This window comes from Kitasatospora sp. CM 4170 (assembly GCF_032110285.1).
GTDB classification, from domain to species: domain Bacteria; phylum Actinomycetota; class Actinomycetes; order Streptomycetales; family Streptomycetaceae; genus Kitasatospora; species Kitasatospora aburaviensis.
Genome location: NZ_CP134877.1, coordinates 7758232 through 7815902, shown reverse-complemented (window position 1 = coordinate 7815902; position 57671 = coordinate 7758232). Strand labels below are relative to the sequence as shown.

21 protein-coding genes, 3 rRNA genes, 2 pseudogenes and 1 riboswitch (2 of these 27 only partly in view) are annotated in these 57671 nt (G+C 73.7%); of the genes and pseudogenes, 14 read left to right on the top strand and 12 right to left on the bottom strand.

Annotated elements, in window-relative coordinates; all coding sequences use genetic code 11:
* The 10 genes from RMN57_RS32735 to RMN57_RS32690 form a co-directional block, all read left to right on the top strand.
* Positions 1-1626: the final stretch of an amino acid adenylation domain-containing protein gene (locus tag RMN57_RS32735; RefSeq protein WP_313766907.1), read on the top strand. Its footprint begins 1824 nt before the window's first position; 1626 of the gene's 3450 nt are visible here — the last part of the coding sequence; its start codon lies off the left edge, out of view; its stop codon occupies positions 1624-1626.
* Positions 1623-2975 (top strand): serine hydroxymethyltransferase, encoded by a 1353-nt coding sequence (gene glyA, locus RMN57_RS32730; protein WP_313766906.1) that lies wholly within the window; start codon positions 1623-1625, stop codon positions 2973-2975. Before RMN57_RS32735 ends, glyA begins: the two co-directional genes overlap by 4 nt.
* A gap of 34 nt (positions 2976-3009) precedes the next feature.
* Positions 3010-7722 (top strand): non-ribosomal peptide synthetase, encoded by a 4713-nt coding sequence (locus tag RMN57_RS32725; protein ID WP_313766905.1) that lies wholly within the window; start codon positions 3010-3012, stop codon positions 7720-7722.
* A gap of 122 nt (positions 7723-7844) precedes the next feature.
* Complete coding sequence (locus RMN57_RS32720; protein ID WP_313766904.1) at positions 7845-14351, top strand: non-ribosomal peptide synthetase; 6507 nt, start codon at positions 7845-7847, stop codon at positions 14349-14351.
* A 107-nt stretch (positions 14352-14458) separates the two neighbouring features.
* Positions 14459-15568 (top strand): capreomycidine synthase, encoded by a 1110-nt coding sequence (gene vioD / locus RMN57_RS32715; RefSeq protein WP_313766903.1) that lies wholly within the window; start codon positions 14459-14461, stop codon positions 15566-15568.
* 93 nt (positions 15569-15661) lie between these two features.
* Positions 15662-16693 (top strand): guanitoxin biosynthesis L-enduracididine beta-hydroxylase GntD, encoded by a 1032-nt coding sequence (gene gntD / locus RMN57_RS32710; protein WP_313766902.1) that lies wholly within the window; start codon positions 15662-15664, stop codon positions 16691-16693.
* Positions 16694-16775: 82 nt separating this feature from the next.
* Positions 16776-27410 (top strand): non-ribosomal peptide synthetase, encoded by a 10635-nt coding sequence (locus RMN57_RS32705; RefSeq protein ID WP_313766901.1) that lies wholly within the window; start codon positions 16776-16778, stop codon positions 27408-27410.
* A 164-nt stretch (positions 27411-27574) separates the two neighbouring features.
* Complete coding sequence (locus tag RMN57_RS32700) at positions 27575-28945, top strand: MFS transporter (protein ID WP_313766900.1); 1371 nt, start codon at positions 27575-27577, stop codon at positions 28943-28945.
* Entirely contained in the window at positions 28942-29901 is a 960-nt protein-coding gene (locus tag RMN57_RS32695) for a GNAT family N-acetyltransferase (protein WP_313766899.1), read from the top strand. The genes RMN57_RS32700 and RMN57_RS32695 overlap by 4 nt, the downstream gene beginning before the upstream one ends.
* Positions 29902-30051: 150 nt before the next feature.
* Complete coding sequence (locus RMN57_RS32690; RefSeq protein WP_313766898.1) at positions 30052-30963, top strand: squalene/phytoene synthase family protein; 912 nt, start codon at positions 30052-30054, stop codon at positions 30961-30963.
* Positions 30964-31022: 59 nt separating this feature from the next.
* On the opposite strand, the gene RMN57_RS32685 is transcribed toward RMN57_RS32690, so the two are convergent.
* The 10 genes from RMN57_RS32685 to RMN57_RS32640 all read right to left on the bottom strand — a co-directional run bounded on the left by RMN57_RS32685 (position 31023) and on the right by RMN57_RS32640 (position 48709).
* Positions 31023-33725: a SpoIIE family protein phosphatase gene (locus RMN57_RS32685; protein ID WP_313766897.1), complete on the bottom strand. Its 2703-nt coding sequence runs from the start codon at positions 33723-33725 to the stop codon at positions 31023-31025.
* Between the two features lie 316 nt (positions 33726-34041).
* On the bottom strand, positions 34042-36066 hold the full coding sequence (locus RMN57_RS32680; protein WP_313766896.1) for a histidine kinase: 2025 nt from the start codon (positions 36064-36066) through the stop codon (positions 34042-34044).
* 158 nt (positions 36067-36224) lie between these two features.
* Positions 36225-36341: ribosomal RNA gene (gene rrf, locus RMN57_RS32675) — 5S ribosomal RNA — on the bottom strand.
* An 81-nt stretch (positions 36342-36422) separates the two neighbouring features.
* Positions 36423-39543, bottom strand: a 23S ribosomal RNA gene (locus tag RMN57_RS32670).
* Between the two features lie 273 nt (positions 39544-39816).
* A 16S ribosomal RNA gene (locus tag RMN57_RS32665) occupies positions 39817-41340 on the bottom strand.
* The 16S, 23S and 5S rRNA genes sit together here, the layout of an rRNA operon.
* A gap of 698 nt (positions 41341-42038) precedes the next feature.
* Positions 42039-42752: an IclR family transcriptional regulator gene (locus RMN57_RS32660; protein WP_313766895.1), complete on the bottom strand. Its 714-nt coding sequence runs from the start codon at positions 42750-42752 to the stop codon at positions 42039-42041.
* 195 nt (positions 42753-42947) lie between these two features.
* Positions 42948-43090: riboswitch (SAM riboswitch) on the bottom strand.
* Positions 43091-43204: 114 nt separating this feature from the next.
* Positions 43205-44413 (bottom strand): GDSL-type esterase/lipase family protein, encoded by a 1209-nt coding sequence (locus tag RMN57_RS32655; protein WP_313766894.1) that lies wholly within the window; start codon positions 44411-44413, stop codon positions 43205-43207.
* Positions 44414-44682: 269 nt separating this feature from the next.
* Entirely contained in the window at positions 44683-46998 is a 2316-nt protein-coding gene (locus RMN57_RS32650; protein ID WP_313766893.1) for a LuxR C-terminal-related transcriptional regulator, read from the bottom strand.
* Between the two features lie 66 nt (positions 46999-47064).
* Entirely contained in the window at positions 47065-47796 is a 732-nt protein-coding gene (locus tag RMN57_RS32645; protein WP_313766892.1) for a heparin lyase I family protein, read from the bottom strand.
* 325 nt (positions 47797-48121) lie between these two features.
* Positions 48122-48709: a GNAT family protein gene (locus RMN57_RS32640; RefSeq protein ID WP_313766891.1), complete on the bottom strand. Its 588-nt coding sequence runs from the start codon at positions 48707-48709 to the stop codon at positions 48122-48124.
* A 100-nt stretch (positions 48710-48809) separates the two neighbouring features.
* On the opposite strand from RMN57_RS32640, the gene RMN57_RS32635 reads away from it, so the two are divergent.
* The gene (locus RMN57_RS32635; RefSeq protein WP_313766890.1) at positions 48810-51467 is read left to right on the top strand and encodes a SpoIIE family protein phosphatase; all 2658 of its coding nucleotides are present in this window, start codon (positions 48810-48812) and stop codon (positions 51465-51467) included.
* On the opposite strand, the pseudogene RMN57_RS32630 reads toward RMN57_RS32635, so the two are convergent.
* Both RMN57_RS32630 and RMN57_RS32625 read right to left on the bottom strand, forming a co-directional pair.
* Positions 51452-52567: pseudogene (locus RMN57_RS32630) on the bottom strand (SpoIIE family protein phosphatase); the annotation flags it as partial. The gene RMN57_RS32635 and the pseudogene RMN57_RS32630 sit on opposite strands and share 16 nt — an antisense overlap.
* A 213-nt stretch (positions 52568-52780) precedes the next feature.
* A pseudogene (locus tag RMN57_RS32625) lies at positions 52781-53284 on the bottom strand (ATP-binding cassette domain-containing protein); the annotation flags it as partial.
* A 476-nt stretch (positions 53285-53760) separates the two neighbouring features.
* On the opposite strand from RMN57_RS32625, the gene RMN57_RS32620 reads away from it, so the two are divergent.
* The 3 genes from RMN57_RS32620 to RMN57_RS32610 all read left to right on the top strand — a co-directional run.
* Positions 53761-55257 carry a BTAD domain-containing putative transcriptional regulator gene (locus tag RMN57_RS32620; protein ID WP_313766889.1) on the top strand — a complete coding sequence of 499 codons (1497 nt, stop codon included), beginning with the start codon at positions 53761-53763 and terminating at the stop codon, positions 55255-55257.
* A gap of 123 nt (positions 55258-55380) precedes the next feature.
* Positions 55381-55551, top strand: a complete 171-nt coding sequence (locus RMN57_RS32615; protein WP_313766888.1) for a hypothetical protein — start codon at positions 55381-55383, stop codon at positions 55549-55551.
* 70 nt (positions 55552-55621) lie between these two features.
* On the top strand, positions 55622-57671 hold the 5' portion of the coding sequence (locus RMN57_RS32610; RefSeq protein ID WP_313766887.1) for a BTAD domain-containing putative transcriptional regulator. The gene runs 1109 nt beyond the window's last position; the window shows 2050 of its 3159 coding nt (coding positions 1-2050); it begins with the start codon at positions 55622-55624; its stop codon lies beyond the right edge, outside the window.

Sequence of the window (57671 nt, the reverse complement as noted above, 5' to 3'; positions counted from 1 at the left end):
ACCGAGCGCGCCCTGGCCGGCCTGCTGCCGGCCGGCGGGGCCGCGCTGCTGGAGGTGGAGGACGCCGAGCAGTGGCCCGCCGCCCGCCGCCGCCCGGCCGGGACGGCCCCGGACAACCTGGCGTACGTCATCTACACCTCGGGCTCCACCGGCGCGCCCAAGGGCATCGCCGTCCCGCACCGCGGCGCCGTCAACAACCTGCTGGACCTCAACGACACCTACGGCGTCGGACCGGGCGACCGGGTGCTCGGCCTCTCCTCCCCCAGCTTCGACATGTTCGTCTACGAGACGCTCGGCATCCTGGCGGCCGGCGGCGCGGTGGTCATGCCGCACCCGGACCGGGCCCGCGACCCGCACCACTGGGTGGACCTGGTCCGCCGCCACCGGGTGACGGTGTGGAACTCGGCCCCGGCGCTGGCCGACGCCTTCGTCCGGGCCGGGGAGGAGCGCAACGTCCGGCTGCCGAGGCTCCGGGTCGCCTTCTTCGGCGGCGACTGGATCCCGGTCCCGCTGGTCGGACGGTTCCGCCGGCTGGCGCCGGAGCTGGCGTTCATCGCGCTCGGCGGCGCCACCGAGGCGTCCGTCCACTCGATCACCTACCCGGTCGGCGAGGTCGACCCGGCTTGGACGAGCATCCCGTACGGGCGCCCGATGGTGAACCAGCAGGCCGTGGTGCTGACCCCGGCGCTGGAGCCGGCCCCGGTCGGCGTCCCGGGCGAACTCTGCCTGGCCGGCACCGGGTTGACCCGCGGCTACCTCGGCCGCCCGGGCCTGACCGCGGACCGCTACCGCCCGCACCCGGGCGCCGGCACCGGGCCGGTGCCGGCCGGCGCGCGGCTGTACCGCACCGGGGACCTGGCCCGCACCCGGGCCGACGGGGTGATCGAGCTGATCGGCCGGCTGGACCACCAGGTCAAGCTGCGCGGCCTGCGGATCGAGCTGGGCGAGATCGAGTCGGTGCTGCGCCGTCACCCCGGGGTCGAACGGGCCGTCGTCGCGGCCCGCGGCAGCGGCGACGAGCGGCGGCTGGTCGGCTACCTGGTGCCCGCCCGGGACGGTGGGGCGGCCCGGGACGGCGGGGCGGCCCCGGCCGCCGCCGAGCTGCGCGCGCTGCTCAGGGCCGAGCTGCCGGAGTACATGGTCCCGGCGGTCTTCGTGACGCTGGACGCGCTGCCGCTGTCGCCCAACGGCAAGGTGGACCGCGCCGCACTGCCGGAGCCCGACGCCGCGGCCGCGAGGGCCGCCGCCGACTACGTGGCCCCCCGCGACGACACCGAGCTGGTGCTGGCCGCCCTCTGGGCCGAGCTGCTGGAGGTCGACCGGGTCGGCGCGCAGGACGACTTCTTCGCCCTCGGCGGGCACTCGCTGCTCGCCACTCGGCTCGCCTCGGCGGTGCTGGAGACCTTCGGCGTCGAGCTGCCGCTGCGCGAGCTGTTCGAGGCGCCCACCCTCGCCGAGCAGGCGCAGCGGCTGGCCGCCCGGGGGCGCGAGGCAGGCCTCGACGTCGCGGCGATGGCCCGGATCGCCGCCGCACTACTGGAGATGACGGACGAGGAGGCCCACGGGCTGCTCGCCGAACAGGACGAGCGCCAGGGGCGCGAGGAGCACGAGGAGAGCCACGCATGACCACCACCACGAGCAGCGGCGTCCTGGCCGCCTACGCCGGTCTCGGCGCGCACCGCCTGGCCGCCGCCGACCCCCTGCTGGCCGACCTGCTGGAGCGCGAGCACGCCCGGCAGAACGAGACCCTGGCCATGGTGGCCGCCTCCAGCAGCGCCGACCCCTCGGTACTGGCCTGTGCCGGCGCGAGCATCTCCAACGTCACCACCGAGGGCTACCCGGGCGCCCGCTACCACGCCGGCTGCGAGCTGGTCGACGAGGTCGAGCGGCTGGCGGTGGAGCGGGCCCGCGCCCTGTTCGGCGCCCGCTACGCCAACGTGCAGCCGCACTCGGGCAGCACCGCCAACCAGATCGTGCTCTGCACCCTGATGAAGCCGGGCGACACCCTGCTCGGCATGGAGCTGAGCGCGGGCGGGCACCTGACCCACGGCTCGCCGGCCTCGGTCTCGGGGCGGTTCTTCCACGCGGTCGGCTACGGCACCGACGCGGACGGCCTGCTGGACTACGGGCAGGTCGCCGAACTGGCCCGGAGGCACCGGCCCAAGGTGATCGTCTGCGGCGCCAGCGCCTACCCGCGCACGGTCGACTTCGCCCGGTTCCGGCGGATAGCCGACGAGGTCGGCGCCTTCCTGCTCGCCGACATCTCGCACATCGCCGGCCTCGTCGCCGCCGGGCTGCACCCGAGCCCGGTGGACCACGCGCACGCCACCACCACCAGCACCTACAAGCAGCTGTACGGCCCCCGCGGCGGCCTGATCCTGCTCGGCCGGGACGCCGACCTGCCGGTGCCCGGCACCCGGCGGACCCTCGCCCAGGCGATCGCACACGGCACCTTCCCGTTCCTCCAGGGCACCCCCGACCTGGGCGCGGTGGCCGCCAAGGCACGCGCCTTCGACCTCGCCGCCCAGCCGGAGTTCCACGCCCTGGCGCAGCGGGTGGTCTCCGGGGCCCGGGAACTCGCGGAGGCCTTCGCCGGCCTCGGCCACACCCTGGTCACCGGCGGCACCGACAACCACATGGTGCTGCTGGACGTCGGCCGGCGCGGGCTGACCGGCGCGATCGCCGAGTCCGCACTGGCCGACTGCGGGATCGTGGTCAACCGCAACCGGATCCCGGGCGACCCGCACGGCCCGCGCATCACCAGCGGCGTCCGCTTCGGCACCAACACCCTGGCGCTGCGCGGCATGGGCCCGGTCGAGCTGCGCCGCTGCGCCGCCCTGGTCGACCGGGTGCTCACCGCGCTGGTGCCGCACGGCGAGGCCGGCTTCGCCCTCGACCCGGCCGTCCGCTCCGAGGTGCGCGGCGAAGTCGCCCGGCTCTGCCGGGAGTTCCCGCTCCCGCACCACACCCCCTGACCGCCCTGCCCGCTCCGACCGCCCGGGACCACCCATGAGCCAGTCACCCCAGCGCGCCGCGCTCTCCGCCGAGAAGCGCCGCCTGCTCGCCAAGCTGCTCCAGCAGCAGGGCCTCGCCCGCACCGACGCCGCCGGCCTGATCGCCCCCCGCCCCGAGGGGGCCCGGCTGCCGCTCTCCTTCGCCCAGCAACGGCTCTGGTTCGTCGAGCAGTTCGCCGGCCCGAGCCCGCTCTACACCATCGCCTGCACCGTCCGGCTGACCGGCCGGCTGGACGCCCCCGCGCTGGAGCGGGCGCTGGGCCGGGTGGTGGAGCGGCACGAGGCCCTGCGCACCACCTTCCGCGCCGAGGAGGGCCGGCCCGAGCAGGTCGTGCACGCCCGGGTCGAGGTCGCGCTGCCGCTGACCAACCTGTCCGCGCTGCCCGCCGACGCCCGGGAGGCCGCCCTCGCCGAGCTGACCGAGCAGGAGAGCCGCCGCCCGTTCGACCTGGGCGCCGGCCCGCTGCTGCGCGGCCGGCTGGCCCGGGTGGCCGAGGAGGAGCACCTGCTGGTCCTCGCCGTGCACCACATCGTGGCGGACGGCTGGTCGCTGGACATCCTGGTCCGCGAACTGGCCCACCACTACCGGCCCTACGCCGCCGAGCCGTCCGGCCGCAGGCTCCCCGAGCTGCCCGGGCCGGCCGAGCTGCCCGAACTCCCGGTGCAGTACGCCGACTTCGCGCTCTGGCAGCACGAGCGGGTGTCCGGCGAGGCGCTGGATGCCCAACTGGCCCACTGGTGCGAGCGCCTGGCCGGCGCGCCCAGCACCGTGGACCTGCCCACCGACCGGCCGCGCACCGCCCGGCAGGGCTTCGCCGGTGCCTGCTTCCCGTGGCGGCTGGAGGGCGACCTCGCCACCCGGCTCACCGCGCTGGCCCGGGAGCACGACGCCACCCTCCACATGGCGCTGCTGGCGGGCTTCACCGCCGTGGCGCAGCGCTGGAGCGGGCAGAGCGACCTGGTGGTCGGCTCGCCGGTGGCCAACCGCAACCACCCGCAGACCGAGGGCCTGATCGGCTTCTTCGTCAACATGCTGCCGCTGCGCACCGACCTGTCCGGCAACCCGACCTTCCGCGAACTGCTGGGCCGGGTCCGGGAGTCCGCGCTCGCCGCGTACGCCCACCAGGACGTGCCGTTCGAGCGGATCGTCGAGGAGGTCCGCCCGGACCGCGACGCCGGCGGGCGCACGCCGTTCGCCAACCTGCTGCTCGTCCTCCAGAACACCCCGGAGACCGCCATCGAGCTGCACGGGCTGCGGATGGAGGTGGCCGCGGTGGACACCGGCACCGCCAAGTTCGACCTGCACCTCCAGGTCACCGAGACCCCGCAGGGCCTGACCGGCCTGGCCGACTACAGCACCGAGCTGTACGAGGAGCGCACCGTGCGCCGGTTCGTCGACCAGTGGCTGCACCTGCTGGCGGCCGCGGTCGCGGCCCCGGACACCCGGCTGGACGCGCTGCCGCTGCTGGGCTCGGCCGAGCGCGACGCCGAACTGGCGGCCGGCGCCGCGCGGCGCGCAGCCGCTCCGCGGGCGCGCAGCCTGCCGGCCGCCTTCGCCGAGCAGGTCCGGCTGCGCCCGGCGGCGATCGCGGTCAACTGCGGTGCGGCGAGCCTGAGCTACGCCGAGCTGGACCGCCGTTCGGACGCCCTGGCCCGGCGGCTGCGCGAGCTGGGGGTCGGGCCGGAGAGCCGGGTGGCGATCTGCGTCGAGCCCTCGGTACGGCTGGTCACCGGCATCCTGGGCATCCTGAAGAGCGGCGGCGCCTACGTCCCGCTCGACCCCCGACACCCGGCCGACCGGCTCGCCTACACCCTGGCCGACTCCGGCGCGGTGGCCCTGGTGGCCGACCCCGAGCACGCCGAACTCGCCGACGGCGTACCCGTGCTGGCGGTCGACCAGCCGTTGGCCGGACAGCCGCTGGAGCCGGCCCCGCTCGGGCCGGACCACCTCGCGTACGTGATCTACACCTCCGGCACCACCGGGCGCCCCAAGGGCGCGCTGCTCACCCACGCCAATGTGCTGCGGCTCTTCGAGGCGGCCGCCGCGGACGTGCCGTTCGGCCCGGACGACGTCTGGTCGCTGTACCACTCCGCCGCCTTCGACTTCTCGGTCTGGGAGATCTGGGGTGCGCTGCTGCACGGCGGCCGGATCGCCGTGGTGCCGCAGGAGGCCCGGCGCAGCCCCGCCGCCTGCCACGCGCTGGTGCGCGCCGAAGGGGTCACGGTGCTCAGCCAGACGCCCACCGCCTTCCGCCAGTTCGTCGACGCCGACGCCGAGGCCGAGGCTCTTGGGACGGAGGCCGGACCGGCGCACCGGCCGCTCGCGCTGCGGCACGTGGTGTTCGGCGGCGAGGCCCTGGAACCGGGCGCGCTGCGCGCCTGGGCCGCCCGGCACCCCGACGGCCCGCGGCTGGTCAACATGTACGGGATCACCGAGACCACCGTGCACGTCACCGCGCACCCGCTCGGCCCGGCCGACCTGGCCGCCCCCGGCAGTGTGATCGGGCGCCCGCTCGCCGATCTGGCGGTGCACCTGCTGGACCGGCGCGGCGAGCCCGTGCCGCCCGGCGTGCCCGGCGAACTGTGCGTCGGCGGGCCGGGCCTGGCCCGCGGCTACCTGGGCCGCCCCGGCCTGACCGCCGAGCGCTTCGTCCCCTCCCCGCTGGGCGACGGCGAGCGGCTGTACCGCAGCGGCGACCTCGCCCGCCGCCTGCCGGTGGGGGCACCTCCCGGCCGCCAGGCCGGGGGAGGCACGCTGGAGTACCTGGGCCGGATCGACCAGCAGGTCAAGGTCCGCGGGCACCGGGTCGAGCTCGGCGAGATCGAGGCGGAGCTGGGCGCCCACCCGGGCGTACGGCACGCGGCCGTCCTGCCCCGCGAGGCACCGGGCGGCGGCACCGGCCTGGTCGCCTACCTGGTCCCCGCGGACGGCGGATCGCCCGAGGAGCCGGCGGACCGGACCGAGGACGCCCAGCAGGTCTCCCAGTGGCGGACCGTCTTCGACACCGCCTACGAGCAGTACGAGCAGGTGGGCGGCGCCGACCCGACGTTCAACATCCGCGGCTGGACGAGCAGTTACACCGGGGAGCCGATCCCGGCCGAGGAGATGCGGCGCTGGGTGGAGGACACCGTCGCGCTGGTCCGGCGCACCGGACCGCGCCGGGTCCTGGAGATCGGCAGCGGCACCGGCCTGCTGCTCTTCCGGCTGGCCGGCGACTGCGAGCAGTACACCGCCCTCGACCTGTCGGAGAGCGCGGTCGCCCACGTCCGCCGCCACCTCCCGGCGCACTGGGAGCACGTGCGGCTGCTGCGCCGCGCCGGCCACGAGCTGGACGACCTGGCGGCCGGCCGGTTCGACACCGTCCTCGTCAACTCGGTGGCCCAGTACCTGCCGAGCGCCGGCTACCTGGTCGAGGTGCTCACCCGGGCCGCCGCACTGCTGGCCCCGGGCGGGCGGATGGTGATCGGCGACGTCCGGCACCTGGCCCTGCTGGACGCCTTCCAGGTGTCGGTGCTGCAGCCGGGCCTGCCGGCCGGGGCGGGCGACGCCGAACTGGCCCGCCAGGTCCGCCAGGCCGTCCGGCAGGAGGACGAACTGCTGCTCGACCCCCGCTTCTTCGCGGCCCTGCGCCGGGAGATCCCGCGGATCGGCCGGGTGGAGGTGCTCCCGAAGCCCGGGCGCGACCGCAACGAGATGACCCGCTACCGCTACGACGTCGTCCTGCACCTGGACACCGAACCGGCCGCCCCCGCGGTGCGCACGGTGCCGTGGACCGGCGGCGAGCTGCGGGCGCTGCTGGACGGCTCCCCGCTGGTGGTCACCGGCATCCCCAACGCCCGGGTGCACGCCGACGCCCGGACCGCCGCACGGCTCGCCGCCGGACCGGACGCGTCCACCACGGATGCCGCCGACGCCACCACGCCCGCCGCGACCACCACGCCCGCCGAGCCCGCCGAGGCCGCCGAGCCCGCCGAGCCCGCCGCACTGGACCCGCAGGAGCTGCGCGAGCTGGCCGACCGCCACGGGCACGCCGTGGAGCTCAGCTGGGCGGCCGGCGACCCGCTGGGCCGCTTCGACGCCGCGTTCCGCCCGGCCGGCACCGAGCCGGAGACGGCCCTGCCGCCCGCCGGGGACGACGCGCAACTGCCCTGGCCGCACTGGGCCAACGACCCGCACCGCGGCCGCGCCGCCCGCCGCCTGGTGCCCGTGCTCCGCTCCCACCTGCGGGAGCGGCTGCCGGAGTACATGGTCCCCGAGGCCTTCGTCACGCTGGACGCGCTGCCGCTGACCGCCAACGGCAAGCTCGACCGGGCCGCGCTGCCGGCCCCGGACTGGTCCACCGGCTCGACCGCGCTGCTCGCCCCCCGCGACGACACGGAGCGGGCGCTCGCCGAGATCTGGAGCGCCGCCCTGGGCGTGGCCCGGATCGGGCTGGCCGACGACTTCTTCGACCTCGGCGGCCACTCCCTGCTGGCCGTCCAGGTGACCGCCGCCGTCCGCGAGTCGCTGGGCCGCGCCCTGCCCGTCCGGGCGCTGTTCGAGGCCCCCGTGCTGGGCGACTACGCCGAGGCGGTGCGCCGCGCCCCGGCCGCCGAGGCCCAGGAGGCCGCGGCGGTCCCGGTGCGCGAGGCCGTACCGGCCGACGCCGCCGGCTTCGACGACCTGTCCGCCGAGGAGCTGGCGGAGCTGATGGGCGGGGGCCGGTGACCGCCGCGCGCACCCCGAACGCCACCGGCAGCCCCGGGCCCGCCCCCGGCCCTGTCCCCGATCTGACCCCCGTCCCCAGCCCCGACCTGACCCCCGACCTCGCCCCCGTGAAGGAGCACCCCGTGGCCACCGCCCCCCGCATCGCCGAGGTGCTGCCGGCCTCCGCCGCCCAGCGCCGGTTCTGGCTGATCGACCGGCTGGAGGGCTCCAGCGGCGTCTACAACACCGCCGCCGCCCTGCGGCTGCGCGGACCGCTGGCCGCCGACCACCTCCGGGAGGCGTTCCAGCTGCTGGTCGACCGGCACGAGGCGCTGCGCACCGTCTTCCCGGCCCGCGACGGCGTCCCGGTCCAGCTGGTGCTGCCGCGCCGCGTGTTCGAGCTGGGCGTGACGGAGGCCGCCGGCGCCGGCGAGGCCGAGGTCCGGGAGCTGGCCGGCCGGCTCGCCGAGCAGCCGTTCGACCTGGCCAAGGGGCCGCTGCTGCGGGCCGAACTGATCACCCTCGGGCCGCAGGAGCACCTGCTGGTCGTGGTGCTGCACCACATCGTGGTGGACCGCTGGTCCTTCGGCCTGCTGATGTCCGAACTCTCCGAGTGCTACGCCGCCCGGGCCGAGCGGCGGCCCGTCCGGCTGCCCGAGCTGCCGCTGCGCTACGCCGACCACGTGGCCAGCCGGCAGGCCCTGCTGGACGGCGGCCTCGGCGACCGGCTGCTCGACCACTGGCGCGAGCGGCTGGCCGGCGCGCCCCAGGCCCTGGAGCTGCCCGGCGACCGCCCGCGCCCGGCGGTGCGCAGCTTCCGCGGCGCGACCGTGCCGGTGCGGCTGGACGCGGCCGCCTCGCAGGCGGTGCGCGACCTCGCCCGGGCCGCGGGGGCGACCCCGTTCATGGTGCTGCTGGCCGCCTTCCAGGCCGTGCTGGCCCGGCACGCGGGCACCGAGGAGGTGGTGGTGGCGACCGGGCCCGCCACCCGTTCCCCGGGGACGGAGCTGCTGGTCGGCGCCCTGGTCAACACGGTGCTGCTGCGCACCTCGCTGGCCGGCGACCCGAGCTTCGCCGAGCTGGTGGAGCGGGTGCGGGGCACCGCGCTGGACGCCTTCGAACACCAGGAGCTGCCGTTCGACCGGCTGGTCGAGGAGCTGGCGCCCAGCCGCGACCTGTCGCGCAACCCGCTGGCGCAGGTCGGCTTCGTGCTCCAGAACGCGCCGGCCGCCACGCCCGCGCTGGCCGGCCTGGACGTCGAGCCGGTGGCGGTGGCCCGGGACAGCGCCCACCTGGACCTCGACCTCCAACTGACCGAGGAGGAGGGCTGCTTCACCGGCTTCGCCGAGTTCGCCCGGGACCTCTTCGACACCCCGACGGTGGCCCGGCTGCTCGGCCACTGGACCACCCTGCTGACCGCCGCCGTCCGGACGCCGGGCACCCGCCTGTCGGCGCTGCCGATGCTCACGGAGGAGGAGCTGGCGCAGGAGCTGCACGGCTGGAACGACACCGACGGCGAGCTCCCGGCCGGCCTGCGGGTGGACCAGCTGTTCGCCCGCCGGGCGGCCCGCACCCCGGAGGCGGTCGCGGTGGTCGACGCGACCGGTTCCGTCGACTACCGGACGCTGGACGCCTGGGCGGGCCGGATCGCCCACCGGCTGCGGGCGGGCGGCGTCGGACCGGACGTGCCGGTGGCGCTCTGCCTGGAGCGCGGCGCGGGGCTCAGCGCCGCCATGCTGGGCACGCTGCGGGCCGGCGGCGCCTTCCTCGGGCTGGACCCGTCCTACCCGGCCGACCGGCTGGCCTTCATGCTCGCCGACGCGCGGCCGGCCGTGGTGCTCGCCAACCGGTCCACCGCGGGCGCACTGCCGGCCGGAACCGAGGTGCTGCTGCTGGAGGACGTCGCCGCGGACGGACCGGAGTTCGGCCGCGGGGACGACGGCCCCACCGACGGCCCCACCGACGGCCCCACCGACGGCCCCACCGACGGCTCCACCGGCCGGCCCACCGACGACCGCACCCGTGCCGGCGAGGCCGACCTGGCCTACCTGGTCTACACCTCGGGCTCCACCGGGCGCCCGAAGGGCGTCGCCGTCACCCACCGCGCCATCGTCAACACCTTCGCCGGGCTGGCCCGTTCGCACGGCTTCGGGCCCGGCGACCGGATGGTCGCGCTGCACTCGCCGAGCTTCGACCCGGCCGTGCACGACTGCCTGGCCCCGCTGCTGGTCGGCGCCGCCGCCGTCTTCCCCGCGCCGGAGGCGGCTCGCGACCCGCGGCACTGGGCCGAGCTGGTGGCCCGCCACCGGGTGACCGTCTGGTCGATGGGGCCGGCCGGCACCGAGGCGATGCTGGCCGCCGCGGAGGAGCACGGCCTGGTCCTGGACAGCCTGCGCGCCGCACTGATCGGCGGGGACGTGCTGCCGCCCGCGCTGCCGCCGCGGCTGCGCGCCGCCGCACCCGGCTGCCGGGTGGTCAACTCGGCCGGGGTGGCCGAGGCCGCCTTCTGCAACAACGAGTACCCGGTGCCCGAGGACGCCGACCCGACCGCCCCCGTCCCGTACGGGCGCCCGCTGCCCAACCAGCGGCTGCTGGTGCTGGACGGGCTGCTGCGGGCCGTCCCGGCCGGCGTGCCCGGCGAGCTGTGCGTGGCGGGCGAGGGGCTGGCCCGCGGCTACCTGGGCCGCCCCGGCCTGACCGCCGAGCGCTTCGTGCCCAACCCCTACGGCCGGGTGCCGGGCGAGCGCCTCTACCGGACCGGTGACCTGGCCCGCCGCCGGGCCGACGGCGAGCTGGAGCTGCTCGGCCGGGCCGACCACCAGGTCAAGATCCGCGGCTTCCGGGTCGAACCGGGCGAGGTGACCGGCGTGCTGCAGGGCCACCCGGCGGTGGCCGACGCGATCGTGGTGGCGCGCGAGGTGGCCCCGGGCGACCGGCGGCTCGCCGCGTACTGGGTGCCCGCCGCCGGCGCACCGGCGTCCGGCGCCGAGCTGGCCGCCTGGCTGCGTGAGCGGCTGCCCGCCCACCTGGTGCCCGCGCTCTGGACGGAGCTGGCGGCCCTGCCGCTCTCCCCCAACGGCAAGGTGGACCGGGCCGCGCTGCCCGCACCGGCCGCCGCGGCCGGTGCGGCCGACCGGCTCGCCCCGCGCACCGCCGCCGAGGCCGCGATCGCCGCGATCTGGCAGCGGCTGCTGGAGCTGCCCGAGGTCGGCGTGCTGGACGACTTCTTCGCCCTCGGCGGCCACTCGCTGCTGGCCAACCGGCTGGTCGGCGCGCTGCGCGCGGAGTTCGGCGTGGAGCTGCGGCTGCGGGAGGTGTTCGCCGCCGTCACGGTGGCCGCCCAGGCCGAGCTGGTCGAGCGGCTGCGCTCCGCGGCCGGCACCGACGGCGGCCCGGCGGACGGCGCCGCCACCGCCCTGCCGCCGGTCGTCCCGGCGGACCGCACCCTGCCGCTGCCGCTCTCCTTCGCCCAGCAGCGGATGTGGCTGTTCGACCGCTTCGCCCCCGGCAACCCGGCCTACCACGTGCCCACCGCGGTGCGGATCGGCGGCGCGCTCGACCCGGTGGCGCTGGCCACCGCCCTGCGCTCGCTGACGGCCCGGCACGAGGTGCTGCGCACCGTGCTGCCGGAGGTGGACGGCGTGCCGGCGCAGCGGGTGCTGCCGGTCGGCGAGGCGCCGCTGACCGTGCGCGACCTCGCCGGGGACGAGCGGGCCGAGGCGGTCGTCGACGCCTTCGTCGCCCGTCCGTTCGACCTGGCGGCCGAGGTGCCGCTGCGCGCCCTGCTGCTGCGGGTGGCACCGGCCGAGCACGTCCTGGTGCTGGTCATCCACCACATCGCGCTCGACGGCTGGTCGATGGGCGTGCTGGTCGAGGACCTGGGCGCGCTCTACGACGGACGGGAGCTGCCGCCGCTGCCGGTGCAGTACGCCGACTACGCCCGCTGGCAGGCCGACCGCGCCGCCGAGGGCCGCTGGACCGGACAGCTGGCGCACTGGCGCGAGCGGCTGGCCGGGCCGCTGCCGGTGCTGGAGCTGCCCACCGACCGCCCGCGCCCGGCCGTCCCGAGCCTGGCCGGGGCGGTGCACGAGTTCGAGCTCACCGCCGAGCTGACCGAACGGCTGCGCGCGCTCGGCGCCCGGCACGGCGCCACCCTGTTCATGGTGCTGCTGGCCGGCTACCAGACGCTGCTGGGCCGGCTCTCCGGCGCCGAGGACGTCCTGGTCGGCACCCCGGTCGCCGGCCGCGGGCAGCAGGAACTGGACGGCCTGGTGGGCTGCTTCGTCAACAGCCTGGCACTGCGCGGCGACCTCTCCGGCGACCCGGCCTTCGCCGAGCTGTTGGAGCGCACCCGGGACCGCACGCTGGCCGACTTCGACTGCCAGGAGGTGCCGTTCGAGCAGGTGCTGGACGCCGTCGGTGCCGAGCGCGACCCGGCCCGGCACCCGGTGTTCCAGACCATGCTGACGCTGCAGAGCGCCCGCCCGCCCCGGGCCGGCTTCGCCGGGCTGCGCGTGCAGCCGCTGGAGGCACGGACCGGCTCCTGCCTGATGGACCTGATGTTCACCGCCGTCGAGCAGGACGGCCGGCTGGCCTTCACGGTGGAGTACGCGACGGACCTGTTCGACGCGGCGGGCGTCGCCCGCCTGGCGCACCGCTTCGGCGTGCTGCTGTCGGCCGCCGCCGAGGCGCCGCGGACCGCGCTGTCCGCGCTGCCGCTGCTCGACGCCGAGGAACGCCGCACGGTGCTCACCGGGTGGAACGACACCGCCCGCCCCGTCCCGGCCGGCGGCCTGCACGACCTGGTCGCGGCGGCCGCGGCCCGTACCCCCGACGCTCCGGCGCTGGAGCACGAGGGCCGCACGACCGGCTATGCCGAGCTGGAGGCCGCCGCCGGGCGCTGCGCCGCGCGGCTGCGCGGGCTGGGGATCGGTGCGGGCAGCGTGGTCGCGGTCCACGCGGCCCCGACGCCGCAGCTGGTCACCGCCCTGCTCGGGGTGCTGAAGGCGGGCGCGGCGTTCACCACGCTGGACCCGGAACTGCCCGGGGAGCGGCTGCGGCTGCTGCTGGAGCTGTCCGGCGCCGGGCTGGTGCTCACCGACGGGAGTCCGGCCGGACCGCTGTTCGACGGGCTGCGGGTGGAGCCGGTCGAGGAGCCGGGCGGCACGGCCGAGCGGACGGGCCCGGGCGGCACGGCCGAGCGGACGGACCCGGCCGGCCCCGCCCCCGCGACCGAACCCGAGGCGCTGGCCTGCGTGTTCTTCACCTCGGGCACCACCGGTGTGCCCAAGGGCTCGATGTTCACCCACCGGGGCCTGGTGAACTTCACCCTGGCGATGGCCGAGGAGTTCCGCCTCGCCCCCGGCGACCGCTTCCTGCAGCTGGCCTCCACCGGCTTCGACGTGCTGGTCGAGGAGCTGTTCCCGGCCCTGGCCGCCGGCGCCACCGTGGTGCTGCCCGGTACCCGGCTGCTGGCCCGCGGCGTCGACCTGACCCGCTACCTGGCGGAGCACCGGATCACCGGCCTGGAGCTGACCACCGCCTACTGGCACGACTGGACCGCCGACCTGGAGCGCACCGGCGCCGCGCTGCCGCCGGACCTGCGGTTCGTCGCGATGGGCGGCGAGCGGGTGCGCCGGGACCGGCTGGCGGTGTGGCAGCGCCTCGGGGTCCCGCTGGTGCACGTGTACGGGCTCACCGAGGTCACCTGCACCTCGGCCACCCGGCGGGTGACCGGCGAGCCGGTGGGCGGCGACGGCCTGCCGATCGGCCGCCCGCTGCCCAACACCACCGTCTACCTGCTGGACCGGGCCGGGCAGCCGGTGCCGATCGGCTCCCCCGGCGAGCTGTTCCTCGGCGGCGCCGGCCTGGCCCGCGGCTACCTGGGCCGCCCGGGCCTGACCGCCGAGCGCTTCGTGCCGGACCCGTTCGGCGAGCCCGGCGCCCGGCTCTACCGCACCGGCGACCTGGCGCGCCACCGGGCCGACGGCGAGGTGGAGTTCATCGGCCGCGCGGACCAGCAGGTGAAGATCCGCGGCCACCGGATCGAGCCCGCCGAAGTGGAGGCCCGGCTCGCCGAGCTGCCCGGGGTCGGCGCCGCCGCGGTGGTGGTGCGCGAGGACGAGCCGGGCGAGAAGCGCCTGGTCGGGTACGCGGTCGCCGCCCCGGGTGCCGCGCCGGACGCCTTCGAGCTGCGCGCCGCGCTCCGCGAGCGGCTGCCCGAGTACCTGGTGCCGTCGGCGATCGTGCTGCTGCCCGCGCTGCCGCTGAACGGCAACGGCAAGCTCGACCGCGGCGCGCTGCCGCGGCCCGGCCGGGCGGAGCTGACCGGCGACGCGGCGGTCGCCCCGCGCACCCCCGCCGAGCGGGAGATCGCGGAGCTGGCGGGCGAGTTGCTCGGCCTGCCGGCCGTCGGCGTCCACGACGACCTGTTCGACCTGGGCCTGCACTCGCTGCTGGCCGCCCGGTTCGCCGCCCGGGTGCGCGAGGCCTGCCAGGTGGAGGTGCCCCTGCGGGTCTTCTACGAGGCGCCCACCGTCGCCGAGTTGGCCCTGCGGGTGGTGCAGCTCCAGGCCGAGGGGACCGACCCGGACGACCTGGCGCAGCTGCTCGCCGAACTGGAGGCCGAGGACGGCCTCGCCTCCGCCTGACCCCGGCCCGACCACCCCGGCCCGGCACCCGGCCGATCAGCTGCCCCGGCCGGCCACCGGGCCCACCCACCTGCCCACCTTCCCGATCCGCCGCCTGGAGGAACCCCGTGACCATCGCCCCCGCCCTGCTGGAGGACTGGCTCCGCGAGCGCTACTTCACCACCACCTACGACATCAGCAGCAGCGGTGTCGAGAACTACACCGTCGACCAGGTCCTCGCCCTGGCCGGCACCGACGCCGCCTCGCTCGGCGGCATCATGTTCCGCGACAGCCACTCGCTCGGCGGCGAACCGCTGCGCGCCGCGCTCGCCGAGCGGCACGGCACCGACCCCGGCTCGGTGATCGCCACCCAGGGCTCCAGCGAGGCCGTCTACCTGGTCATGCAGGCCCTGCTGAAGCCCGGCGACGAGGTGGTGGTGCAGGCTCCCGCCTACCACGCGCTGGTCGAGGTGGCCGCCTCGCTGGGCTGCCGGATCGTCCCCTGGGCGATGCGCACCGCGCACGGCGTGGTCACCAACGAGGACGAGCTGCTGGCGCTGATCGGCCCGGCCACCGCCATGGTGGTGGTCAACTTCCCGCACAACCCGACCGGCGCCACGGTGACCGGGGAGCAGCAGGCCGCCATCGTCGACGCCTGCGCCCGGTACGGCACCTGGCTCGCCTGGGACAACGCCTTCCAGCACCTGGTCTACGACCGCGAGCCGCTGCCCGACCCGGCCCCCGGCTACCCCCGGGCGATCTCCTTCGGCACCCTGTCCAAGGCGTACGGCCTGCCGGGCCTGCGGGTCGGCTGGGCACTGGCCGCGCCCGAGGTACTCGCCGGCTGCGTGCGCCGCCGCGACTACACCAGCCTGGCGCTCTCCCCGCTGGTCGAGGCGGTGGCCACGCACGCCGTCCGGCACGCCGACGAGCTGCTCCGCCCCCGGCTGGCCCAGGCCACCGCCAACCGCGCGGTGCTGGCCGACTGGCTGGCCGAGCACCGCGACCGGGTGCACGCCGACCTGCCGGCCGGCGGGGTCACCGCCTTCCCCGAGCTGACCACGGTGGCGGACGTGACCGCGTTCGCCGACCGGCTCGACCGCGAGCACGGCGTGCTGGTCGTGCCCGGCGTCTGCTTCGGCGCCCCGCGGCACATCCGGCTCGGCTTCGGCGGCTCCTCCGCGGAGCTGGCCGCCGGCCTCGACCGGCTCGCCGCGCTGCTGCCCGCAGCCGGCTGAGGCCCGCAGGCCCGACCGCCGGCCTTCCCCGCCGCTCTTCCGTCCGGGCTCCGCCGAGCCCTCCCGCACCACCGACCCACCGAGGTGACACCCATGCACACCCTCGCACTCGACCCCGCCGACGCCGACGCGGTCGCCGCCCTGCTCGACGAACTGGCCGACCGGCACGGCAGCGTCGAGGACCAGGCCCTCCAGGACGAACTGGCCGTCCAGTCCCACCGGCTGCCGCTCGCCCTGCGCCGCTTCCTGACCGACTTCCGGCTGCACGAGCCGGCCGGCGCCTGCGTGGTCTCCGGCTACCGGGTCGACCAGGACCGGATCGGCGCCACCCCGGCGCACTGGCAGCACCGCACCGGCGTCTCCCCGGCGCTGCGCGAGGAGATCTTCCTGCTGCTCTGCGGGGCCCTGCTCGGCGAGCCGGTCGCCTGGGCCACCCAGCAGGACGGCTACCTGGTGCACGACGTGCTGCCGGTGAAGGGCCACGAGGACGAGCAGATCGGCACCGGCAGCAACCAGACCATCTTCTGGCACGTCGAGGACGCCTTCCACCCCTACCGGGGCGACTACGTGGGCCTGCTCTGCCTGCGCAACCCGGACCGGGTACCGACCACCTTCGTCGGCGTGCAGGACCTGGACATCTCCGCCGAGGACCGGCGGGTCCTCGCCGAACCGCGGTTCTACATGCTGCCGGACAACTCGCACCTCCAGATGCTCGACAGCGGGCCCGGCCGGGCCCTCGCGGGCGGTGCGGAACTGCTCGACGAGGCGTACGACCGGCTGAAGCGGATGCGCGACGACGCCGCGCCCGTGCCGGTGCTGTTCGGCTCGCCCAGCGACCCGTACCTCTGCCTGGACCCGTACTTCATGGACCTGGACCGCCTGGACGAGGAGGCCCGGGGCGCGCTCCAGCGGCTCTCCGCGGAGATCGACCGCCGGCTCGGCGGCGCCGCACTGGCCCCCGGCGAGATCGTCTTCGTCGACAACTACCGTGCGGTGCACGGCCGCAGCTCCTTCGCCGCGCGCTTCGACGGCACCGACCGCTGGCTCAAGCGGGTCAACGTGGCCCGCGACCTGCGCAAGTCCCGCGACGCCCGGGCCGCCGCCGGCTCCCGCGTCCTGTTCTGAGCGCCCAACGCCGGCCACCACCCCAACTCCGCCTTCCGCCCAGCGCCTTCGGGCCGGTCCGACCTTCTCCGGGGAGAGCACCGTGAGCACCACCCAGTCCGCCACCGCCGCGTCGTCGAGCGGCCGCGCCGCCGAGGCCACCGCCTCCGCTGCCGCTGCCGCCGCCGGGGCCGTCGGCTCCGCCGCCGACACCGCCCGCCGGATCGCCGAGCTGTCGCCCGACCAGCGGGCCCGGCTGGAGGCCCGGCTGCGCGAGCGGCTGGCCCGGCGCCCGGCCGCCACGGCCGGCGTGCCGCGCCGCACCCCGGGGGCACCGGTGCCGCTCTCCTTCGCCCAGGAGCAGATCTGGCTGGCCCAGCAGCTCGCCCCCGAGTCGGCGGCGTACAACGTGCCGATGGCGGTCGCCTGCACCGGGCCGCTGGACGCCGGGCGGCTGGCCCGGGCGTTCCGCACGGTGATCTCCCGGCACGAGGTGCTGCGCACCACCTTCGCCGCCGGGCCGGACGGTTCGCCGGTCCAACTGGTTCACGAGCAGGACGGGTTCGAGCTTCCGGTGACCGACCTCCGGTCGACGGCGGACGCCGGGGCGCGGGTGCGCGAGCGGCTGGCCGAGGAGGCGCACACCCCCTTCGACCTGGCCTCCGGGCCACTGCTGCGGGCCGCCCTGCTGCGCACCGGCGAGCAGGAGCACGCACTCTTGCTGACGGTCCATCACATCGCGGTCGACGCCTGGTCGGTGAACGTGCTGCTGGGCGAGGTCGAGGCCGCCTACCGGCAGGCGGACGGGCCGGCCGGCGCGGAGCTGCCGCCGCTGCCGGTGCAGTACGGCGACTTCGCCGCCTGGCAGCGCGGCCGCCTCGACGGCGCCGCGTACCGGGAGAGCCTGGACTACTGGCAGCAGCGGCTGTCCGGCCTGACCGACACCCCGCCGCCGGCCACCGCGACCGGCCGCCCCGAGGACGGTCCCGGCGCCGGCTCGCACAGCCTGGAGCTGCCCGCCGACGTGACCGCGGGCCTGCGGGCCCTGGCCGCGCGGCACCGGACCACGCTCTTCACGGTGGCGCTGGCCGCCCTCCAGACGCTGCTGCACCGCTACGGCTGCGGGGAGGACCCGGTGGTCGCCACCCCGGTCGGCGGCCGCGAGCGCACCGAACTCGAAGGACTGGTCGGCTGCTTCGTCAACACCCTGCTGCTGCGCGGCGACGTCTCCGGCGAGCCGACCTTCGCCGACCTGCTGGACCGGGCCGCCGAGGCGACCCGGCGCGACTTCCAGCACCAGGAGGTGCCCTTCGAGCAGCTGGCCGCGCGACTGCGGGCCGGCTCCCCGGAGGGGCTGGCGCGCACCATGCTGGTGCTCGACCAGGCCGCACCGGGCGGCGCTCCCGGCCCGGCCGGGCCGGCCGCCGGGCCCGGCGAACTGGTGCTGCGCCCGCTGGACGGCACCGGCCCGGCCGACGCGAAGCGGGATCTGACGTTCACCGTCTCGGAGACCGGCGACACCCTCGTGCTGACCCTGGTGCACCGCACCGACCGGTACGAGGAGCGGTCCGCCGAGCGCCTGCTCGCCCACTACGCCACCCTGCTGCGCGAGGCCTGCGCCGACCCGCACCGCGCGGTCGGCCGGCTGCCGCTGCTCACCGCCGCGGAGCGCGCGCTGGTGCTGGACGGCTGGAACGCGACCGCCCTGGAGGTGCCGGCCGGCACCTTCCACGGCCGGTTCGCCGAGCAGGCCGCCCGGACCCCGCAGGCCGTCGCGGTGGTCGGCGCCGACGGCACCCACCGCTACGCCGAACTGGACCGGCTGGCCAACCGGCTGGCCCACCACCTGCGCGGGCTCGGCGTCGGCGCCGAGACCCCGGTCGGCATCTGCCTGGAGCGCGGCACGTGGACCGTGGTGGCGCTGCTGGCCGTGCTCAAGGCCGGCGGCTGCTACGTGCCGATCGACCCGGCCCAGCCGCAGGAGCGGATGGCGATGATGCTCGCCGACACCGCCGCCCCCGTGGTGGTCACCCGCGCCGGCTCGGCCGGCCGGCTGCCGGCGGGCGTGCAGGCCGTCGTGGTGGAGGAGCTGGCCCTCGACGCGCTGCCCGACACCGCCCCCGCGGTGGCCGTCGACCCGGGCCAGGCCGCCTACGTGCTGTTCACCTCCGGCTCCACCGGACGCCCCAAGGGCGTCGTGGTCGAGCACCGGCAGGTGCTCAACTACCGCACCGCCGTGGTCTCCGCGCTGGCCCTGGCGCCGGAGGCCGGGTACGCGATGGTGCAGCCGTTCACCTTCGACTCCTGCGTCACCGTGCTGTCCGCCGCGCTGCTGGGCGGCGGCACGCTGCACATGGTGGACGCCGACACCGCCTCGGACGGGCGGCGGCTGGCGGCCTACTTCGCCGAGCACTCCATCGACTACCTGAAGATCAGCCCCTCCCACCTGGCGGCGCTGGAGGGCCCGGGCGCCGAGCACCGCGTGCTCCCCAATCGCGGGCTGATCCTCGGCGGCGAGGGCTCCACCAGCACCTTCGTCCGCGAGCTGCTCGGCCGGGCCGAGTGCGAGGTCCTCAACCACTACGGCCCCACCGAGACCACGGTCGGGGTGACCACCCACCACCCGCGGGCCGAGGAGCTCGCCGCCACCCCGACCGTGCCGATCGGCCGGCCGCTCGGCAACGTCCGGGCGTACGTGCTGGACGGCCGGGGCGAGCCGGTGCCGGTCGGGGTGCCGGGCGAGCTGTTCATCGGCGGCGCCCAGGTGACCCGCGGCTACCTGGGCCGCCCGGGCCTGACCGCCGAGCGCTTCGTCCCGGACCCGTTCGGCGAGCCCGGCGCCCGGCTCTACCGCACCGGCGACCTGACCCGCCGGCTGCCGTCCGGCCATCTCCGGCCGGAGGACGGGGGAGGCGCGATCGAGTTCCTCGGACGGCTGGACGACCAGGTGAAGATCCGCGGCTTCCGGATCGAACTGGGCGAGGTGGAGGCCGCGTTGGCCGCGCTGGAGCCGGTGGCGGCAGCAGCGGCGGTGGTCCGCGAGGACCGGCCGGGCGACCGGCAGCTGGTCGGCTACCTGGTCCCGGCACCCGGTGCCGAGGTCGAACCCGCCGCCCTGCGCACCGAGTTGGCGAAGACACTGCCCGGCTACATGGTCCCGTCCGCGCTGGTGGTGCTCGACGCGCTGCCGCTGACCGCGCACAACAAGCTGGACCGGCGGGCGCTGCCGGCCCCGCCCCGCCAGGAGGCCGCCCCCGGCGCGGGCCGGGCCGCGCGCGACGAGCGGGAGGCCGCCCTCTGCCGGATCTTCGCCGAGGTGCTGGGCACGGACCGCGAGCCGGGCATCGACGAGGACTTCTTCGACCTCGGCGGCCACTCCCTGCTGGCGATGCGCCTGGTCGCGGCCGTCCGCACCGAGCTCGACGCCGAGCTGGGCATCCGCGACCTCTTCGAGGCGCCGACCGTCGCGGAGCTGGCCGAGCGCCTGGCGGGGGCCGCGCCCGCCGCCGCGCTACCGCCGTTGGTCCGGGCCGAGCGCCCCGACGTGCTGCCGCTCTCCTTCGCCCAGCGCCGGCTCTGGTTCCTCAACCGGATGGAGCGCGGGGCCAGTGCCTACGCGATGCCGGTGGTGCTGCGGTTGACCGAGGCGGTGGACACCAGCGCGCTACAGGCCGCCCTCGACGACGTCGTCGAACGCCACGAGACCCTGCGCACCCTCTTCCCCGAAACCGACGGCGAACCCCACCAGGACATCCGCCCCGCCACCCACCGACTCATCCCCCTCCACCTCCACACCACCACCGACGAAACCGAAGCCCGCACCCGCATCGCCGAACTCGCCTCCACCCCCTTCGACCTCACCACCCAACTCCCCCTCCGCGCCACCCTGTTCACCCTCACCCCCCACCACCACCTCCTCACCCTCGTCCTCCACCACATCGCCGGCGACGGCTGGTCCATGCAACCCCTCACCCACGACCTCACCACCGCCTACCACGCCCACACCACCGGCCACACCCCCAACTGGCCCCAACTCCCCATCCAGTACGCCGACTACACCCTCTGGCAACACCACCACCTCGGAAACCCCGACACCCCCCACACCCCCCTCCACACCCAACTCACCCACTGGACCAACCACCTCACCAACCTCCCCGACACCATCCCCCTCCCCACCGACCACCCCCGACCCACCAACCCCACCCACCACGCCCGCACCCACACCACCCACACCCACCCCACCACCCACCACCAACTCACCACCCACGCCCACACCCACCACGCCACCCTCTTCCACACCCTCCACGCCGCCCTCGCCACCCTCCTCACCCGCAACGGCGCCGGCACCGACCTCCCCATCGGCACCCCCACCGCCGGCCGCACCCACCCCCACCTCGACCACCTCATCGGCTTCTTCGTCAACACCCTCGTCCTGCGCACCAACACCACCGGCAACCCCACCCACACCCAACTCCTCCACCACACCCGCGACCTCAACATCACCGCCCTCACCCACCAGGACCTCCCCTTCGAACGCCTCGTAGAAGCCCTCAACCCCACCCGCACCCCCCACCACCACCCCCTCTTCCAAACCATCCTCACCCTCAACAACACCACCACGGTGACCAGCGAACTCGACTCCCAGGACGTCGAGTTCGAGCGCGCCGCCAAGTTCGACCTGTCGTTCACCGTCACCGAGCAGCACACCCCCGACGGCACCCCCGACGGCCTCACCGTCACCATCGAGTACGCCGCCGACCTCTTCGAACCCGCCACCGTCGAACGCCTCGCCGACCAGTTCCAGCGCATCCTGCAGAGCGCCGCCGAACACCCCGACACCCCCATCCACGACATCGACCTGCTGGGCGAGGCCGGACGGGCCGAGCTCGCCGCGCTGGCCACCGGCGACGCCCACCCGCTGCCCGCCGCCGCCCTGCCGGAGCTGTTCGCCGCCCAGGTCGCCCGCACCCCCGACGCCACCGCCGTCGCCTGCGGCACCGACACCCTCAGCTACACCGAACTCGACACCGCCACCGACCGCCTCGCCCGCCACCTCACCGCGCTGGGCGCGGGCGCCGAGAGCCGGGTCGCGCTGCTCCAGCAGCGCTCGACGGCGCTGGTGGTCAGCACGCTGGCCGTGGTGCGGGCGGGCAGCGCGTACGTGCCGCTGTCCGAGAGCTGGCCCGCCGAGCGGATGGAGCTGGTGCTCGCCGACACCGGCGCCGAACTGCTGCTGGTGGACGCGGCCACCCGCGACCTGCCGTTCGTCCGGGCCCGGGCGGCGGCCGGCGTGCGGGTGGTGGACGTCTCGCTCCCGCTGCCGGACGCCCCCGCCCGCGCCGTCCCGGTGCGCCCCTGCCCGGCCGTCCAGCCGGAGCGGCTCGCCTACGTGATGTACACCTCCGGCTCCACCGGCACGCCCAAGGGCGTCGCCGTCACCCACGCGGACGTGGCGGCGCTGGCCGCCGACCACTGGTGGCAGCAGGACGGCCACCACCGGCGGGTGCTGTTCCACTCCCCGCACGCCTTCGACGCGGCCACCTACGAGCTGTGGGTGCCCCTGCTGAGCGGCGGCCAGGTGGTGGTGGCGCCGGCCGGCGAGCTGGACGCCGAGCGGATCGGGCGGCTGGTCACCGAGCACCGGATCACCGCGCTCTGGCTGACCGCCGGCCTGTTCCGGCTGCTCGCCGAGGACGCGCCGGAGAGCCTGGCCGGGGTGCGCGAGGTGCTCACCGGCGGCGACGTCGTCCCGGCGGCCGCGGTGCGCCGGGTGCTCGACGTCCACCCGGGGCTGCGGGTGGTCGACGGCTACGGCCCGACCGAGACCACCGTCTTCGCCACCCGGCACCCGATGGCCGCCGGGGACGAGCTCGGCAGCGCCGTGCCGATCGGCCGCCCCCTGGACAACATGCGGGTCCAGGTACTGGATGCCGGACTGCGGCAGGTCCCGGTCGGGGTGCCGGGCGAGCTGTTCATCGCCGGCGCCGGCCTGGCCCGCGGCTACCTGGGGCGTCCGGGCGCGACGGCCGAGCGGTTCCTGCCCGACCCGTTCGGCGAGCCCGGCTCGCGGATGTACCGCACCGGCGACCTCGGCCGCTGGAACCCTCACGGCACCCTCGACTTCCTCGGACGCACCGACGACCAGATCAAGCTGCGCGGCTTCCGCATCGAACCCGCCGAGATCGAGGCCCACTTCACCGCCCGACCCGACATCGCCCAGGCCGCCGTCCTGCTCCGCGAGGACAACCCGGGGGATCAGCGCCTGGTGGCCTACCTGGTGCCGGCCGGCGACGCCGTCCCGGACCTCGCCGAACTCCGCGCCACCGCCGCGGCCCGGCTGCCGTCCTACCTGGTGCCGTCCGCGGTCGTCCTGCTCGACACCCTGCCGCTCACCCCCAACGGCAAGCTCGACCGCCGCGCCCTGCCGGCCCCGGTCACCTCTGCAGGAACGACGCGCCGCGCACCCCGCACCCCCCGCGAGGAAGTCCTCTGCGGCCTCTTCGCCGCCACCCTCAACACCGAAGCCGTCGGCATCGACGACAACTTCTTCGACCTCGGCGGCCACTCCCTGCTGGCGATGCGCCTGGTCGCGGCCGTCCGCACCGAGCTGGACGCCGAGCTGGGCGTGCGTGACCTCTTCGAGGCGCCGACCGTCGCCACCCTCGCCGAGCGCCTGGAGCAGGCCGGGCCCGCCACGGCACTGCCGCCGCTGGTGCGGGCGGAGCGTCCGGAGCGCATCCCGCTCTCGTCCGCGCAGTCCCGGCTCTGGTTCCTCAACCGGATGGAGGAGACCGAGCGCGCCTCCTACAACATCCCGGTGGTGCTGCGGTTGACCGAGGCGGTGGACACCGCCGCCCTACAGGCCGCCCTCGACGACGTCGTCGAACGCCACGAGACCCTGCGCACCCTCTTCCCCGAAACCGACGGCGAACCCCACCAGGACATCCGCCCCGCCACCCACCGACTCATCCCCCTCCACCTCCACACCACCACCGACGAAACCGAAGCCCGCACCCGCATCGCCGAACTCGCCTCCACCCCCTTCGACCTCACCACCCAACTCCCCCTCCGCGCCACCCTGTTCACCCTCACCCCCCACCACCACCTCCTCACCCTCGTCCTCCACCACATCGCCGGCGACGGCTGGTCCATGCAACCCCTCACCCACGACCTCACCACCGCCTACCACGCCCACACCACCGGCCACACCCCCAACTGGCCCCAACTCCCCATCCAGTACGCCGACTACACCCTCTGGCAACACCACCACCTCGGAAACCCCGACACCCCCCACACCCCCCTCCACACCCAACTCACCCACTGGACCAACCACCTCACCAACCTCCCCGACACCATCCCCCTCCCCACCGACCACCCCCGACCCACCAACCCCACCCACCACGCCCGCACCCACACCACCCACACCCACCCCACCACCCACCACCAACTCACCACCCACGCCCACACCCACCACGCCACCCTCTTCCACACCCTCCACGCCGCCCTCGCCACCCTCCTCACCCGCAACGGCGCCGGCACCGACCTCCCCATCGGCACCCCCACCGCCGGCCGCACCCACCCCCACCTCGACCACCTCATCGGCTTCTTCGTCAACACCCTCGTCCTGCGCACCAACACCACCGGCAACCCCACCCACACCCAACTCCTCCACCACACCCGCGACCTCAACATCACCGCCCTCACCCACCAGGACCTCCCCTTCGAACGCCTCGTAGAAGCCCTCAACCCCACCCGCACCCCCCACCACCACCCCCTCTTCCAAACCATCCTCACCCTCAACAACACCACCACGGGAACGGACGGTTGGGCCTCGGCGGCGCCGGTCGGACCGGAGGAGGAGTCCGGCCGGACGGCGAAGTTCGACCTCTCCTTCACCGTCACCGAGCAGCACACCCCCGACGGCACCCCCGACGGCCTCACCGTCACCATCGAGTACGCCGCCGACCTCTTCGAACCCGCCACCGTCGAACGCCTCGCCGACCAGTTCCAGCGCATCCTGCAGAGCGCCGCCGAACACCCCGACACCCCCATCCACGACATCGACCTGTTCACCGAGCAGGAGCGCCGGGCCCTGTTCACCGACTGGAACGGCCCGACCCGCGAGCTCCCCGGCCGGACGCTGCCGGAGCTGTTCGCCACCCAGGTCGCCCGCACCCCCGACGCCACCGCCGTCGTCAGCGGCACCGACACCCTCAGCTACACCGAACTCGACACCGCGGCCAACCGCCTCGCCCGCCACCTGGTGGCCCGCGGCGCCGGCCCCGAGCGACTGGTCGCCCTGGCCGTGCCGCGCTCGGTGGAGACCCTGGTGGCCGTGCTCGCGGTACTCAAGTCCGGTGCGGCCTACCTGCCGGTCGACCTCACCCACCCGGCCGAGCGGATCGCCTACACCCTCGCCGACGCCCGGCCGCTCTGCGTGCTCACCACCACCGAGGCGGCCGCGCACCTGCCCGCCACCGGGCACCCGCACCTGCTGCTCGACGCCCCGGACACGGCCGCCGCACTGGCCGCCCTGCCCGCGCACGACCTCACCGACGCCGACCGTTCGGCGCCGCTGTCGCTGCGCAACCCGGCCTACGTCATCTACACCTCCGGCTCCACCGGGCGCCCCAAGGGCGTGGTGGTCGAGCACCACTCGCTGGACGCCTACCTGGCCTGGGCCCGCGAGGCCTACGGCAGTGTGGCCGGCCGGGCCCTGGTCCACTCACCGGTCTCCTTCGACCTCACCGTCACCGGCCTGTTCGCCCCGCTCACCAGTGGTGGCACCGTCCAGCTGATCGAGCTGGACGACGAGGCGCCCGCGGCGGGGGAGTTCGACCGCCCGACCTTCGTCAAGGCCACCCCGAGCCACCTGGCGCTGCTGACCGCGCTGCCCGAGCGCTTCTCACCCAGCGAGCAGCTGGTGCTCGGAGGCGAGTCGCTGATGGGCGAGGTACTGGACGAATGGCGCCGCCGGCACCCGGGCGCCACCGTGATCAACGAGTACGGTCCCACCGAGACCACCGTCGGCTGCACCGAGTTCCGGATCGAGCCGGGCGACAGCGCGCCCTCCGGCGTGATCACCATCGGACGGCCGATCTGGAACACCCGGATGTACGTGCTGGACGAGGCACTGCGCGCGGTGCCGATCGGCGTCGGCGGTGAACTCCACATCGCCGGCGACCTGGTGACCCGCGGCTACCTCGGCCGCCCGGCCCTGACCGCCGAGCGGTTCCTGCCCGACCCGTTCGGCGCGCCCGGCTCCCGGATGTACCGCACCGGCGACCTCGGCCGCTGGAACCCCGACGCGCAGGGCGAGGGCCGGCTGGAGTTCCTCGGCCGCACCGACGACCAGATCAAGCTCCGCGGCTTCCGCATCGAACCCGCCGAGATCGAAACCCACTTCACCACCCGACCCGACATCACCCAGGCCGCCGTCCTGCTCCGCGAGGACAACCCGGGCGACCCGAGGCTCGTCGCCTACCTCGTCCCCACCGGCGACGCCGTCCCCGACCTCGCCGAACTCCGCGCCACCGCCGCGGCCGAGCTCCCCGCCCACCTCGTCCCGTCCGCCGTCGTCCTGCTCGACACCCTCCCGCTCACCCCCAACGGCAAGCTCGACCGCCGCGCCCTCCCCGCGCCCGCCACCACGACCGGCGGGGCCGGCCGCGCACCCCGCACCCCCCGCGAGGAAGTCCTCTGCGGCCTCTTCGCCACCACCCTCAACACCGGAACCGTCGGCATCGACGACAACTTCTTCGACCTCGGCGGCCACTCCCTGCTGGCCGCCCGGCTGACCGCCCGGATCCGCGACGAGCTGGGCGTCCGGATCGGCCTGCGGGCCCTGTTCGAGACCCCGACCGTGGCCCTGCTCGCCGAGCGGATCGACGGCGAGGGCGGCACCGGATCCTCCGACGGGCTCGGGCGGTTGCTGCCGCTGCGGACCGGCGGCAGCCGTCCGCCGCTGTTCGCCGTGCACCCCGGCGGCGGCCTCGGCTGGTGCTACTCCGGCCTGGTCCGCCATCTGGACCGCGACCGGCCGCTGTTCGCGCTGCAGGCCCGCGGGCTGGACGGGGACGGCGAACTGCCGGGCAGCGTCCCCGAGATGGCGGCCGACTACCTGCAGCTGATCCGCGAGGTGCAGCCGAGCGGCCCGTACCACCTGCTCGGATGGTCGTTCGGCGGCACGGTGGCCCACGAGCTGGCCCGTCAACTGCAGGCGGCGGGCGAGGAGGTGGCTCTGCTGGCGATGCTCGACTCGCACCCCACCGGCCGGTTCCGGCACGCCGGCCGGCCCAGCGACGCGGAGATCCTCTCGCTGGCGCTGGACGGCCTCGACCTCGACGAGCCGGGCGCACTCGTCCCGGCCGCCCCGGCGGGCGACGGCGACGCCCTGGGCGACGGACTCCCCACCGCCGAGGCCGTGCTGGAGCTGCTGCGGGCGCGCGGCAGCGTCCTGGCCGGGCTGGACCCGGCGGCGCTGCACCGGCTGGTCAAGGTGACCGCCAACAACATCGCGCTGGCCCGGGGCGAGCGGCCCGGCCGCTACCGGGGCCGGGTGCTCTTCTTCGAGGCCCTGCCCGGCCGGGGCTCCGACGGCACCCCGCTGACCGAGCTGTGGACCGAGCACGTGGACGGCCCGATCGAGAACCACCCGCTGGACATCCCGCACAGCCGCTTCACCACGCCGGAGGCCCTGGACGTGATCGGCCCGGTCCTGGCCGCCCACCTGCGCTGACCCGGCCGCCCCGGGGGTGGTGCGGCCGGCCCCGGCCGCACCACCCCTCCCACCGCCGCCGTCCCACGCCGCCCCTCCCACCGCTGTCCCTCCCACGCCACCACCTAGCGGAGCCCTGCCATGCCCCTGCCCCTCGCCCCTCCCCCGCCCCCTCCGGAGGTGCCGTGACCACCTTCCTCCTCATCTGGGTCGGCCGGCTGCTCACCGCCCTCGGCTCCAGCATCTCCGGCTTCGCCCTCGGCCTGTGGATCTACCAACAGACCGGATCCGTCACCCAGTTCGCCACCGGCCTGCTGCTCGGCTTCGCCCCCGGCATGCTGGCCGCCCCGGCCGCCGGGGTCCTCGTGGACCGCCACCGCCGCCGGACCGTCCTGCTCTGCGCGGACGCGGCGGCCATGCTCGCCGCCGTGGCGATGGCCGCCGCCGAGGCGACCGGGCACCTGGCCGTCTGGCAGGTGTACGCGACCACCGTCGTGGAGTCCTGCTGCGCCGCCTTCCAGTGGCCCGCGCTCGCCGCCGCCGTCACCGGCATGGTCCGGCCCGAACAGCGCGGCCGGGCCGGGGCGATGACCCAGACCGCCCTGGCCGGGGCCCAGTTGCTCGGCCCGATGCTCGCCGCCGTCCTGCTCGGCGCGGGCGGGCTGCGCGCCGTCCTGTGGACCGACGTCGTCTCGTTCGCGCTGGGGCTGCTCACCCTGCTGGTCGCCCGCTTCCCCGAGCCGGCCGGCCACCGGGACCGCCCCCGCCCACCCGGGCGCGCCACCGAACCGGCGCAACGCCCGAGCTGGCGCGCCGAGTTGACCGAGGGCCGGCGGTTGCTCACCGGCCAACCGGGGCTACGGCACCTGCTCCGCGTGGTCACCGTGCTCAACGCGGCCGAGGCCGCCGCCACCGCCCTGCTGCTGCCCCTGGTCCTGGCCGGCACCCCGGCCGCGGACCAGAACGCCGCGGTCGCCGTGGTCAGTACCGCCGGAGGCCTCGGGCTGGCGGCCGGCAGTGTCGCCATGTCGATCTGGTCCGGTCCGCGCCGGCCGCTCGCCTGGGTCACCTCGGCCACCGTCCTCAGCGGCGCCGCCGTCCTGGCGGCGGGCCTCCACCCGCGCCCCGCCGCCCTCTCGGCGGCCGCCTTCACGTTCTTCCTGGGCCTGCCGGTGGTGACCGGCTGCGCCCAGGTGCTCTGGCAGTCCGCCGTGGCCGCCGAGGCGCAGGGCCGGGTCTTCGCCCTGCGCCGGATGTTCACCCAGGCCGGCACCCTGCTCGGCTACCTGCTGGCCGGACCGCTCGCCGCACAGGTCTGCGAGCCGCTGGTGGGCCCCGGCGGCCCGCTCGACTCCACCCTCGGCCGCCTCCTCGGTACCGACCGGGACCGCGGCAGCGCGCTGCTGCTCTGCTGCACCGGCCTGCTCCTGGCCGTGACCGGCCTGGCCGGGCGCCGCCACACCGTCGAGGCGCTTCCGCCCCCGGAACCGATCGGGTGCGATAGAACCGCCCTGGCCAGGATTCCCGCCAACTCCACCGATGCGGAGCCACTGTGATCGTCCGTCCCACCGCCCCGTCCGACCTCGACCGCGTCCTCCCGCTGATCGTGCCCGACCCGGCCACCGGCCTGACGGCCGACACCTACCGGACCCGCCTCGCCGACGGCGAGTACCGCCCCGACTGGACCTGGGTCGCCGAGGACGCCCCCGGCGGCGCCCCGCTCGCACTGGCCGTCTGGTGGGGCGACCCGGACGGGGACCTGCCCGACGCCCTCGACGCCGTGTTCGTCCACGACTCGGTGCAGTCCGCCGCCGACCGCACCGACCTGGCCGCGCAGCTGCTCACCGCCGCCCACGCGGCCTACGCCGGGGCCGGTGCCGACGCCGCCCCGGAGTACCACCTCGTCCTCCCCGGCGACTGGCGCGACCGTCCCGAGGCGGTGGCGGCCGTGGCCTGGCGCCGGGAGGCGGCCCGGCGGGCGGGCCTCCCGGCGGGCCTGGAACGCCTGCGGTACGAGTGGACGCCCCCGGCCGGCCTCCCGGAGCCGTCCGGCCGTCTCCTCCTCCACCCCGAGCCCGACGACGAGGTCTTCGTCGACCTGTTCCGCCGGGTCCTGGTGGGCACCCTCGACACCGACTCCCGCAAGGAGGCCGAACGCCTCGGCGCCGAGGCCCAGGCCCGCGCCGACGTCGCCTTCTACCGCGACACCATGCTCGGCGACCGCTCCTGGTGGCGCATCGCCCGCACGCCCGACGGCGAGCCGGTCGGCTTCGGCATCCCCTCCCGCAACCACGCCTTCCCCGTCGTCGGCTACCTGGGCGTCGTCCCGGAGCACCGCGGCCGCCGCTACGGCGACGACATCCTCGCCGAGATCACCCGGATCCTCGCCGCCGAGACCGCGCCCGAACGCGTCCGTGCGGACACCGACCTCACCAACACCCCGATGGCCGCGGCCTTCGACCGCCTCGGCTACCGCAACGACACCCGCCGCCTGGTCCTCTCCCCCCACTGAGCCCGACCGCTGATCCGTCTCCAGGGCCCCACCGAGCCCGCCGCCCGGTGGGGCCGGCGCCCCGTCCCCGAACTGCGCCCCTCCCCTCGGGGCCGTGATCACCGGCCGTCTAGGCTCGGCGTACACCGACCAGGGAGAGGGCGAACGCGAGTGGGCAGCTGGGAGAGCGCTCTGGACGCGGCGGGGATCACCGACCCCGGACTGCGCGAGGACTACAGCCGGCAGCGCCGGCAGGTCACGCAGTACAAGCGGGAGGCCGTGCTCGCCGCACGGCTCCTCCTGCCGGCGCCCGTCGTGCCGCACGTGATCGCGGCCACCGCCTACATGCACCGCACCGACAGCCTGCTCGACAGCGGCCCGCTCGACGAGCGGAAGGCGGCGTACGCGCGCTGGGAGCAGGAGGTCGCCGACGGGCTCGCCACCGGTGGCACCGACAACCCCGAGCTGCGTCCGCTGCTGAACACCGCCGCCGCCCACCCCACCCTGCACGACCGCGCGCTGGAACACCTCGCCGGGGCCCTCACCGACCTCGACTTCACCGGGTTCGCCACCGAGGCCGACTACCAGCACTACGTGGACGCCTACTCGCTGCCCGCGTTCATGGTCGTCGCCACCCTGCTCGGCCCGGACGGCGACCAGACGGCCTACCGGGCCGCCTGCCGCACCTTCATCGACGCCGGCCAGCGGCTCGACTTCGTCAGCGACCTCGCCGAGGACCTGGCCGACGGCCGCCTGACCGTCCCCGAGCAGACCCTCGACCGGCACGGGGTCACCCGCGCCGACCTGGAGCAGGCCCGCGACCTCCCGGCCGTCCGGGCGATGATCACCGAGCAGCTCGACCTGGTCGACCGCACCCTCGCGGAGGGCCGCGCCGTGGCCGGTCTCGTGCCGCCCGCCCACCGGCCCATGGTCCGCTGCCTGATCGGCCTGGACGAGCTGACCAGCGCCGCCGCCCGCGCGGACGTCCCCGCGCTGATGCGCCGCTCGGCGGGCCCGTCCAAGCCCGCCGCCCTCCGCCTGCTCGGCCGCGAGTACCTCCGGGCCCGCCGCGTGCGCCGCTGAGCCCCTCGGCCGGCCGGGGCACACCACCGCGGCCCCGCCCGCCACTCCTCCCGCTCGCCCTACTCGTCCTCGGGCCAGGCCGCCTCGTCGACGGGCCAGGCCAAGGCGTCCACCGGCCCGGCCGTGCCGGCGCCCGGTTCCAGGAACTGCTCCGCCCAGATGATCTTGCCCTGCGGGGTGTAACGGACGCCCCAGCGTTCGGCGAGCCTCGCGACGAGGAACAGGCCGCGGCCGCCCTCGTCGTCGGCGACCGCGTAGCGCAGGTGCGGCGCGGTGCTGCTGGTGTCCGAGACCTCGCAGATCAGCGTGCGGTCGTACAGCAGCCGCATCGTGATCGGACCGGTCGCGTAGCGGATGGCATTGGTCACCAGCTCACTGAGCACCAGCTCCGTGACGAACACCGCCTCGTCCAGGCCCCACTCGGTGAGCTGCCGGGTGGCGTCGGCACGGGCCCGGGCCACGGCCGCCGGGGTCTCGGCCACCTCCCACTCGGCGGTCCGGCCGGGCTCCAGCACCCGGGTGCGGGCGACGAGGAGGGCGATGTCATCGGTCTGGCGGGCGGGCAGCAGGGCGTCGAGCACCGCGTCGCAGGCCTCCTGGGGCGACCGGTCGGGCCGGGCCAGGGAGGCGGTGAGCACGTCCAGGCCCACCCCGAGGTCACGGGTGCGGTCCTCGATCAGGCCGTCGGTGTAGAGCACCAGGCTGCTGCCCGGGTCGAGGCGCACCTCCATCGCCTCGAAGGGCATCCCGCCCAGGCCCAGCGGCGGACCGGCGGGCAGGTCCAGCAGCTCCGCCGTGCCGTCCGGACGGACGAGGGCGGGCGGCGGATGGCCCGCCCGGGCCAGGACGCAGGTGGCGGTGATGGGGTCGTAGATGGCGTAGAGACAGGTGGCGCCGGTGATCGCGAGCGACCCCTCGACCGCGGCCGCCTCCTGGTCGATGTGGGTGACCAGGTCGTCCAGGTGCCCGAGGAGCTCGTCCGGGGGCAGGTCGAGGGTGGAGAAGTTCTGGACCGCGGTGCGCAGGCGGCCCATGGTCGCGGCCGCGTGGAGGCCGTGGCCGACGACGTCGCCCACGACCAGCGCCACCCGGGTGCCCGAGAGCGGGATGACGTCGAACCAGTCACCCCCGACCCCCGCCTGGGCGGGCAGGTAGCGGTAGGCGACGTCGAGGGCGCTCTGTTCGGGCAGCCCGCGCGGCAACAGGCTGTGCTGCAGGGTGACGGCCATCGTGTGCTCGCGCGTGAAGCGGCGGGCGTTGTCGATGGACACGGCCGCCCGGGCGGCCAGCTCCTCGCCCAGGGAGAGGTCGTCCTCGTCGAACGGCTCCTTGTCCCGGCCGCGCCAGTAGGACGCGACGCCCATCAGCACACCCCGTGCCGTCAGCGGCACGGCGACCAGCGACACCAGGCCGAAGTCCATGACCGCCCGCGTGCGCTCGGCGTCCTGCTTGCGCCACCCGGCGTCGGTCGACACCTCGGGGACCAGCGCGGAGCGCCCGCTCACGAACCCCGCCGCCTGCGGGGTGCTCCCGGCCCACCTGACCAGCTCCCCCTGCGGATACAGCGGCGAGTCGTCACGGACGCCCGTGACCGCCACCCGCTCCAGCTCCACCGGGGCACCGACCGTCAGGACCGGCGGCTCCTCGCCGCGCAGGACCTCCTCGGCGAGGTCGACGGTGGCGTAGTCGCAGAACTCCCGGGTGGCCACCTGCGCGAGCTCCTCCGCGGTGCGCCGGACGTCCAGGGTCGTGCCGATGGACATGCTCGCGTCGTACAGCAGCCTGAGCCGGCCACGGGCGACCTCCGCCTTCCCTGCCAGGGCCAGCAGCTCGGTCGAGTCGCGCAGGGTGGTGACGCTGCCGGACGGGCCGCCCCCGCTGTCGGTGGGGCGGGTGTTGACGGCCAGCAACCGCTCACCGACCGGAAGCACCTCGTCGCTGACCGAGCGGCCGGAGGCCAGCAGTTCGGCGGCACGGGGAGCGAGGCCGAGATCGGTGACGGCACGCCCCTCCGCGTCGTCGGGCAGGTCGAGCAGCCGACGGGCCTCGTCGTTGGCGAGCAGGACCCGGCCGTCGCCACCGACGATGGCCACGCCCTCGCGCACCGCGTGCAGCACCGCGTCGTGGTGCTCGTACATCCGCGTCATCTCCTCCGGCCCCAGGCCGTGGGTCTGCCGCAGGAGGCGCCTGCCCACCAGCGCCGTGCCGGCCGTGGCCAGGCCGAGCGCGACGGTGCCGGCACCCAGGACGACCGGCAGCTGCCGGTTGACCGCGCTGCTCACGTTGGCGACCTTCATCCCGGACGACACGATGCCCACGACCGAACCGTTGGCGTCCTCCACCGGGACCACCACCTGGTACTCCAGCCCGAGCGGGCCGTGCACCTGCTCGACGGTGACCGCGCCGTTCAGCGACGGTCCGATGGTGCCGACGAACTGCTTGCCGATCTGTTCCGGCTGGGGGTGGGTGTAGCGGGTGCCGTTCCGGTCGGTCACCACGATGAAGTCGACGTGGGCGTCCTTGCGGGCCGCCTCCGTCAGCGGCTGGAGCACGGCGCTCGGATCGGGGCCCTGCATGGCGTCCACCAGCCCGGGGCTGTGGGCGAACGCCTGGGCCGCGGCGAGCGAACGGTCCCGCGCCGCGTCGTACCGATCGCTGCGGGACTGGACCAGCAGCGCGACGACGGCCGCCACCACGAGCAACAGCACGATCAACACCTGCAGGACGAACATCTGCCCGGCGACGCTGCGGATGTTCATCATCGACCGCAGGCGGTACGCCGAAGGCTCCCTCGTAACTGCGCGTGGATCTCGCCGCCCACGACGGCCACCCGGCCGGCGCAGAGGCGGCCGGGTAGCGGGGCCCGTGTCTCTGGCCATACACCCATGGTCCCCTCCCGGAGGTGAGCGGGACATACAACCCGGCGTGATCACGCACCGCAACCACCGTGCCACATCCCCGTGTACGCTCCGGAGCCCTCGCCGGCCCCTCCCGGCCCCTCGGCCCTTCGGCCCGTCGGCTCCTCGTCCGCCCGTCCATCCGTCCGCCCCGGCCGGCCCGTCCGACAGCGGTGGCGGCTCACCCGGCCCGGCCGCGCGGGAGGACGGCCCGGACGACCGCGCCGACGGGGGCGTTGGTGGCGGTGAAGGTGCCGCCGAGCTCCTCGGCGCGTTCGGCCATGGAGCTGAGGCCCACTCCCGGCGTGGTGGCGCGGGCGGGGAAGCCCGCGCCGTTGTCGGCGACCTCGACGGTGACCCGGTCGGGCGGGGCCCGGAGGGTGAGACGGGCGGCGGTGGCGCCGGAATGACGGACCACGTTGTTGAGGGCCTCACCGCTGATCCGGTACACAGCGACCTCGACGGCGGCCGGGAGGGTGGGCAGCGGGTCGGGCCGCAGGTCGAGGGTGACCCGGAGCGACCGGCTGCCGAGGCTGGCGGCGAGCTGGCGGAGCGCACCGGTCAGGCCCCTGCCGTCGAACGGCGCGGGTGCCAGCCCGTCGGTGATCCGGCGGAGCTCCGTGATCGCCTGGCCGATGCCGGCGGAGGCCGTGGTGAGCGAGGCGGAGGTGGTCGAGCCGTCGGGCAGGTCGGTGCGGGCGGCGTCGATCCGCAGGCGCAGGCCGGACAGGGCGGGGCCGAGGCCGTCGTGCAGGTCGTGACGGAGCCGGCGACGCTCCTCCTCGCGGGCCAGCACCAGCTGCTCGCGGCTGGCCTGGAGGTCCTCGTAGAGGCCGAGCGAGGCGATCGCGGGCGAGGCCTGGTCGGCGAGGAGGTGGAGCACCGCCCGGTCCTGCCGGTCCAGCTCGGTCTGCCCGTAGCGCGGCGGCACCCACAGCTCGCCGATCTCGGCGCCCTCGTAGGTGAGCGGAAAGCTCTCGCCGGACCGGTCCGCCGACCCGAGCCGGGCCAGCTCGCGCGGTCCGCCCCGGGTCCGCACCCGGACCGCCGCGGCCGGCAGCCCGAGCGCCTCCACCACCGTCCGGCAGAGCAGCGGCGGGGCGTCGGCCGGGTTGACGGCGTGGCTCATCCGCTCCGCCAGCTGCCGCACCAACTGGTACGGGTGGGCCCGCTCGCCGTAGTAGTACCGGTCCACGGCGCGCCCCACGCCCCGCGCCGCCGGCCGCAGCAGCGCGCCCAGGACCACCGCCGTCACCACCTGCCACCACCGCGGGCCGCCCCCGGAGCCGGGCTCCAGGCGGTGCATCAGGTAGACCGCGAACAGGACGGCGATGAACACCAGGGTGCAGTAGGCGTAGGCGGTCAGGTAGCGCCGGGTGACCCGGCCCAGCGAGAGCTGCCGGTCGCGGCGGAAGGCGGCGATCGGCACCAGCATCCAGGCCGCCTCGCCGGCCACCAGGACCGCGTACGGCAGCCACCCCGGGTAGTCGCCGACGTAGTGCGGGACGGTGATCAGCGCGGCCCAGGCCACGTAGGCCGCCACGACCTCGGGCAGGTGCGGGTGGGGTCCGGGCGAACGCCACCAGCGGACTGCGGCCACCATGAGGGTGAGCGCGAGGCTCGCGGTGAAGACGTCGAAGGCGTACCGGCCGAGCCACCCGTCCAGCCAGGCGTACAGCGCGGTGTCGTGGAGCGGATTCGGCACGGTGTACCACTGGGAGTCCCCGGCCGTGTCGGAGAAGGCGAGCAGGACGCTCAAGGCTGCCACCAGGACCGTCACGGCGCGCCAGATCCCACCGGGGAGGCGGGCGTCGGGGAGCCAGAGCGGGAAGGCCAGCACCAGGAAGGCGTTGGTGAAACTGGTGGCCAGCACCACCGCCGTGATCGCACCCGCGGCCACCGGCCCGGCACCGGACAGCGCCGCGGCCAGGATCACCACCATGCGAAGTGCCTGGAACAGGCCGGTGGCGAGCATCAGTACGCCCAGGCCCCGACCGTTCCGGTTGACCACGAGGAACAGGCCGGCGAGCGTGAACGTCAGACCGAGCGCGAGCCAGAGACCGTCGATGAAGTAGCTCTCGCTGACGCCCGCCACCCCGGGGTGGGTGAGCGCGAGGACCGACCACACCACCGCGCACACCAGTGCGGCCCCGGCCGCCGCCAGGGCTCCGACGACGCCGGCCCCGACGGTACCGAACCCTCTCATCCGCGCACCTCCCTGGCCCCGGCCATGCTGCCCGGCCCGTGGTCCCAGCCGCACGGGCCACCGGTCCCGGCTCCGCTGGGACCGGTGGGTGGCGGAAAGCCCGGAAATGCAAAGAACCCCCGATCCGTGAATGGATCGGGGGTTCTTCGTGAATGATTGTTCGGCGGCGTCCTACTCTCCCACAGGGTCCCCCCTGCAGTACCATCGGCGCTGTGAGGCTTAGCTTCCGGGTTCGGAATGTAACCGGGCGTTTCCCTCACGCTATGACCACCGAAACACTATGAAACTATCGCACCGCCCACCCGCAGAGCGGTGGGGGTCGTTGTTTCAGAACAACACAGTGGACGCGAGCAACTGAGGACAAGCCCTCGGCCTATTAGTACCGGTCAACTCCACCCCTCACAGGGCTTCCATATCCGGCCTATCAACCCAGTCGTCTACTGGGAGCCTTACCCTCTCAAGGAGGTGGGAGTGCTCATCTCGAAGCAGGCTTCCCGCTTAGATGCTTTCAGCGGTTATCCCTCCCGAACGTAGCCAACCAGCCATGCCCTTGGCAGAACAACTGGCACACCAGAGGTTCGTCCGTCCCGGTCCTCTCGTACTAGGGACAGCCCTTCTCAACACTCCTACGCGCACAGCGGATAGGGACCGAACTGTCTCACGACGTTCTAAACCCAGCTCGCGTACCGCTTTAATGGGCGAACAGCCCAACCCTTGGGACCTACTCCAGCCCCAGGATGCGACGAGCCGACATCGAGGTGCCAAACCATCCCGTCGATATGGACTCTTGGGGAAGATCAGCCTGTTATCCCCGGGGTACCTTTTATCCGTTGAGCGACGGCGCTTCCACAAGCCACCGCCGGATCACTAGTCCCTACTTTCGTACCTGCTCGACCCGTCAGTCTCACAGTCAAGCTCCCTTGTGCACTTACACTCAACACCTGATTGCCAACCAGGCTGAGGGAACCTTTGGGCGCCTCCGTTACCCTTTAGGAGGCAACCGCCCCAGTTAAACTACCCACCAGACACTGTCCCTGATCCGGATCACGGACCCAGGTTAGACATCCAGCACGACCAGAGTGGTATTTCAACGACGACTCCACAACAACTGGCGTTGCTGCTTCAAAGTCTCCCACCTATCCTACACAAGCCGAACCGAACACCAATATCAAGCTATAGTAAAGGTCCCGGGGTCTTTCCGTCCTGCTGCGCGAAACGAGCATCTTTACTCGTAATGCAATTTCACCGGGCCTATGGTTGAGACAGTCGAGAAGTCGTTACGCCATTCGTGCAGGTCGGAACTTACCCGACAAGGAATTTCGCTACCTTAGGATGGTTATAGTTACCACCGCCGTTTACTGGCGCTTAAGTTCTCAGCTTCGCCCCACCGAAATAGAGCTAACCGGTCCCCTTAACGTTCCAGCACCGGGCAGGCGTCAGTCCGTATACATCGCCTTACGGCTTCGCACGGACCTGTGTTTTTAGTAAACAGTCGCTTCTCGCTGGTCTCTGCGGCCACCCCCAGCTCGGAGTGCAAGACTCGTCACCAGGAATGGCCCCCCTTCTCCCGAAGTTACGGGGGCATTTTGCCGAGTTCCTTAACCATAGTTCACCCGAACGCCTCGGTATTCTCTACCTGACCACCTGAGTCGGTTTGGGGTACGGGCCGCCATGAAACTCGCTAGAGGCTTTTCTCGACAGCATAGGATCATCCACTTCACCACAATCGGCTCGGCATCAGGTCTCAGCCTTAATGTGAGGCGGATTTGCCTACCTCACGGCCTACACCCTTACCCCGGGACAACCACCGCCCGGGCTGGACTACCTTCCTGCGTCACCCCATCGCTCACCTACTACCCCGTTGGGTCACCGGCTCCACCACGTCCCATCGTCCGAAGACTCCGGGCCGGCTTCACGGGCTTAGCATCAAGAGGTTCAGCGTTGGCGCTTCAAAGCGGGTACGGGAATATCAACCCGTTGTCCATCGACTACGCCTGTCGGCCTCGCCTTAGGTCCCGACTTACCCTGGGCAGATCAGCTTGACCCAGGAACCCTTGGTCAATCGGCGCAAGAGTTTCCCACTCTTGTATCGCTACTCATGCCTGCATTCTCACTCGTATACCGTCCACGACTGGTTTCCACCGCCGCTTCACCCGGCACACGACGCTCCCCTACCCATCACAGCAGGCGTTAGCCCTTCATGCTGCAATGACACGACTTCGGTGGTGTGCTTGAGCCCCGCTACATTGTCGGCGCGGAATCACTTGACCAGTGAGCTATTACGCACTCTTTCAAGGGTGGCTGCTTCTAAGCCAACCTCCTGGTTGTCTCTGCGACTCCACATCCTTTCCCACTTAGCACACGCTTAGGGACCTTAGTCGGTGTTCTGGGCTGTTTCCCTCTCGACCATGGAGCTTATCCCCCACAGTCTCACTGCCACGCTCTCACTTACCGGCATTCGGAGTTTGGCTAAGGTCAGTAACCCGGTGAGGCCCATCGCCTATCCAGTGCTCTACCTCCGGCAAGAAACACGTGACGCTGCACCTAAATGCATTTCGGGGAGAACCAGCTATCACGGAGTTTGATTGGCCTTTCACCCCTAACCACAGGTCATCCCCCAGGTTTTCAACCCTGGTGGGTTCGGTCCTCCACACGGTCTTACCCGCGCTTCAACCTGCCCATGGCTAGATCACTCCGCTTCGGGTCTTGGGCATGCAACTCAACCGCCCTATTCGGACTCGCTTTCGCTACGGCTACCCCACACGGGTTAACCTCGCTACACACCGCAAACTCGCAGGCTCATTCTTCAAAAGGCACGCAGTCACGGCCAGCAGGCAAGCCCACTGACGACGCTCCCACGGCTTGTAGGCACACGGTTTCAGGTACTATTTCACTCCGCTCCCGCGGTACTTTTCACCATTCCCTCACGGTACTATCCGCTATCGGTCACCAGGGAATATTTAGGCTTAGCGGGTGGTCCCGCCAGATTCACACGGGATTTCTCGGGCCCCGTGCTACTTGGGAGATGAGCAAGCAAGCCGTACAGATTTCGCCTACGGGGGTCTTACCCTCTACGCCGGACCTTTCGCATGTCCTTCGACTATCCATACGGTTTCTGACTCGCCCAGCCGCCGGCAGACGACTGAAGCTCATTCCCACAACCCCCAAGCGGCAACCCCTGCCGGGTCTCACACCACTTGGGTTTAGCCTCATCCGGTTTCGCTCGCCACTACTCCCGGAATCACGGTTGTTTTCTCTTCCTGCGGGTACTGAGATGTTTCACTTCCCCGCGTTCCCTCCACACTGCCTATGTGTTCAGCAGCGGGTGACAGCCCATGACGACTGCCGGGTTTCCCCATTCGGACACCCCCGGATCAAAGCTCGGTTGACAGCTCCCCGGGGCCTATCGTGGCCTCCCACGTCCTTCATCGGTTCCTGGTGCCAAGGCATCCACCGTGCGCCCTTAAAAACTTGGCCACAGATGCTCGCGTCCACTGTGCAGTTCTCAAACAACGACCAGTCACCCACCTCCAAGACACCCGAAGGCACCTCTTCAGTGAGACCGGCATCCATGAGGCAACTTCCGTTCCCTCAGGACCCAACAACGTGCCCGACACACCCAAACCATGAACTCTCTTCCACGCCGAAGCAGTACTAGGAGACATCGTCTGAACTGTGCCGAATAGTCAACGTTCCACCCATGAGCAACCGTGCAGGACACTCGCCTGCAACCGGCGTATTGCTCCTTAGAAAGGAGGTGATCCAGCCGCACCTTCCGGTACGGCTACCTTGTTACGACTTCGTCCCAATCGCTGGTCCCACCTTCGACGGCTCCTCCCCTTACGGGTTAGGCCACCGGCTTCGGGTGTTACCGACTTTCGTGACGTGACGGGCGGTGTGTACAAGGCCCGGGAACGTATTCACCGCAGCATGCTGATCTGCGATTACTAGCAACTCCAACTTCATGGGGTCGAGTTGCAGACCCCAATCCGAACTGAGGCCGGCTTTTTGGGATTCGCTCCGCCTCGCGGCATCGCAGCCCTTTGTACCGACCATTGTAGCACGTGTGCAGCCCAAGACATAAGGGGCATGATGATTTGACGTCGTCCCCACCTTCCTCCGAGTTGACCCCGGCAGTCTCCTGTGAGTCCCCATCACCCCGAAAGGCATGCTGGCAACACAGAACAAGGGTTGCGCTCGTTGCGGGACTTAACCCAACATCTCACGACACGAGCTGACGACAACCATGCACCACCTGTATACCGACCACAAGGGGGCGCCTATCTCTAGACGTTTCCGGCATATGTCAAGCCTTGGTAAGGTTCTTCGCGTTGCGTCGAATTAAGCCACATGCTCCGCTGCTTGTGCGGGCCCCCGTCAATTCCTTTGAGTTTTAGCCTTGCGGCCGTACTCCCCAGGCGGGGAACTTAATGCGTTAGCTGCGGCACCGACGACGTGGAATGTCGCCAACACCTAGTTCCCAACGTTTACGGCGTGGACTACCAGGGTATCTAATCCTGTTCGCTCCCCACGCTTTCGCTCCTCAGCGTCAGTAATGGCCCAGAGATCCGCCTTCGCCACCGGTGTTCCTCCTGATATCTGCGCATTTCACCGCTACACCAGGAATTCCGATCTCCCCTACCACACTCTAGCCTGCCCGTATCGAATGCAGACCCGGGGTTAAGCCCCGGGCTTTCACATCCGACGCGACAGGCCGCCTACGAGCTCTTTACGCCCAATAATTCCGGACAACGCTCGCACCCTACGTATTACCGCGGCTGCTGGCACGTAGTTAGCCGGTGCTTCTTCTGCAGGTACCGTCACTTGCGCTTCTTCCCTGCTGAAAGAGGTTTACAACCCGAAGGCCGTCATCCCTCACGCGGCGTCGCTGCATCAGGCTTTCGCCCATTGTGCAATATTCCCCACTGCTGCCTCCCGTAGGAGTCTGGGCCGTGTCTCAGTCCCAGTGTGGCCGGTCGCCCTCTCAGGCCGGCTACCCGTCGTCGCCTTGGTAGGCCATTACCCCACCAACAAGCTGATAGGCCGCGGGCTCATCCTGCACCGCCGGAGCTTTCCACCAACCCCCATGCGGAGGAAGGTCATATCCGGTATTAGACCCCGTTTCCAGGGCTTGTCCCAGAGTGCAGGGCAGATTGCCCACGTGTTACTCACCCGTTCGCCACTGATCCACCCCGAAGGGCTTCACCGTTCGACTTGCATGTGTTAAGCACGCCGCCAGCGTTCGTCCTGAGCCAGGATCAAACTCTCCGTGAATGATTACTCGGCCCCGACATTGAACAGGGCCGGTGTCACACTCGCGTTGAGCGGCACGGCAACCACCGGAATAGGGCGGTCCCGCGCACTGCGTCCTCGCTGTGTTATTTCAAAAGGAATCTCCAACCCCAGAGAATCTGAGGCCGGGGATGTCAACATATCTGGCGTTGACTTTTGGCACGCTGTTGAGTTCTCAAGGAACGGACACTTCCTTCAGGCGGCTTTCACACCGACCCTCCGGGCGCTTCGTTCTTTCGTGTTTCCAGCTTATCAGACGTTTTCCGCTCCGTTTCCGGGGCTTCGTTCATCCAACTCGCCGGTGTCTTCTGCGGCTGTTCGCCCCGTCCGACGTTTCAAACTCTAGCCGACCCCCGCTCCGAAAAGCGAATCCGGCCACAATCCCGATAAACACACACGCCGAATAGACCCTGCCCCGAACAGGAGTGCGACAAGACGCAATCCAGCCCGGAAGGGAAGGAGTGGTGTTTCAAGGGATCGGCCGCCCCGGGACCGTCCGCGCCGATGCGTGTCCGGTGCTCCCTGCCGAGCGACTGGGCGAGATTACTCCTACTCAGCGCAGGAAACAAACTGCCCGTCCCCCATCACCCGGGCCTCCCCCTCTACGGGCTCCGCCGCGCAACGGCGGAGCCCGTCCGACCGCCGGCGGCGAACCGCTTCACGAAGAGGACGCGAACCGATCAGGACTGGCGCAGGGCTTCGGTGAGGCGGGCGGCCGCCTCGACGACGGCCTGGGAGAGGTGGGCGCCGGGGTGGCGGGTGAGCCGCTCGATCGGGCCGGAGACCGAGACCGCGGCCACGACCCGGTTCGACGGGCCGCGGACCGGCGCGGAGACGGAGGCGACCCCGAGCTCGCGTTCACCGATGGACTGGGCCCAGCCGCGCCGCCGTACGCCGCTGAGGGCGGTGGCGGTGAAGCGGGCGCCCTGCAGGCCGCGGTGGAGCCGCTCGGGCTCCTCCCAGGCGAGCAGGATCTGGGCGGCGGAGCCGACCTTCATGGGGAGGGTGACGCCAACGGGAACGGTGTCACGCAGACCGGAAAGGCGCTCGACGGCGGCCACGCAGATCCGGATCTCGCCCTGTCGGCGGTAGAGCTGGGCGCTCTCGCCGGTGACGTCGCGCAGGTGGGTGAGGACCGGGCCGGCGGCCGCCAGCAGGCGGTCCTCACCGGCGGCCGCCGAGAGCTCTGTGAGCCGGGGGCCGAGCATGAACCGGCCCTGCAAGTCCCGTGTGACCAGTCGGTGCTGTTCGAGTGCGACGGCGAGCCGGTGGGCGGTGGGGCGCGCCAGGCCGGTGGCGTTGACGAGTCCGGCCAGGGTGGCGGGACCGGCCTCCAGGGTGCCGAGGATCGAGGTGACCTTGTCGAGCACGCCGACGCCGCTCGTGTTCTCCATGGATGGGTACTCCGTCTCAGATCCCGCGAGCAGCAGGGCTTCGCTCGCGGACGCTCCCCGCGGGGAGCGGGGGGGTGGTCAGCGAGTGCAGGCCGGAGAAGTCGGCCGATTGCCTGCGCCGGGCACGAGACGGGTACGCGGAAGGACCGGGGCGGGAAGCGCCCGGGCGAAGGACAGCACAGAGAGCACCGTGTCTCCTCATCTTTCCCGCGCCACATTGGCGACAGGCCGGAGTTGGCACTGGTCCCGGACGGCGCGGCGCGTACTTCGGACGCCGAGTCGACCGGGGAGTTGCCGGGGCTTCGTAGGGCCGGTCCCTCCACCCCTCTGGATGATTCGCCAAGCACCATACAAGATTCCCCGGGCAACCCGCCAAAGGGCCTGTCGCCGCTCACCGGTGATGGCCGCCCCTCCCGGGTGGGGCCGGGAGGGGCGGCCCGTCGCGGGGCGGGCTACCGAGCGGTGAGGTACATGCCGGTGGAGTCGCGGCCAGCGGTGTTGCGGCAGGACCAGTTGCCGCCGCCCTTGGCGTCCAGCAGGGTCAGGCAGCGCCCGAGGGCCTGCTGGCCGTAGTAGTTGGGGTGGAAGGACTCCTCGATGGTGCCCTGGACCGTGGTGCCGAAGTCGAGGAAGCGGGCCCACTCGCTCCCGGTCGCGGTGGGCGGGCTGCTGGGGGTGGCCAGACGGGTGGCGGTGGAGCAGACCTCACGTCCCTGGAGCATGTCCCGGAGGTCGAGGAACTGCACGCCCTTGGCCGCGGCGACGCGCGCGAGCCGGTCGGAGATCTGCGGGACGAGGCGGTCCCGGGCCCAGTCGGCGTCCTGGTTCCAGAACGGGCAGCCGCCGGTGCTGGTCCGGCTCCAGCCGCTCTCCGGGTAGCGGTTCTCGGAGCTGCGCGGAATCGGGGACGGGTACGACTGGAGGACGATCCGGTAGCTGTCGGGGGCCTGGCCCGCCTGGGTCATGACGGCGCGGATCTCGTCGATGGACTTGGCGACGCCGGCCATGGCCTCGTCCATCCGGGAGTCGACGGCCTCCTGCTGGTCGTCGTGGCAGTAGGAGTTCCAGATCTCGTAGTCCTGGACGCAGGAGATGATGACGTCGGCGAAGCCGAGGTCGTTGCCGCCGATCGAGAGGGAGACGAGCTTGACGTTGTAGTTGCGGGCGACCTGGGCGAGCTGGTCGGCCTGCGGGGCCTCGCCCTTGTAGGACTGCCCGCCGCCGGCGGCGCGGGGGATGTTGGCGGAGGTGGCGCCCGAGCAGGCCAGGTTGATCTGGTACTGCGCGGTGGTGGGGGCACTGCGGATCTCGGCGACGTCCGAGCGGTCGCAGCCGTTGCCGGCGCTGGCCCCGTAGACCCGGGACGGGTCGTACGAGCTGCCGGTCCAGGCCCGGTCGGTTCCGGCGCGGCTAGTGGAGGTGCTGAGGCTGTTGCCCTTCCAGCGGCCGGCTTCGCCGGAGATGTAGCTGTCTCCCATGGCGACGGCGGCGGTGGGGCTGGCGGCCGTGGGGCCGGCGGCCGTACGGCTCACGGCGGTGGGGCTGCCCGCCGTGGGGCTGTCGGCGGCCCGTGCCGGGGTGGCGGCGAGGGCCAGTGGCAGGGCCAGCGCGGCCACGGTCAGTGGCGCGAGGAGGCGGGAGGTGCGGCGGCGCGCGTGCACAGCGGCTCCAGAGGTGTGTCCCGGGCACTGGGGTGGTCCCGGGGGTGAGGGTGGGGGTGACGCGACCGGCCCGCTGGGCGTGCTGCGCACTGTTGTGCGGGACGCACGTGGGGGCTGGGCTCGGGTCGTGGGCCGGCGTGTCGGAGCAAGCTTCGGGGCCGTGGGCCGGTACGCGACAGCGTGGAATCACCTGCTCGCCCCGGCCCGACCGGTCACGTACAACCACGTGGCCGGTCGGACCGCCGGACACGGCGCCGGGGACCGGGGGTTCAGCGCGGGGTGGCGCGGAGGCCGAAGGCCCAGGTCGCGATCTGGAGCCGGGAGGTGACGTCGAGCTTGGTCATGACGCGCTGGACGTGGCCCTCGACGGTGCGCGGGGACAGGACCAGGCGGGCGGCGATCTGCTTGTCCGTCAGGCCCTCGATCAGGAGGTCGACGACCTGCTGCTCCCGGGCGGTCAGGGGAGAGCGCCCGGGCGCGGCCCCGGCGGGCGGGGCCGGTTCCCAGTCGAGGGCGAAGGCGACCGCCTGCGACAGGGACATCTCGGCGCCGGTTCGCTCGGCCCCCGCCAGCTGCTCCTCGGCGAGGTGGCGGCGCAGGAGGGTGCGGCAGGCCTCGCGGTGGTTCAGGAGGCGACCGAGCGCGGGCGGCACGACGCCGATCCGCTCCCACACCGCCTGGGCGGCTCCCAGCAGGACGGCACCGTCGGCGGCCGATCCGGCCTGCGCGGCGGTCCAGGCGAGGACCTCCAGGGTCTGCGCCGTGGCGAAGAGGTTGTGTCCGGGCTCCTCCACCCTCAGGGCGTCCTTCAGGGCGGTGCGGGCGCCGTCGAGGTCGGCCGCCAGCCAGCGCTGCAGCCCGATGACCCACAGGGCGTACCGGCGGGACCACTGGGCCTGATGGGCGTCGCAGAGCGCCAGGCCCCGGTCCGCGTAGTGGCGCGCGCGGGGGTCCGCGGCCAGGGTGCAGGCGACGGCCAGCAGGAAGAGGGTGGTCCACTGCGCGCCCGGGTCCTCCGTCGCGGTGTGGTGGTCGAGGGCCCGGTGCAGGAGCTCGACGGCCTGGGCGAAGTCGTCCCGGAACAGCGCGCTCAGGCCGGCGAGCTGGTCGGCGAGGGCGTGGGTGGGGCCGTGGTCGAAGCGCTCGGCGATGGCCCGGCACTCGGCGAGGCGCGCGGCGGCGGTCGGCGCGTCGCCGCGCAGGAGGGCGAGCCAGCCGTCGGCCCAGAGGGCCTTGGCCCTGGCCGGGGTCGGCGTGGTGCCGAGCACGAGGGTGCGGTCGAGCCAGTACCGCTCCTCCTCCAGGCAGCCGTGTCCGAACCGGTGGCTCCAGAGGGCGGCGACGAGTTCGAGCGCCCCCTGGGCCTCGGTGGGTGAGGTGAGGCCGAACTCGACGGCGGAGCGGATGTTGGCGTGGTCCCGGCGCAGGCGGGCGAACCAGGCGCTCTGCCGGGGGCTGAACCAGTCGGCCTCGGCGCGGGCGGCGAGATCGCGGTAGTGGTCGCGGTGGCGCCGCCGGGTGTCCGCCTCGCGTCCCTGCTCGCGCAGCCGGGCGAGACCGTAGTGGCGGAGCGTCTCCAGCATCCGGTAGCGGGGCTCCCCGGAGTGCGGTTCGCGGATCAGGACGGACTTGTCCATGAGTGCGGCGAGCGTGCGGAGCACCGCCTGGCGCGGCAGGTCCTCGCTGTGGCAGACGGCCTCCGCCGCGGCGAGGTCGAAGCCGCCGTGGAAGACGGACAGCGCGGTCCACAGGTGACGCTCGCGGGGCGTGCAGAGGTGGTGGCTGGAGTCGATCGCCGCGTGGAGGGTGCGGTGCCGCTCCGGCACGGCGCCGCCGGTCGGCGTGGGCAGGTGCGGGCAGGCGTCGAGCCGGTCCAGGATCTGCCGGACCGGAAGGACGCGCATCCACGACGCCGCCAGCTCGATGGCCAGCGGGATGCCGTCGAGGCGGGCGCAGATGTGGCCGGCGGCGGTCCACTCCTCCTCGCCGTGCGGGAATCCGCCGAGGACCGCCCGCGCTCGTTGGACGAAGAGCCGGACCGCGGCGTAGCGGGTCAGGGCGTCTGGCCGCGGGAGGTGCTCGGCGTCGGGCGTGGCCAGGGGCGGGAGGTCGAGGATGTGCTCCCCGTAGACGCCGAGCCGGTGGCGGCTGGTGGCGAGGATCCGGAGCCCGGGAGCCGCCGTGAGCAGTGTGTGGATCAGCGGTGCGCAGTGGTCCGTGAGGTGTTCGCAGTTGTCGAGGACCAGGAGCAGCCGCCGGTCGGCGAGGTGGTGGACGAGCGGCGTGAGCGGGTCGAGGGTGCTCTCGTGGTCGACGCCGAGGGCGAGGCCGAGGGTCTGGGCGAGTCGGTCGCCGTCCTGGAGGTGGGCGAGGTCGATCAGGCGGGTGCCGTCCGGGAACGCGGGTTGCAGGTCACGGGCGGTGCGCAGGGCGAGACGGGTCTTGCCGATCCCGGCCGGCCCGGTGACGGTGACCAGTCGCGACCGGGTGAGTAAGCGGCGTGCTCGGGCGAGTTCACGGCTCCGTCCGACGAGGCTGTTGGTCTCTGCGGGGATGGCCTGTTCCCCAGGTCGGGTGAGATGCATGGTTCATGACAGCGCGTCGCGGCCCGGGCGCGCCACCGGTCCGGGGTCAGTGGCCGGCCCTGTGCCCTACGAGCCGGCGGTGGCCGCCTCCAGGGTGGTCGCCATGACCGGGCTGGTGAAGGTGTTCGTCGCGTCCCCCGAGGAGGGGTGGTAGGAGCCCCACTTGAGGTAGTTGCGGTCCCCGTCCCAGGTGGTGCCCTTGAAGGTTCCGGAGCCGGTGGTGAAGGTCTGCTTCACGCCGTCGAACCAGAAGTCGATGGTGCCGTCGGTGCGGCCCAGGCGGATCTTCAGCGCGTAGGAGTGCCACTGGTTGTTGGCGGTCGGCGCGGTCCACAGCGTGTGCGCGACGTGGTCGGTGTCCCACTCCTGGAGGCGGATGCGCCCGGTCGTCGCGTCGATCTCGATCGGGTGGTTCGCCGTGTCGGTGCTCGGCGAGCACTTGAGCTGGAAGACGTAGCGGCTGTTCGAGTCCTTGATGTCCACCTTGGACGACCAGCCGAGGTAGAAGGTGTCGCCCTGCTTCAGGTCGGGGCTCAGCGTCTCGCAGCGCTCCTCGCCCGCCGCCTGGAACGCCCGCCACACGCTGCCCTTGGCGGGGTCCTTGACGACACGGAGCCCGCCCGGGGCGCACTGCACGGCGGCGAAGGAGGACGGGCCCTTGCCGGTGCTCGGGCTCCACAGGACCTTGCCCGCGGCGGCGGCGGAGCTGCCGGCGGTGGCCCAGCCGCAGGAGATCGCGAGCGTGGTGAGGGCCACGACGCCGACGACGGTCTTGCGGTGGTCGGACAGCAGGGACATGCCTCTCCCGGGGTGAACGAGTGGCCGGAACGGACTCCGTCCGGACCGATCGGCCCGGACGCACCCGGCGATTCGACCACCTGGCGAGGGGTCGGGCCAAGGAGGCCGGGCGACAAGTGCACTTTCGGGCACTCGTCGGTCGACCGCCGGGCGGAGCGTCCGCCCTCGGCCTACGGGCGGTCGGCGGCTCCCTTCGGGCCGTCGAGGGCACGCCCCGGCTCGCGGTCGACGACGTCGCGTGGGCCACCCCCGAGCGTCGGTCGAGGATTCGAGGATTCGTCACCACCACTTCGGTGATTGCGGTCACCGCCGGGAACGGCACCGTTCAGGAGAGCCCGGCGCCCCAGCCGCTCCGCCATTCGTTGGCGAGCAGCGCGTACACGAGGGTGTCCCGCCACGTGCCGTCGCAGCGCCGGGCGTGTCGGCGCAGCGGGCCCTCGCGGACGGCGCCGAGACCCGACAGCGCGAGCTGGGAGCGCACGTCGAGATGGTCGATCTGCCACTGCACCCGGCCGAAGGCCAGGTGCTCGAAGGCGTGGCGGAGCAGCAGGAGCTGGGTCTCGGCCGTCACCGGGGTGTCCCAGGTGGATCGCGCGGCCCAGTGCCAGCCGATGTCCAGGCGCTCGTCGGCGAGCGCGACGTCGGTGTACGCGATCCACCCGGCGGCGCGGCCGGTGTCGGCCGGGACGATCGCGAACAGCACCGCTCCTCCCGCGGCCTGCTGGGCCAGCCGCTGTTCGACCAGCATGCGCATCTCACCGAGGGTGTACGGCGCCACCACGGGAAGCCACTGCCAGAGGTCGTCGTCGCAGCTGCCCGCGAGGTGCAGGTCCGGTACGTGCCCCGTGGTCAGGGGTTCCAGCCGGGTGTACCGGCCGTGGAGGACTACGGGCGTTGGGGGCCGTGGTGCCATGCCGAGCAGGCTAACCCCGGCCCTGGATTCTTCACAGGGGTTCGCAGCGTGCGCCTGGTCTGCCTTGACAGCGCCGCCGGCCGGACGTAGAGCGGGAAGCATGAGTCGGCACGAGCCGGTGGAACGGGCGACACCACGGGTCGGGAACGACACGGCGACCCACCCGGACACGGACGCCGCGGCCGGTCCGGACCGTCGTGCGCAGGCGGCCGGGGCCGGGGAGGCCGACGGTGTGGCGGCAGAACGCGAGGACGCCCTGGTGGCGGCCGTCGTCAAGGCCATCGGGGAGACCGGCGCCCATGCCGGGAGCGTCTTCCTGCGCTCCCGGGACGGCCGCTCGATCGTCCTCGCCGCCACCTGCGGTCCGGCGCCGTCCCTGCTCGGCGGCTGGCGGCTCATCCCGGTCAACAGCCCCATTCCGGTGGCGGCGGCCTACCGGTCGGGCCGGACGGTCCATCTGGCCGACGCGGGCGAGACGGCGCGACGCTATCCCCAGCTCGCGGTGGCCCTGCCGTACGCGTTCGGCTCGGCGTCGGTGCCGGTCAGGGCCGGGCAGGAGAGTCTGGGGGCGCTGGCGGTGGTGTGGGGGGCGCCGGCCGGGCGCCCGAGGCTGTCCAGGACCCAGCTCCGCCGCCTCCGGGCCATCGCCAACCGGCTCGGCACCGCCCTCGCCGACCTCCGGGACCGCGGCGCCGCCTTCGACTACGACGCCGCGACGGTGCCCGTCGAGATCACGGCCGCCGCCACGCCGGCCGTGCGGGTCGGTCTGTTCGACTGGCGGCTCGACACCGGGGCCGTGGTCGCCGACGACGAGCTGTGCGCGATCCTCGGTCTGACGCCCGACTCCTTCGACGGGCGGGCCGACACCCTGGCTTCCCGGCTCCACCCCGGCGACCGGGTCTCGCTCCGGGCCGCGGCCCGCGAGGCCACCGCGGACGGCAGGGTTCTCGCCCGCCGACTGCGCATCCGCGCCGCCGACGGGTACCGCACCGTCGAGCTGTGGGGTCGGGTACCGGAAGCGCGCGGGGAGGACGCGGGCACCCACCTGGTCGGTTGCGTGCTCGACGCCGCGGGCGCCACCGCCGTGGAGCGACTCAGGGACGGGCTCTTCTCGCTCGCCCCGGACGGGTGTGTCGTCTACGGCAATCGCAGTCTGGAGCACTTGCTCGGAGTGCCGATCGGAGAGCTGCTCGGCCGCCACCTGTGGGACGTTCTGCCCTGGCTGTCCGACCCCGCCTACGAAGACCGGCACCGGGCCTCGATGGTCTCGCAGCAGCCCACCACCTTTCTGGCCCACCGCCCGCCGGACCGGTGGCTCGCGTTCTCCCTCCACCCGGACGCGAACGGCGTGACCGGGAGAGTGGTGCCCTCGGAACCCCCGCAACCGCTGCAACCGCTGCAACCGCCGCAACCGCCGCAACCGCCGCAACCGCCGCAGGAAGCGTCCGGGCGAGGGGAGGGGCCCGGAGAATCGACCACCGCCTCGTCCGCCCCCGGGCCCGGGCGTCCCCCGCCGAGCGCGCCGGGCCCGCCGGCGGACCGGGCGGCGCCCGCGCGCCTGGGCGCCATCTACCAGGTGCTGCAGCTCAGCAGCGCGTTGACCGAGGCGGTCACCACGGACGAGGTGTGCGAGGTCGTCTCCGACCAGCTCCTGCCGGCCTTCGGCGGACAGCACCTGGCCGTCTACGTGATCGACGAAGGCCGGCTGCACCTGCTCTTCCACAGCGGCTACCACGACCGCTTCCTGCACTGGCTGGAAGGCAAGCCACTCGACACCCCTCTGCCGGGAATGGAGACGCTGACCTCCGGCGTCCCCCTCTTCGTCGAGTCCCAGCAGGAGCTCACGGGCGGTTCTCAGGCTCTCGCCGTGGAAGGCATCGGGGCGTGGGCCTACCTGCCGCTGGTCGCCTCCAACCGTCCCGTCGGCACCTGCGTCCTCGGCTTCGACGAGATCCACCACTTCACCACCGGAGACCGGGGAATCCTGACCGCGCTCAGTGGTCTGATCGCCCAAGCACTCGAACGCGCCCGGCTGTACGACGAGAAGTCCGCCCTCGCCCACGGCCTTCAGAACGCGCTCCTGCCACACCGGCTGCCCGTTCTGCCCGACATCCGCACCACCGGCCGGTACCTGCCCGGCACCAGCGGGATGAACATCGGCGGAGACTGGTACGACGTGATCCCCACCGGTGGCGGAGTGGCCCTCGTCGTCGGTGACGTCGAGGGCCACAGCGTCGCCGCAGCCGGCATCATGGGCCAACTGCGCAGCGCCGTACGGGCCTTCGTCACGGCCGGCCACTCGCCCGGCGCCGTCCTGGCCGGCACCAACCGGCTCCTGGTCGACCTCGACCCCGGGATGCTCGCCAGCTGCTGCTACCTCCGCATCGAGCCGGGCAGCGACCGTGCCCACGCCGTCCGCGCCGGGCACTGCCCGCCGCTGCTGCGGCGGCCGGACGGAAGCGCCGACGTGCTGGAGCTGGCCGGAGGCCCGCTCCTCGGCGTCGACTACGGCAGCACCTACCCGGAGAGCCGGGTGGACCTCCCCCGCGGTTCGATCCTGGCCCTCTACACGGACGGCCTCGTCGAGGAACGCGGCAGCGACATCGATCTGGGCATCGACGGCCTGCGGGCCTCGCTGGCCCACGCCGCCGCCGGAACCCTCGACGAACTCGCCGATCAACTCCTGCGGAAGGCCCGGCACTCCCCGCACCGGTCCGACGACATCGCCCTGCTGCTCACCCACTACCGGCCGGAGTAGTGCTGCTCGGCCCAGATGATCTTGCAGTCGGGGGTGTAGCGGGTCCCCCAGCGCTCGGCCAACTGGGCGACGAGGAACAGTCCCCGTCCGCCTTCGTCCGTGGCCGCGGCGTAGCGCAGGTGCGGGGCGGAGCTGCTGGTGTCCGAGACCTCGCAGATCAGCGCGCGGCCCAGCAGGAGGCGGACGCCGATCGGCCCGGTCCCGTAGCGGATCGCGTTGGTGATCAGCTCGCTGAGGATCAGCTCCGTGGTGAATTCCAGCTCCTCCAGCCCCCATTCGGCCAGCTGCCGACCGGCCTCGGCCCGGACGCCCGCCACCGCGGCCGGATCCGACGGGACGTCCCACCGGGCGATCCGGTCGGCCGGCAGTGCGCGGGTCCGCGCCACGAGGAGGACGACGTCGTCCGTCGAGCTCGCGGGCTGCAGCGCCTCCAGCACCGCGTCGCAGGTCTCCTCCGGCGTCCGGTGGCTGTCGGCCAGGGTGCCGCGCAGCGTTTCGAGTCCGCAGTCGACGTCCCGGCGCCGGTCCTCGACGAGTCCGTTCGTGTACAGAACCAGCCGGCCGCCATCGGGCACCCGCAGCCGCGCGGCCTCGAACGGCAGGCCGCCCACGCCGAGCGGGGGTCCGGCCGGCAGGTCGAGGTACTCCACCGTGCCGTCGAGCGTGACGAGCGCGGGCGGGAGGTGGCCGGCCCGGGCCAGCTCGCAGTACCGCGACACCGGATCGTAGATCGCGTACAGGCACGTGGCCCCGGTGATCCCGGGGTCGTCACGCGCGGTGGCATCGTCCTTGTCGATCCGGCTGACCAGTTCGTCGAGGTGCGCGAGGAGGTCGTCGGGGGGCAGGTCGAGCATGGAGAAGTTGTGCACGGCCGTCCTGAGGCGGCCCATGGTGGCGGCCGCGTGCACACCGTGCCCGACGATGTCGCCGACGACCAGCGCGACCCGGGTTCCCGACAGGGGGATGACGTCGAACCAGTCCCCGCCGACGCCCGACTGCGCGGGCAGGTAGCGGTAGGCGACGTCGAGGGCGTCTTGCTCGGGCAGGCCGTGGGGCAGCAGGCTCTGCTGCAGGGTCACGGCCGTGCTGTGGTCGCCCGTGACGGCCGAGAGGATCTGTTCCTGGGTGGCGTACTTCGTGTCGAAGAAGCCCCGGTTCCGGCCCAGGCGCAGCACCACCACCCGGTCGGCGACCGCCCGCACGTTGTCCAGGTCGTGGCTGACGATCAGCACACCGAGTTTCCGCGTCCGCAGGCGCTCGACCAGTTCCAGGACCACGGCGGTCGCACCGACCCCGAGGGCGGCGGTGGGCTCGTCCAGGACGACCATCCGGGGCCCGCCGATCATCGCCCGCGCGATGGCGACGATCTGGCGCTGGCCGCCGGAGAGCGAGCCGACCGGGACGCGCAGGCCGGGAAGCCGGAGGGACAGGGCGTTCAGGAGCCTGCGGCAGCGCTTCTCCATCTCGATCTCGTCGAGAACGCCGAATCTGCGCAGTTCACGGCCGAGGAAGATGTTGGCGACCGTGTCGAGGTTGTCGCACAGCGACAGGTCCTGGTGGACGGTGGCGACGCCGAGGTTCTGGGCGTCGAGCGGCTTGCGGAAGTCGACCCTCCGGCCCTCCCACTCGATCACTCCGCTGTCCGGCGGGGAGACCCCGGAGACGACCTTGACCAGGGTGGACTTGCCGGCACCGTTGTCCCCGACCAGCGCGACCACCTCCCCCTCCTCGATGTCGAGGTCGACGTCGCTCAGCGCCTGGACGGCGCCGAACCGCTTGGAGATGCCGCGTACGGCCAGCAGCGGCGTTCGTGCCACGGAAACCTCCTTCCCGCCGCGATTCACCGGGGGCCGGACCGGACCGGGAGCGGCGCGACCGTCGTCGGTGCGGCGCTCCACCGCCCGGCCCGGCCGACGAGGGCGCCTGCCGGTCGATCGGATGGTTCGCCGGCCGGCGCGCCCGGGCCGCGCCGACGCATGTCATGACCAGCCCATGGCAAAACCTCTCTCCAGTCGGCGAGCGGGCGCACAGCCCCCTCCTCCCATCACACCACGGCCCGGCGCGCCGGACCCTGGCCGGCGGTCGGGGGCGTACGGTCCGGGACCGGCCGGGCCGCCCGGCACCGGCGCCCGCCGCCCGACGGCCCGCGCCGATCGGCCGGGGAATCCGTCCGCCTTCCCGATGCGTCCACCGGAATCGCGCCGTCCGCCTCCGCACTCCCTGCGGTTCGGGGCGGGTGGAAGGTCGCACGTTCGGCGGACGGCGGTCGATGGCGCGATTTCGACCGGTCCCCTTGCCGGCGCGTACGGCCTCCGTAACATGGCCGGATGTCGGATTCGGTCGCACAAGGAGGATCGCCCTGGAGCTGCATTTCAGCGCGCTCGGACCGCTCAGGGCCCGGCGCGGCGATCAGGAGCTGCTACTGAACCGGGCCCGCGACCGCGCGGTGCTCGCCGTCCTGCTCGCCCGTGCCGGGCGGCCGGTGCCCGTCGCGGAGATCATCGACGGCGTCTGGGGCGAGGAGGGTGACGAGGCGCCGAACCGGGCCAGGGGGCTGCCCGCCACCATGTACCGGCTGCGCAACGTCCTGGCCGGCGAGGACCGCACCGTCGAGGACGGCGGTGTCCTGCGGCACGTCGGCAAGGCGTACCGGCTGGAGGCGGACCCCGCCAACATCGACCGCACGGTGTTCCTCGCCGAGCTCGCCGCCGCCACCGCCGCCCGTCGGAACCGGCAGCCCGAGCGGGCCCACGCCCTGCTCACGGCCGCGCTCGGCCGGTGGTCGGCGCCGGTGGCGCTGGACGGCGTGCCGGGCCCGTTCGCCGAGCACGACCGCCGGATGCTGGCCGGGCGCCGGGAGGAGGCCCGGCTGGCCCGGTTCGAACTCGACGTCGAACTCGGACTGGCACTCACCGCGGAACCCGGGCCGGAGCCGGTCACCGTCGTCCCCCACGCGCTCGCGCTGGCCCGGGCCGGCCGCCCCGAGCGGGCCCTCGCCCTGCTCGCCGGGTCCGCCCCCGGGGGCGAGGCGGCGGCTCTGGCGGCACGCCTGCGCGGCCGGGATCCGGACCTGGCGGGCTGGACGCCCTGGGCCTCCCGGACCGCCCCCCGGCCGGTTCGCCGGCCGTTCCAACTCCCTCCCGACATCGCCGACTTCACCGGCCGGTCGGACTTGCTGGCCCAGCTCGCCGCCGCCCTGGCCGCGCCGGGCCCACGCCGGGTCACCGTCACCGGACCGCCCGGCTACGGCAAGAGCGCCCTCGCCGTCCACGCCGCCCACCGGCTCGCCCCCGGGTTTCCCGACGGCCAGCTCCACGCCGACCTGAACGGGAGGGGCCCCGGCGCGGACCCGGCCGCCGTGCTGGCCGCCTTCGTCCGGGCCCTGGGCGTCGAGGAGCAGGCCGTCCCGCCCGGCCTCGCCGACCTGCGCGCGCTCTACCTCCGGCTGATCGCCGGACGGCGCGTCCTGGTGCTGCTCGACGGCGCCGTCGGGGTCGAGCAGGTCCGCCCGCTGCTGCCGGCCGAGCCCGGGAGCGCGGCCCTCGTCACCGCCCGGCGACCGCTGCCCGGTGGACACACCGTCACCGTCGGCAGGATGACGCCCGACGAGGGGATCGAGCTGCTGTCCCGCGCCCTGGGACCCGGGCGCCTGGCCCGGGAACCGGACGCGGCCCGGGCCCTGGCCGCTGCGTGCGACCATCAGCCCCGCGCGCTGCGTCTGGCCGCGAGCCGCTTGGCAGGCCGTCCCGCCTGGCCGATTTCCGCCCTCCTTTCGCACTCCCGCGCATAAGTTCCGTCTGCGAATAAACGCGGGCGTTCATCCCTCGTCAACCGGCCCGTCACAGAATCCCGTCGGTGGTCTCGACCACCGCCTGACCAGCGGGATCATCAGCGATGGAAAGAGGACGAACGGATGAACGGGACCCTCACACGTATCGGTCGCGGCAACGCCTGCGGTATCACCGTCCGGCACCACCTGCCCGCCCGGACGTCGGTCGACGGCCGGCTCCGCACCGGGATCCTCGCCGGCCCGGGCTCCACCGAGAGCCCCCACGCCGTCCGGCCGATGCCGGAGACCTGCTGAGCCCCGGCGCGCCGTACCCCAGTGCGCCGTAGCCCAGCGGGCCCCACCCCGGCGCGCCGGCCCGCGGCGGGTGTCCCCCGACGCCCGGCCCGCCGCCCCCGGCCCGCCGCGCACCCCCACGCGTCACCGCCATCCACCAGCCCCGGCGCGCCGTCCACCCGGGGCCCGACGATCCCCCGGGAGCGCCGTCATCGCCACCGAGCCCGCACCCGCCGCCGAACGCACACCCCCCACCAGCACGCCGGACCTGCGCTTCCATCTGCTCGGCCCGCTCAGCGCCCGGATCGGCGACCGCCGCCTCGACCTGGGCCGCAGCCAGCAGCAGGCCTTCCTCGCCATGCTGCTCGCCCACCCGGGCCGGCCGCTGACCGCCGCCCGCCTCGCCGAGGGCGTCTTCGACGAGGACAACCCGCCCGCCCGGCCCAAGTCCGTCCTGGCCACCCATGCCTACCGGCTGCGTCGCGCGCTGCGCGACCACCACGCCGACCACCTCCTGGTCACCGTCGACGGCGGCTACCGCCTCGACGTCCCCGCCGAGTCACTGGACTCCGTCGCCTTCGACCGCCTCGTCGCACAGGCGGCGGAGCTCCGCACGGCCGCCGCCGACCGGCCACGGGCCCGTGACCTGTTGACCAGGGCGCTGGCCCTGCACGAGGGCGAGCCGCTGGCCGGACTGCCCGGTGGCCATGCCGCCGAGCTCCGCCGGCACCTGGCCGAACGCCGGGTGGACGCACTGGAGGCCAAGCTCGCGCTCGACGTCGACCTGGGGGACAACCCGTCCTGTCTGGTCGAACTCGACCAGGCCGTGTTCGCCCACCCGTTCCGCGAGCGGTTCCGCGCCCTGCTGATGCTGGAGTACCACCTGGCGGACCGTCCGGCCGAGGCACGGGCCGTGTACGCCGATGCCCGGCGCGACTACCACGCCGAGGGGCTGGACTGCCCGGAGCTCGACGCGCTGCACGCGCGGATCCGGCGCGCCGACCCCACCCTCGGCACGGCGACCCGCCCCGTGGGCCGCTCGGCCGCCGCCCACGACCGGCCGGTTCCCGGCCGAGACGGCCGAGACGGCCGAGGCGGCCGGCGTACGGACTCCGGTCGTTCACCGGTACCGGAACAACTCCCCAACCCCCTCGTCGATTTCACCGGCCGGCAGGGCGCCGTTGCGGAGCTGACCACCGTACTCACCCGGCCCGACCCGGGCGCCGTGGTCATTGCGGCGGTCAACGGGATCGGCGGCGCCGGGAAGACCAGCCTGGCCGTCCACGTCGCCCACGCCCTGCACGAGCACTTCCCCGACGGCCGACTGCACCTGGACCTGCGCGGCACCCAGGCCGACCCGCTCGACCCGGCCGAGGCACTCGGCCTGCTGCTGACCGCCCTCGGCGTCGCGGACCGGGAGATCCCGGCCGACCCGGCCGAGCGCGCCGCGCTCTACCGCACCACCGTGGCCGGCCGCCGCCTGCTGGTGCTGCTCGACAACGCGGCCTCCGCCGAACAGACCGCCCCGCTGCTGCCCGGCGCCCGGACCTGCGCCGTCCTGGTCACCAGCCGGGTCTGGCTGACCGGCCTGCCCGGCGCCCACCACCTCCACCTCGACGCGATGGCGCCGGCCGAAGCGCTGGACCTGCTCGCCACCGTCGCCGGCCGCGCCCGGACCGGGGCCGAGCCCGAGGCCGCCACCGCGATCGTCACGGCCTGCGGCCTGCTGCCGTTGGCCGTCCGGGTGGCCGGCTCCCGGCTCGCCGCCGACCCCGCGCAGTCCCTGGCCGGCCTGGCCTCCGCCCTGGCCGACGAGCGGACCCGACTCGCCGAACTCACCCACCACCACACGGCGGTGGAGCCCGTCCTGGCGCTCTCCTACGCCCGGCTGAACCCCGAACAGGCCCGCGCCCTACGACTGCTCGCCCTCCCGGACACGCCGGTGCTCGGCCTGGGCCCGGCCGCAGCGCTGCTCGACCGCTCCCCGGAACGCACCCGCGAACTCCTGGAGACCCTGGTCGACCTCAATCTGCTGAACTCCCCTGCCGCCGACCGGTACGGGCTGCACGACCTGCTGCGCGTCTTCGCCCGCCGGCGCGTCGCCGGCGAGGACACCCCGGCCGGGGTCTCGGCCGCGTACG

Excerpts from the sequence above, each read along its gene's own strand:
- RMN57_RS32635 (WP_313766890.1), top strand. The coding sequence starts at position 48,810 with ATGAGTCGGCACGAGCCGGTGGAACGGGCGACACCACGGGTCGGGAAC.
- glyA (WP_313766906.1), top strand. The coding sequence starts at position 1,623 with ATGACCACCACCACGAGCAGCGGCGTCCTGGCCGCCTACGCCGGTCTC.
- RMN57_RS32640 (WP_313766891.1), bottom strand. The coding sequence starts at position 48,709 with ATGGCACCACGGCCCCCAACGCCCGTAGTCCTCCACGGCCGGTACACC.
- RMN57_RS32725 (WP_313766905.1), top strand. The coding sequence starts at position 3,010 with ATGAGCCAGTCACCCCAGCGCGCCGCGCTCTCCGCCGAGAAGCGCCGC.
- RMN57_RS32660 (WP_313766895.1), bottom strand. The coding sequence starts at position 42,752 with ATGGAGAACACGAGCGGCGTCGGCGTGCTCGACAAGGTCACCTCGATC.
- gntD (WP_313766902.1), top strand. The coding sequence starts at position 15,662 with ATGCACACCCTCGCACTCGACCCCGCCGACGCCGACGCGGTCGCCGCC.
- RMN57_RS32685 (WP_313766897.1), bottom strand. The coding sequence starts at position 33,725 with ATGATGAACATCCGCAGCGTCGCCGGGCAGATGTTCGTCCTGCAGGTG.
- RMN57_RS32645 (WP_313766892.1), bottom strand. The coding sequence starts at position 47,796 with ATGTCCCTGCTGTCCGACCACCGCAAGACCGTCGTCGGCGTCGTGGCC.
- RMN57_RS32615 (WP_313766888.1), top strand. The coding sequence starts at position 55,381 with ATGAACGGGACCCTCACACGTATCGGTCGCGGCAACGCCTGCGGTATC.
- RMN57_RS32680 (WP_313766896.1), bottom strand. The coding sequence starts at position 36,066 with ATGAGAGGGTTCGGTACCGTCGGGGCCGGCGTCGTCGGAGCCCTGGCG.
- RMN57_RS32650 (WP_313766893.1), bottom strand. The coding sequence starts at position 46,998 with ATGCATCTCACCCGACCTGGGGAACAGGCCATCCCCGCAGAGACCAAC.